Raw genomic sequence first — 57671 nt, 5'->3', positions numbered from 1 at the left:
TGCAAGAAGGCGATCAAATTGTTGCGATTGATGGCGTAAAAATGAATGACTGGTACGATGTGGTACAAGTTGTTCAAGCATCGCCAGAAAAATTACTGAAAGTAGATGTGCTGCGTAACAATCAAGTACAGCAACTGGAAGTGATGCCGCAAGGCAAACGTGACAATATGGGCAATGTTTCGGGTGTATTGGGTGTGCAAAGTGATCCTGGAAAAATTGTCATTCCAGAAGATTATAAGCAAACCATTCAATACAGCCCGAGTGAAGCTTTATTTATGGCGGTAGATAAAACAGGTCAGCTGTCTAGCATGATTCTGAATTCTATTGTCAAAATGGTACGTGGTTTAATTGGTTTCGATAACTTATCTGGCCCAATTACCATTGCTAAAGTTGCAGGACAAAGTGCGGAAATGGGGTGGCAAACTTTTATTTCCTTTATGGCACTCATGAGCGTAAGCTTAGGAATTCTAAATTTATTGCCAATTCCAATGTTGGATGGCGGGCATTTAGTTTATTATTTTATCGAGCTGATTCGTGGAAAACCTGTTTCTGAACAAATACAATTAGTTGGTTTAAAAATTGGTATGGTACTGCTTGGAAGTATGATGCTCCTTGCATTATTTAATGACATTATGCGTTTATAACAACGTAGATACGAAATAAATTTAACACTGGAAAAGACTGGCATGCAGCACACACATTTATTTATGCCCTTGGCACTGGTTAGTGCAATGGCGGCAACACAACAAGTATATGCAGCAGATGAATTTATTGCGCGAGATATAAAAATCGATGGTCTTGTTCGTTTAACGCCAGCCAATGTCTATGGAATGATTCCAGTGAATAGTGGTGATCGTGTCAATGAAGCAGTGTTGGCCAATGCGATTCGTTCACTCTATGCCACAGGTTTGTTTGATGACATTCAGGCCAGTCGTGAAGCCGACACTTTAGTGTTTAAAGTGGTTGAGCGCCCAATCATTTCTAAGGTTGAATTTAAAGGCAATAAACTGATTCCGAAAGAAGCGTTGGAAGATGGTTTAAAGAAAATGGGTGTGGCTGAGGGTGAAGTACTGAAAAAGTCAGCACTACAAACTTTAGAATCTGAACTTGAACAGCAGTATATGCAGCAAGGTCGTTATGATGCGGATGTACGTGTCATTACCACAGCACGTCCAAATAACCGTGTAGATTTAACTGTAGAGTTTGTTGAAGGCAAAGCTGCCAAAGTGGTAGATATCAACATCATTGGTAATACGGTATTTAAAGAAAGCGACATTAAGCAGGCGTTTGCAGTTAAAGAAAGTAGCTGGAGTTCGATTGTTACCCGTAATGACCGCTATGCACGCGAAAAAATGGCAGCAAGCTTGGAAGCATTACGTGCGTTATATCTGAATAAAGGTTATATCAACTTCAATATCACTAACTCTAGCTTGAATTTGAGCGAAGACAAAAAGCATATTTTTGTTGAAGTTTCGGTGGATGAAGGTGAGCAATTCAAGTTTGGCGAAAGCAAGTTCTTGGGCGATGCTTTATACAAACCAGAAGAACTTACGGCACTGAAAATTTATAAAGATGGTGAAACCTATTCACAAGAAAAAGTGAATGCGGTGAAACAATTGTTGCTGCGTAAATATGGCAATGCAGGCTATTACTATGCCGAAGTGAATATTGTTCCGCAAATTGACAAAGAAACTAAACTGGTAGATTTAAACTACTACATCAACCCAGGTCAGCAAGTTACAGTGCGTCGTATTAACTTCGCTGGTAACAGTAAAACCGCCGATGAAGTACTGCGTCGTGAAATGCGTCAAATGGAAGGCGCATTGGCAAGCAATGAAAAAATTGATTTGTCTAAAGTCCGTTTAGAGCGTACAGGTTTCTTTAAAACCGTTGATGTCAAGCCTGTGCGTATTCCAAATGTGCCAGACCAAATTGACTTAAATGTAAATGTAGAAGAACAGCACTCAGGTACAAGTACTTTAGCGGTAGGTTTCTCGCAAAGCGGTGGTGTGACGTTCCAAGCTGGTTTAAGCCAAACCAACTTCTTGGGTACAGGTAACGCAGTTTCGATTGATTTATCACGTTCTGAAACTCAGGATTACTATAACCTGAGTGTGACCGACCCGTACTTCACGATTGATGGTGTGCGTCGTGGTTACAACATGTACTATCGTAAAACCAAACTGGACGATGACTATAACGTAAACAACTATGTGACAGACAGTTTAGGTGGTGGAATTAACTTCGGTTACCCAATTGATGAAAACCAAAGCATTAGTGCAGGTTTAAACATTGATCAGACCGAAGTAACCACAGGTCCTTATGTTTCAACTTATGTCGCAGACTATTTAGAGCGCCATGGGGGTAAAGAAACCAAAAGTGACGAATATTGTCCAGATGATTTAGTCCCTATTAAAGATGCAAATGGTGATGTAGTAGGGTATGAGCCTTGTGCAAATCCAATTCCTTACGGCAAAGAATTTAAAGGTGATTTCCTTACGTATAACCTAAATTTAGGTTGGTCATACAACACTTTAAATCGTCCGATTTTCCCAACCAATGGTATGTCGCATCGTGTTAATGCTGAAATTGCTTTACCCGGTAGTGATGTGGAATTCCAAAAAGTGACCTATGATGCACAGGCTTATATGCCATTAGGTCATGATTTTGTCTTACGTGGCTACGGTAAGTTAGGTTTTGGTAATGACTTACCGTTCTATAAGAACTTCTATGCAGGTGGTTATGGTTCAGTACGTGGTTATGACAACAGCACCTTAGGCCCGAAATATCCAGGTGTTTATTTCTCTGATACAAGTCAAACGGATCGCTCACCTGAAGAAGTTGGTGGTAATGCTCTAGTACAGTTCGGTACAGAATTGGCTCTACCAGTGCCATTTAAAGGAGATTGGACGCGTCAAGTCCGTCCAGTAATTTTTGCAGAAGGCGCACAAGTTTTTGATACTCAGTGTAATGTTTCTGATTCAAATATTTTTGTGAATGGTGCTTCTGTGAATGCCAAGCAATATTGTAAAGACAATTATGGCTTCGACTTCGGTGAAATGCGTTATAGCGTGGGTGTAGGCTTTACTTGGATTACCATGATTGGCCCATTATCACTCAGCTATGCGTATCCGTTGAATGATAAACAAGGCGATGACACTAAAAATATCCAATTCGAAATTGGTCGTACTTTCTAAGTACGACCCATGTTGGATTGTTTAAACACAGGATGTAGCACATGAAAAAAACAATATTGAGTTTGGCATTGTTGGGTTTATCTACAATGGCTGCAGTAGCACATGCTGCAGGCTATGGTGTGGTAAGTTTAGAGCGTGTTGTAGAAAATAGCAGTTATCTCAAACAGCAAAATCTCGCTTTGCAACAGTCTGTCAAACCACAAACCACTAAGCTTGAGCAACTGACAAAAGAGTTAGAAACCATGCAGCAACGCGCGCAACAGACTACGAATTTATCAGACGCTGAAAAGCAAAAAATGAATACACAGTTTCAAGCCAAATTGAAAGAATTTAATAGTTTGCAACAAGCGGTACAAACTAGTGTCCAGTCAGAATTGCACAAAATTAACGATGGTTTTGAAACTCGTTTAAAGCAAGTTGCTGAACAATTGCGTAAAGAAAATGGTTTAGATGTAGTTTTGAATAAAAACTCGGCACTTGCCTATGACCCGAAGTATGATTTAACTGATAAAATGATCCAAAAGGTCAACGCACTTAAATAATCAATGAGTTCCCAACATTATCGCTTAGAAGAAATTGCTGGTTTAGTTCAAGGTCAATACATTGGACAAGCCGATTTACGTTTGCAAGGTTTGGCAAGCCTTGAGTCTGCTCAGGCGCATCAACTTGCATTCGTGAATGGCGATAAATATTTAGCGCAAGCACGTAGCTCCCAAGCGGGAGCTTTAATTGTGACCGCTTCACTACAAGCCGAGTTAGACAATCATCACAACTTTATTGTGGTCGATAATCCATATCTGGCTTTTGCAATTTTGACTCATGTATTTGAGCGCAAGCATACGCAACGTGGTATAGAAAGCACAGCCCAAATCCATCCATCAGCCATCATCGCCGATAGTGCCTATATTGGTCATTACGTCGTAATTGGTGAAAATTGTGTGGTGGGTGACAATACGATTGTGCAATCGCACTGTAAAATTGATGACTTTGTCGAAATTGGTCAACAGTGTTTTATTGATTCGCACGTGACCTTAACAGGCGCAGCCAAGCTTGGACATCGTGTGCGCATACACGCCAATACTGTAATTGGCAGTGAAGGCTTTGGCTTTGCACCTTATCAAGGCAAATGGCATCGTATTGCACAGTTGGGTTCGGTGATTATTGGCAATGACGTTCGTATTGGCTCGAATTGCAGCGTAGATCGCGGTGCACTAAATGATACAATTTTGGAAGATGGTGTCATTATTGATAACCTTGTGCAAATCGCACATAACGTCAAATTAGGTGCTCATACGGCCATTGCAGCAAAAACTGCCGTGGCTGGAAGTGTGACAATTGGCAAAAACTGTATCATTGGTGGTGGAAGTGCAATTTCAGGGCACTTAAATATTGCTGATAATGTGACTTTGACAGGAATGTCAATGGTCACAAATAATATTTCTGAATCAGGAAAATATTCGTCAGGTATAGGCTTGTTTGAAAATCAAAAGTGGAAACGTACTGTTGTGCGCCTCAGACAATTAGCAGATGTGCCATTGACCCAATTGGTGAAAAGACTTGATGATATGCAATCTCAAATTGAGTCCCTTGAATCAACTTTTAAATTGCGTAAATAATTATGATGACTGAGTCGAATTCTAGCACCTTCACTAAACCTGAATTGCCAATGCACATTCAAACCATTCGTGAATATTTACCCCATCGCTATCCGTTTTTATTGGTAGACCGCATTGTAGAAGTCACTGATAACGGTATCGTGGGTTATAAAAACGTATCTATCAATGAAGAATTCTTGCAAGGACACTTCCCGAATTATCCGATCATGCCGGGTGTTTTAATCGTTGAAGCGATGGCACAAGTGTCGGGTATTTTAGGTTTTATCATGAATAATGAGAAACCGAGCGCAGGTTCTTTGTTCCTTTTTGCAGGCGCAGAAAAAGTTCGATTTAAAAAACAAGTCGTTGCAGGCGATCAACTTGTATTAAAATCTGAATTAGTTATGCAAAAACGAGGCATTTACAAATATAATTGTATCGCCACCGTTGATGGCGTCGTCGCAGCAACCGCGGAAATTATGGTTTCGCATCAGAAAACAGAGCAAGCATGAGCAATAACCCACTCATTCACCCAACCGCTATTATTGACTCATCTGCAGTAATCGCTTCAGATGTCACGATTGGTCCATACTGTATTATTGGTCCAAATGTAACGATTGGTGAGGGTACAAAACTTCATTCGCATGTGGTGATTGGTGGTTACACCCGTATTGGTCAGCACAATGAAATTTTCCAGTTCGCCAGCGTAGGTGAGGTCTGTCAGGACTTAAAATATGCAGGTGAGGAAACTTGGCTAGAAATTGGTGATCACAACAAAATTCGTGAACACTGCAGTTTGCATCGTGGTACGGTGCAAGACAATAGCCTGACCAAAATTGGTAGTCACAACTTACTTATGGTCAATACGCATATCGCACATGACTGTATGGTGGGTGATCACAATATTTTTGCCAATAACGTGGGTGTGGCAGGTCATGTGCATGTTGGGGATTATGTGGTTGTCGGTGGAAACTCTGGTATTCACCAATTCTGTAAAATTGACTCTTATAGCATGATTGGTGGTGCATCGCTTATTCTTAAAGATGTGCCTGCGTATGTCATGGTTTCTGGTAATCCTGCACATGCATTTGCAATGAATGTGGAAGGAATGCGTCGTAAAGGCTGGTCGAAGGATGTGATTCAAGGTCTTCGTGAAGCCTTTAAACTCATTTACAAATCTGGATTAACCACTGAGCAAGCCATTCAGCAAATTCGCATTGATATTTTGCCAAATGTGGCAGAAGCGCAGCGTTTAATTGATTCTTTAGAGCAATCTGAACGTGGTATTGTGCGTTAAGCTTTGAGTTTGTCGAATGCGGCAAGCTTCAGAATATTAAAAGACATCCTCGGATGTCTTTTTTATTGGCTTATTTAAAGAATCTTGCTTCTTCAGACTTTGGGTATTGGCTCAGAATTTTACTTTTGTATTGCGCTGCCAAAGCAGGTTTGTGATCTACATCTTGCGCAATACTATATAAACGATATAGGGCACTTGATGCTTTTGCAGATTGAGGGTACTTGGTTGCTACAATTTCAAAATTCTTTTTGGCTTCGCTGTAATTGGTCGGTTCAATCGCTAAATTAAACTCAGCTAACCAAAAATAAGCATTGCTGATATACACACTGTTTGGGTGGTTTTTAATAAAGTTTTGCATGGGTGCAATGGCTTTTTTAGCACCACCTTGTTTATAGGCATCCAATGCAACAGTATAGGCTGCTTTTTCTAGCTCAATATTGGTATTTAAACCTTGAGCTGTTGGGCTAACATGCGTTGTATTTTGCGCAGATTGCGGGGCATTGCTATTTAACTGGTTGTTGCTGGTGACTGGGTGCAGTATCCTTTTGGTTATCCTCCTCAGCGGTAGGAGTAGATTCAGGGTCTATTTTTTGCTGGAGCAGTTCTAGACGTTGATCTAAATCGGTATAGCGATTTTGCAATTCATGTTTGAGCTGCGCAATTTCATTGTCTTGTTCTTCAATTTTGCCGCGTAACTGGCGGATGTCATTTTCAAGTTGCTGGTTTTTTTGCATCAACTGCCAATTGATATTGGTGGGTACATTGGCAGTTGCCATATTACTCGTTGCAATCGCAGGGCTATTGGCATACCTAGCACTGCTTTGGCTGAGATTGTGGCTTTCAATTGGAATATTGGCAAATATAGGCGTTGAGCACAGTAGGGCAAGAGCACAAAGTGCATCCTTTTTTAGCATAATTGAACATCCATCTTAATCTTGTGTAGGTGAGTCCTTGTAAGCATATTGGACTCAACCTGTTGATTTGGTCATTTTCCACATTTAAAACGTCCACGCGTGGAATTGCAATAAGCTTTTACAAACTTATCATCAATCTCAGCGCAATATGGGTAAATCTAGGATTTAAATCTCGAAATAATTTTATGATGGGTTAGTTAGACTAAATTTTAAATGACGTTATTCTATAAATGTCTTCAATTGTTTTTAAAATAATCAATTGGATAGCATTATAAAAGGAAATACAGAACAACGCTTGCAAGTTTGTTAAAAATCTCTATACTCTGTTTTTGCAATGGTAGCCCTGCTGGTTACTTCGCAATTGTACTCTACGAACCCCGTCAGGACCGGAAGGTAGCAGCGGTAGTGGAACTATGATGTGCCGAAGGCTTGCTGGTAGGGTTGCCACCAGTTTTGAAATAATAATTCTATTTATCTTCTACTTATTTTGATCTTATATCCACTATTTTAAAAATCCTGCTCTTTCCTACGAATTGCTTTCATAATCGCATCCATATCAAAGCCCCGATACTGTAAAAAACGAATTTGTTTGGCTTTAAGTTTTGGCTCGTTTGCGACTTCTGTGCCGAATTTTTTCACTTTCAGTTGATAGGCTTGTTCTGCCCAATCAGTTTCTTTAAGTTCTTCTGAAATTAAACTGCTATCCACTTTTTTGTTTTTAAGAGCCATTTTAATACGATTTGGCCCTTTACCTTGCCGCTTTTGGCTAGCCAGTAACATTTCTGCTAGGCGTTGATCACTCTGATAATTTTCACGTGCCAATTCATTGACTAACTCAATCACTTCATCACGGTTTTCTGCATATAAAGCCAGTTTTTCAATTAAGTCATTTTTAGAATATTCTTTACGCGTTAAGACAGCAAAGGCGTAGCTGCGTAGACGAGAACCTGTTAGTCCTGGGCGTTTGTTTTGCTGTTCGTCTTGGTCTTCATTGTGATTGTGTTCTTGATCATCAATGGCTTCCGTATGAGCAGGGTATTGTTTATTAATGTTAGGCGCAGAATTTGAGGCAAAATGCAGGGCAGACGTTGTTTCGGAATATATCTGCTCAGTTCGGCTACATGATTGCTCATCTTCGCCAAATTGTTGTTTTAGCGCAGCGTAATCAATCAGTTTGGGGAATTTGTCTTCAGGCATGGTAATGCTTCCATATACAATAAAACGCTCCGTAGAGCGTTCTATTTAATTCAGTTTGTTGTGTTCATATTAGCGCATGCTTTAAACATCAAGTAAGTCGAATTCTTCTTCGTCTTTATCTTCTACAGGTGCAGCTTGACCTGTCGTGAGTAGTTGTTCACGAATAATCGCTTCGATGCCTTTAGCAAGCTCTGGATGTTCTTCAAGATGGCGAATGGTGTTGTTTTTACCTTGACCAATTTTATCGCCTTGATAAGAATACCAAGCACCAGCTTTTTGCACGATATTTTGTTGAACAGCTAAATCGACCAGCTCGCCCAAATGGTTAACACCTTTACCGTAAAGAATTTGGAACAATGCTTCTTTAAATGGAGGTGCCATTTTGTTTTTCACAACTTTGACTTTGGTTTCAGAACCAATAATCTCGTCACCTTCTTTCACTTGACCTACACGGCGAATATCTAAACGAACAGAAGCATAGAACTTCAATGCGTTACCACCAGTTGTGGTTTCTGGGCTACCAAACATTACACCAATTTTCATACGAATTTGGTTAATGAAGATCACCATACAGTTCGAGCGTTTGGCATTACCTGTGATTTTACGCAAGGCTTGGCTCATTAAGCGTGCTTGTAAGCCCATGTGTGAGTCACCCATTTCGCCTTCAATTTCGGCACGAGGGGTTAAGGCAGCTACGGAGTCGACCACAATCATGTCGATAGCGCCAGAGCGTACCAACATATCGGCAATTTCAAGAGCTTGTTCACCGTTGTCTGGTTGCGATACTAAAAGATTGTCAATATCTACACCAAGTTTACGTGCATATTGAGGATCAAGCGCGTGTTCGGCATCAATAAAGGCACAAGTTCCACCAGCTTTTTGACATTCTGCAATGGCTTGCAAGGTCATAGTCGTTTTACCTGATGATTCAGGGCCGTAAATTTCAATGATACGACCTTTAGGTAAGCCACCAATACCCAATGCAATATCTAGGGTCAATGAGCCTGTAGATACGGCTTCTACCGCTTGCACAGTGTTGTCACCAAGACGCATGACTGTGTTCTTACCAAATTGTTTTTCAATCTGGCTTAACGCAGCGTTTAACGCCTTGCTTTTATTCTCATCCATCTTACAACCTCAATACGATGTCACGAAACAATATACTCAAGTGGATGCATTTACTTAAATCTTTTCCACATGCAATATAGTGACAGAATTTGTCCTGTAGTTCTATTTATATCACGGGCTGTGCGACAGCCTGTGACGCTCTATTTAATCATCATTATATGACCAAAATTGGTCAAATTGCTGATCATTCTCTTGTTTAAATTTGCTGATGTCACGACGGTCTTTTTTACTTGGTCGATGATCAGGTCGTGCTAGATTATGCAACTTTCTTTGGGTCGCAATCAATTCCCTGCGTGCAATACTCACTTCAGTTTCTTCATAAAGTTGCTGAGCGACAGGGGCAGGGCCGCGTACGCCGGATAATGCCTTGACCAATACGGTTTTCTTATCAAAACCTTGTTGAATGGTCAGCTCAGTTCCCACACGAATTTCTTTGGAAACTTTAACGCGCTCGCCATTGTGATGTACTTTGCCGCCTTCAATGGCAGCTTTTGCAATAGAGCGGGTCTTGAAAAAACGTGCAGCCCATAGCCATTTATCAATTCGGATCGTTTCAATGGCTTCGTGGGACGAAGTTTTAGGCATATTTTTGAGTGTCCTCAAATTGTTCTAAGACAGGAATTAAATCTGTTAATTGGTGCAACATAGGGTAATTACAAGTCTGACGCGTAGGTTTTGCTGAGGATGGCTGGGCAATACTATATAAGTGTCCAATCCCAAAGGCTTTAGCACCATTAAGCACCTTTTCGGTGTCATCTATAAAATAGCAATCTTCAGGATTAAATGCATGTTGTTGTTGCAATGTTTGCCAAAATTCAACGCGCTCTTTGGCATAACCAATACTTTCAGAACTAACAATCACTTCAAAATACTTTGCTAAACCTGTATGTGCTAATTTAAAGTCTAAACCTGCACAATCGGCATTGGTGGTGAGCCAAATGTGATAGCCATTATTTTTTAAATATTCCAGTAACTCGATAGCTTGTGGACGCAACGTGACTTGATCTTTATATTCAAGTTGCATCGCAAGCATATCTACACCCACTTTAGCCGTCCAAAAACGTGAGGAATACCACTCTAAGGTGTGGCTATGCGCTTGATAAAAAATCGTATAAAATTTCTTTGCTGCGCTCTAAAGAACAGGCGTGTAATTCTGCATAGCGAATAGGCAGTTGTTCATTCCAAATAAAATCATCATAAGCGAGATCTAACAGCGTTCCGTCCATGTCAAACATGATGATATTTTTGTGCATTTAGACATCCTAAACCATAAAGCAATTGCCAAAAGGCAAATAAAACTGGCTCATTTAAACATGCTTGAGGCATAACTCAAAATGCTGTCTGATTATTCGCCAAATTGTGCTAGGCTAAATAAATAAGCACTGTACATGCGTTGCATATAAATTAGGTGAGATGGGGCAGTTGTAAAAAGTAACTGTAGCGTTCACAAAAACAATTTTTTTGACATATTTCTGTATTTGTTTGTCTGTACAAGCATAGAAATTGAATGGTAAATTTTTTAAATTAGGGAGCTAGTAATGGCTGAACAACAGTATTTAGATTTAAAACACTTAGATAAACAACTCGATGAGTTTGAGAAAAAGAAGAAAAAAATTAAGAAAATGCGTATCGGCTATAAATTATTTGCGCATTTAATGGGCGATGAAAAATTCGCCCATCATGTTTCAGAGTCGGCATTAAACCCAGATAAACGTAGTTATCGTAAAGTCAAAATTAAAATCACCTCAGATGAGGGAGAGTTAACTTTTCTAGAAAAGGATTGATTAATTTTTTGATTTAAAATTCTAGTGGTTTTGATTATGTATACAAATTTGTGTACCTTTAAATCTGGCCCGATTGATGCAGATCGGGCTTTTTTATACCTTAATTCTATGAATGGTTCAACCTGAATTAGAATCCTTTTATAAGTCGAAATTTGATCATAAATGATCAGTAAAATTAGTATTGAAAGTCCCTTCTTTTACGCCATGTATTGCTCAGGATGAGGAATATATTCCGCAAGTGGATGAGGGGATTCTTATAAAAAACCTCTCCCTGAGGAGCATGCTCCGCAAGTCTCCTAAAAGGAAAGAGAATTTCCTTTGCAGTGATTCAAAAATGATTTAAGAAAGAATCTTTTTAAATAAAATGCATCAAGTTGTCATAATCTGCACTTAAGCTATTCAGCAAACTCAGTGAAATGTAATAGGTCGTGTTTAGTCTATTTCAATATAAGTTCTGTGTATAAATGTGGCAAGGTGCGCTCAAATGTTACGCTTTAACTATCAAAAGAGGCATGAATATGACAGAACGATACCTGAGAATATTGACAATTTTTCATGATTAAATAAATTTAAAAGGAATTGTGATGTCTATTTTAGGAATTGCCATTACCACTATTTTGGGTTTATTGGGTATTGCTGCAATTATTATTGGTTTTTTTGGTGGTGAAACTTATTTGGTGATTGTGGGTATTTTATTATTGGTTAGTGGTGCACTCACTTTATCGATGTTTAAAAAAAGATTATCCAATCCATTTAAAGATTAATTAACTAAGCACTCAATAAATAAAAAACTCAAGTAAAAATGAATTGCCTTGACACATAAAGTCTTGATTTAGCATATCTAGCCACTAAATTTTATCTACGCATCAGCCGTAAATTTTATTACAATGTTTTTATGAAAGTAATGAAAAATTAGACCTTTAGATACAGTCTAAAAAGGATAGTTATGTTTATAAAAACAACAGCGCCAACGCATACTTTAATTTTACAGTTGCTGCCAATCATGCAGCAGGCGTGTGAAATTTTAAATCAGGAATTTCAAGATTATTGTTCAGGTGCTGCTTTTGATGTAGAAAAGAAAACCGATGATTCTCCTGTTACGCAAGCCGATTATCGAGTCAATTATTATTTAATGCAGGCTTTGGCAAAAATCTCCAATTTACCTATCTTGTCAGAAGAAGGTGAGCAAGACCAACGTCAGCAATGGCAGGAGTTTTGGTTGCTTGATCCTTTAGATGGCACGAAAGAGTTTTTACATCAACGTCCTGAATTTACCATTAATTTAAGTTTAATTTGTGGTGTGCAAACAACTTTTGCAGTACTTGCAGTACCAGGCGAGCAAACTATTTATTTTTGTCCTGAACAGGGTATGCCATTGAAATATCATATTTTAACTCAGCAATGGTATCTCTATCAGTCTGAACCCACGGTAACATCTTCAGTTCTAAAAATTGGATTAAGCCACAGTAGTCAAAAAAAATCACACTATGCAGACTATTTAAAAAGCTTGGCGCAGTTGACCAATTTTGAAGAACTAAAAGCAGGTAGTGCTTATAAATTCTGCATGATTTTGGAAGATCGTGTCGATATTTACCCACGTTTTCATCCGACTTCTGAGTGGGACACCAGTGCAGGACAATGTTTATTGGAACGAATAGGTGGTGGATTGGTCGATTTTCAGGGGCGGGCATTTTTATATAATCAGCGCGATACATTGTTAAATGGTGGTTTTATCGCCTATAAAAATACGCAGATGAAACAGATTGCCTTACAAGCACTTGGACTTATGGCGAAGTCAGATTGAGCAAAGTGCTGAACATGGTATAGTGTCAAGCAACCAAGTTAAAATTTTGGCTAGATCATGGCATTAGAACTACTCCCTGCAAGTATGCTTAAAGCAATTGATTTATTGCCTGATGCTCAGACGCCTGTGACTTTGTTTACCCGTCATTCTATTCGTGAAATTGTCGTTGGTCAGGGTTTGGCTGGCTATAATTTACAATTGACCGAACAAGGTCGCGATTTAGCCGAAGCATGGGGAGGCTACTTGGTTGGAAATACAGATCGGGTGATTCAACACTGTATTTCAAGTCCTATTCAGCGTTGTGTCGATACGGCTGCTTTAATGATTCGCGGGGCAGATGGCATTACCCTCGAACCCAATACCCATCACATTGAAATTATAGAACAAGGTTTATTGGTTGAACCAGGAAGCTTTGTACTTGATATCAAGCAGGCAGGCCCATATTTTCAGAAACAGGGTGCTTTAGGCTTTATTAATAGTTTTGTGAACAATGCTTTGCCCGGAATGAAACATCCGATTCATGGTGTCGTGGATGTCCTTGAGCTGATTTATAACACCCATCCAACCAACCAATACGGACTGAGTTTGGCTGTGAGTCACGATACGATTTTGGCCGCAATTATCGCGGTGATTTCTGGACGTAATGAAGTCACACAAGCTGATTGGCCAGACATGATGGAAGGTTTATTTGTTTGGTTTGAAGGCGATGAGTTTTTAGAATCCAAGCTAAAATGGATTTGGCGCGGTCAGATTCACACTTTAGATATCTCGCAATTTCGTCAGAAAGTTTAAGCAGAACATTGAACGCATGTTCTAGTGCTATCCATTCAGTGCGATAGAATACCGTCTGTCAGAAATTAAAAAAATAATTTAAATTTTATTCTCTTTTTTTCCTTCAATTTATGCAGTCGTGAGTGCAAACTCGATCAAATATTGTCTAACAATCTGTGTGCTGTTTTAAGGATTCGCTGATTTTTATAAAGAAAAATTAATAAAACTGTGTTGAAAATATAAAGTGATATGAAACTTGAGAATTGCATAATTTTATTCATCTATTTAATATGAAAATACAAACCATTGAAAAATATGTGTTTATTTTTATATTTTTTTGTCATAAATTGACATTGGGGTGGAATAAATAATGAAAAGTGTGACTCGGTTTTCGCTTAGTCTATTAAGTGTATGTATATTATCATCCATGCTTGCCGCATGTGGTGGTGGCGGTGGTGGCGAGGGAGATACCGCTGGGAATTCAAATCAAGAAAATCCAACACCATTGGAAATTCCTCAGCAACCACCTGTGGGTAATGTGGCTAATCCTTATCCTGAACCTAAACAAGATGTCATCAATCAATCGGTACTCGGGTTTTATGATTACAACGCTAATTCTGAATCACGTGAAGTGCGTAATGATTTAGATGGTGATTTTCAGGCAATGATTCAATTTGCTCAAGGGCATGTGGTTGATCCGAATGGTAACGAGGCGAAAAAATGCCACGTTTGACCGCAGAAAAAGAAGCATTATTATTGGTTACACCAAATCAGGGCATGGACAATATCGACACTTTGCAGCTTGAAGTGTATCAAAATGAACGCTTGTTACGTCGTGTTGCTTTACTTGATCCAACCCAGATTCCTGCTTCAGACCAGAGCAATCAAGATGGTCGTGCTGAGGTGTTGTATAGTAAGCGTGCGTGGTCGGCTAAATTAAATTGGGATGAAGTACGTCCCGGTTTAAAGCTGCGTTTGGTCGATTCTAAAAACCGTACTGGTGCACTCGAAGCAGAAAAAATTGATTTTGCCGCACCGGGTGAATTGGTACTCAATAATATTCGTATCGGTCTACTAACTGCACCACCGAAATCGGGCGGGCATTATATGTTATTAGAGCCTGAAAAAGCGGGTACCGATTATTTCCAAACCATTCCTGCGGCACAAATGACCGTGGCAAAATATGATGACATTCAGCTAGATCGAGTGATGGTCGCCAACGGCACGATTTACGATACCCAAAGTGCGGGTGAAGGTGGTGTCTAGCCGGAGGACATGCGGGAAAATACTGCAAAATCGACCTTTAGTGTAGGAATTAACTTGGCCAACTGGGGGGTGACCAGTGCCTCGATGTTGAGTCATCAACAGCCACAACTTACACAAACTGTAATTGCCCATCATGCACGAGGTAAATATACAAATGGTGATCAAACGCATGGTTTAAGTGGCGGTAATGGTATGTTGACCCTGTATGATTCTGTGGGCAACGAGTTTAGCCATGAAATTGGGCATCATTATGGTCTTGGGCATTATCCGGGTTCACAAGGTGAAAATATGTTCTGGGCTGCACACCATGCAGACAGCGGTTGGGGCTATATTGCGTATCGTAATAAAATGCGTGGCAACTTGGCGTGGCATACTCGAAACTTGGGTGATGGCAAAAATGGTGTGCCTAACTTCCTGAAACAATATGCTTATGGTTGGGATGCGATGTCAGGTGGTGCAACCAACAGTAGCATTTCGCGTTATACCCATTACACGGGTTACAGTACCCATATTCGGATTCAACCCCACTTTGGGGCGCGACATGTTTGGGATGAAAGCTCACCAAGTGGTTATAAAATTTGGAATAAAGACACACGCCAAATGGAAGTGGTTTATCCAAAAGTACCAAGCTCCAATCAGGTTTGGTACAACAGTGCCGATGGATATTATTTAAAACCGCGCTTATTTGGTGTGCCTGTAATTACTATTATTGGCGGATATGATCCTGAAACTCAGCAAGGTGTGTTGTATCCTGCTGCACGCAGTAACTGGGGTAATGTTTATAATTTACCTGTGGCAAATCGTGCTGCTGAAAATGCCGCATGTTGGTTAGATGTTCAATATGCCAATCGTAATCAGAACGTGGCATTGGCACCTAACCGTATGACCAGCAATGCCAATAAACTGCATGTCAATTTAGCACTTGCTGAGCAGCCAAAACAGGTGAATTTATACTGTAAAAAAGCCAATCATGCCGAGAAGTTATTATCGACACTGAATATTCCGCAATATAGCGATAGTATTCAACCTGCGGTAAAAATTGGTCGTACACATGGCTATGAAGCTTTAAGAAAAGTTGAAATGCCTGATTTTCAGAAGCAGTTGGAAGCGCAAGCCAGTCAAGCTGTGGTGGCTTTAAAACCTGCTGCACAACTATTGTATGATTCTTATGCAGATTATCGTCAAGAGCTAAGTGCAACTGCACAGCAACAATTACAGCGTTATGAACAACAGCAAAATACGATTTATCGTTTAAACCGCTGGATGAATGTTTATCGTGCCGATTTAGAAAAGACTAAGCCTGAAGCGGAAACAGCATTGCACAATTTTGTGGAGCGATTGGGTTTAGGCAATGAAAATATTGTGGCTGAAGCAACACTAATGAAAAACAGAAATAACTGTTTGAAAGTTGAAACTTTGGCGAGTGGTCAGAAAAATGCTTACATTAGTGGAGCAAGTGGCTGTACAGGCGATGCAACTGAGCAGTGGATTTATGATGGTTTGGGGCGTATTCACAGCAAAGCAGAAATGGATCAGTGCTTAACCAACAACGGCAATGTGGTCTCACTTGCAAGCTGCAGTACATCTAAAGACAGTCAGGTCTGGGAAATGCACACAGCTTCGGGAACGATTCGTCAGGGGAATCAGTGCTTTGATTTAGAGCATGGCTACCTAAAAGAAAACCGCGCGCGTTTAATTCGTTATGGTTGCACAGGTGGTGCGAATCAGCAATGGACGCAATTAAAGGCTAATAACAGTTTGCAACTGGCTTATTTAAGTCCACAAAATTTACGACTGATGCTGAAATAATTCTTCGTCTGAATTATTCATCTTCATTAATTTAAAACACCTTTTGACCAGTTCAGGAGGTGTTTTTTATTTTATGGTGGCAGGTGTATTTGAAGTGATGTAATTGGCGTGCAGAAACTAAAGATTGCTTAATTTGATAAATTATCGAAACAGCAGGCACAAAAAAAGCCCTTAACGGGCTTCTTTTGTTTAACACTTAGTTAGAAGCTAAAGCTTTAACTTGAGCGTTTAAACGGCTCTTATGACGAGCTGCTTTGTTCTTATGGATGATGCCTTTATCAGCCATACGGTCAATTACTGGAACAGCTTTTTTGTAAGCTTCAGTAGCAACCGCATAATCACCTGCAGCAATAGCAGCGATTGTGCGTTTTAAATAAGTACGAACCATAGAACGTAAGCTTGCGTTGTGTTTACGTGCTTTAACGTTTTGACGAGCACGTTTTCTAGCTTGAGCAGAGTTTGCCACTCGTGCACTCCTTGAAATAGATTGGTCTGGGCGGGCTGCAATTACTTCCGAAAACCAACATCAGAAGAATTATCACCAGCCCGTAAACAAGTGCCATATTTTGATGAAACTAGACAGTTAAGTCAAGTCTTGACATGCTTTGACAACATTTTAGCTGCAGAAAAATCAGAAAGAAACAGGTAGATTAGCTTTAAGCCTCAGAGATTGTTTAAAAAATGACAAATTCTATTCAAAATGCAATTGTAATTGGTGGGAATGGTTTAGTTGGGCAGCAATTGGTCAAACAGCTTAATCAGCTGCCTGAATGTAAAAATATCACCGTTGTTTTGCGTAGACCTTGCTCGGAATTAAATCGCTTAGAAAAAGTCCAGACGTTACTCCTCGAAGACTTTTTATTGCTCAATGATGAAGATGTGAGCGGTTATAGTCATGCATTCAGTTGTTTAGGCACAACCTTAAAAAAGGCAGGCTCAAAGCAGGGATTTTATGCTGTGGACTATACCATCAATGCACATTTTGCCGAATTATTGCAGGCGAAGGGTACGCATTACATATTGGTCAGTGCTTTGGGAGCAGAAGCCAAATCAGCCGTATTTTATAATCGTGTCAAAGGTGAGCTAGAACAATATATTGAAAGTTTGGATTTAGACAAAGTATCAATTTTGCGTCCATCTTTATTATTGGGTGAGCGCAACGAACAACGGCGTTTAGAAGATTTAGGACAAAAGCTGTATCTTAAAATATCACGATTTATTCCCGATCATTTTACATATAAGCCAGTAAGTGCTACGCAAGTGGCTCATACTATGGTCGAGGCAGCGCAATCGCAAATTCATAAATTCCAAATTTATGATAATTTACAAATACAAAAAACCAAGTAAAAGGGGAACAACGTGTCTACAGTACCATTCGTAACTTGTGACTTATTAGATGACCATCCAGAACATGACCTTCAAGTGGTGATTCCATCTTTGGATGGCAAATTTTTCAAAAGTTACGGTGCACGTAAAACTTTTGGCGGTCAAATTGTGACTGTAAAGTGCTTTGAAGATAACTCGCGTGTAAAAGAGTTGTTGGCAACCGATGGCACGGGCAAAGTTTTGGTGGTAGATGGTGGGGCATCTATGCGCTGTGCCTTAATGGGGGACTTGATTGCTGAATCTGCAGTGAAAAATCACTGGAATGGCGTGATTATTTACGGCTGTGTACGTGATGTCGATGCAATTGCAGCACTTGATTTAGGCGTACATGCTTTGGCTTCAATTCCACAAAAAAGTAACCGCAAAGGCGTGGGTGAAGTAGATGTGAGTTTGCATTTTGGACAAGTCACTTTTAATTCGGGCGATTATGTCTATGCCGATAACAACGGTATTATTGTGGCAAAAGAAAAGTTGGTCGATTTATAAGCGGTTTGATGGCGCAGTCATCAAATTGCTGAGCACATCACAAGGAAAACAAAATGGTGCATCATCAAATTAAAGTCATTCAGGCAGTGGCATCTATGCTTACCGAAGGTGGACGTGGAGTGAATGGGACAGCATTTCCCAAGCAACCCGAAAAAGCCTTAAAGTTATATGAGTTTGAAGGTTCACCATTTTGCCGTCGTGTACGCGAAGTCATGACCTTGTTAAATTTGGATTATGAGGTTTATCCATGCCCCAAAGGCGGCACAAAATATCGACCTTTGGTGAAACAACTGGGTGGTAAAACTCAGTTTCCATTTTTAATTGATGAAAATACAGGTGATCAGCTCTATGAATCACAGCAGATCATTCATCATTTATTCAAACATTATGGCAAAAGTGGAAAAACGCCAAAAAAATACGCGCATTTTCCTAAAATTCCTTATGTTGCACTTGCAGGCACGTTATTGAATGGTGCACGTGGTGTGTGGATTAACCAGAAAATTGTAGAGCGCGCTGCACCTGAACAACTGATTGAACTGTGGGGTTTTGAGGGAAGTCCTTATACACGTGTAGTACGTGGTGTATTGACTGAACTGGAGTTGCCATTCAAATTTCATAATGTAGCCAAAGAGCGTTGGCAAGATCAAGGCTTGGCAAAATTACGTTTAAAACCGGGTAAATATGTGCCACTGGCAGGTGGTAAGCGTGAGCAGGTATTAAAAGTTATGGGTGATAATATTCAAGTCCCATTTTTAATCGATCCAAATACCCAGACTCAGCTTTTTGAATCGGCCAAGATTGTGAAGTATTTACAGCAAACTTATGGCAAATAAGCTTTAAGTCATTTTTTGATTGTTATAAAAGCATCTTCAAGATGCTTTTTTACATTTGGCAGGATGCAAAATATGCATCATTATAAATAGCCTAAGCAAAGTGGGGTTGAAACACTGACTTATAACATCAGGGGAGCATAAATCACCCTGATCAGTTGCATCTATTTTAGTGAAGCATTTAAACTCTGCAGCATTCACTTTGATTTCGCCAATTTATAGGTTCAAAATGTTCAGCAAACTTACAGGGTTGTTTAAAAATAAAGCCAATCTCGAAGAAATTGCCTATTTAGAAGCACAGAATATTCAATGGGATGCGGAACAAGGCTATATTGTCGATGGTATTTTGCTTAACGATGTTTTGGCAGAGCGTTTAAATTATTTATCCAACCGCCGTATGCAGCAGTTTGATGATTTGGCACAGCTGTATTCTACAGCTATGATTATCAATGAAAAAATTGATCTGGAAATTGCGCAACAGCGTTTTAACACAATGCTTGGTAATACCGAAGAAAACTTACTGGAATTTAAAGCGATTGTTAAAAAATTGAATGATTATTATCGACAGTTTTTACGTGATCAAAAGTAAAGAGGCGTGTGTATCAAACTTTAAAGCTCGCTGTTTTATAAAATTTTGCAATTAAATACGCTGTAATGGTGGATGAAAAAAATTACGTAAAACCGTCAATTCATCGTGCTAGTATAAGCCCCATGTTGTTTAGACCCTAAAGCTATATACATGTTCCAACACGAAATTTCCCAACTCAATTTAGCACAACTGAAAGCTGGCGAAAAACGCTGGATTGGTAATCTACAAGGTTCTGCCGCAGCATTATTATTTAAAGAAATTGGTCAGCAGAATCAGCATTTATTTGTGATTGTCGCGCGCAATCAACAACATTTGGCGCAGTTAGAAAGCGAATTAGAATTTTACGGGGTAAAACCGACTATTTTCCCCGATTGGGAAATTTTGCCTTATGACCGCTTGTCACCGCATCAAGATATTGTGTCGGAGCGTTTGGCGATTTTATCCAATATGCCGCAGCAAGGTGTATTGTTGGTTTCGGCAACCACTTTGGCACAACGTGTTGCACCAACCTCATGGGTGTTAGGCGAGCATTTCGATATTCGTGTTGGGCAAAAGTTTGCTTTGGAACAACAAAAACAGCGTTTGGTACAAGCAGGCTATCATCTGGTCGATACAGTCTATGATCATGGTGAGTTTGCTGTGCGTGGCAGTATTATGGATATTTATGCTTCGGGACAGGAAGCACCCATCCGTATTGATTTATTTGATGATGAAGTTGAAACCTTAAAGTTTTTTGATCCAGAAACGCAGCGTACCACCCAAAGTTTGCAGAATTTTACGGTTTTACCCGCCAAAGAATTTCCATTAAAAGAAGGTCGTGCGATTTTCCGTGACCGCTATGCAGAAAGTTTCCCAACGGCAAACCCGAAAAAGAACCCTGTGTATCAGGATGTGTTAGAAGGCATTGCATCGCCTGGTTTAGAGTTTTATTTTCCGTTATTCTTCACTCAAGCACAGCTTGAAGGTCAAAATACATTACTTTCATACTTACCAAAGCATTGCATTGTCATTACAGATAAGGCGGTGGATGACTGTTTAACTCAATTTTGGAAAGATGTGCTGTATCGTTATGAGGACAGACGTCATAACATCGACCAGCCGATTTTGCCGCCTGAGCAATTATTCCTACAACCAAATCAATTATTAGAACAACTGAATCAATTTGGACGTGTGATTGCATCGCCCGAAGCTTTTGAGCAAAAAGCAGGTGTAGTGAACTTAAGCACACTTGTACCACCACGTTTGGCGGTTGATCCTAAACAAGAACAACCCTTTCATGCCGTTAAGCAATATATTGATGCGGCCAATCATCCTGTTTTATTGGTGGCAGAAAGTGCAGGTCGTCGTGAAACCTTAAAAGATGCGTTGCGTGCCGCTTTGGGTGAAATTCCACAAGTGGAGAGTTTTGAGGCATTTCAGCAGTCTTTACAAGCCATTGCGATTACCAATGCACCTTTAGATCGCGGCTTGGTCATTCAAGATCAATTGAGTGTAATCTCAGAAAATCAGTTGTATGAACATCGTATGGTGCAGCGCCGTCGTAAACGTCAGCAGGAAGTTTCTGAAGAGTTTTTAATTCGCAGTTTGACCGAGTTAAGCATTGGTGCACCTGTGGTACATATTGATTATGGCGTAGGGCGTTATGCAGGTTTAATTACTTTAAATATTGATGAGCAAGAGCATGAGTTTTTACAACTTGATTATGCCGATGCTGCAAAAGTGTATGTACCTGTTACCAATTTGCATTTAATCAGCCGTTATAGCGGTGGTGATCCAGACCTTGCGCCTTTGCATAAATTAGGCACAGATGCATGGAATAAAGCCAAACGCAAAGCGTTGGAACAAATTCACGATGTGGCAGCAGAATTACTGCATATTCAGGCACGTCGTCAATCTAAACCGGGTTTTGCTTTTGAGTTGGATCATAGTCTTTATATGCAATTTGCCAGTGGCTTTGCTTATGAAGAAACCCTAGACCAAGCCAATGCAATTGAAGCGACTTTACATGACATGCAACTGGCAAAACCAATGGATCGTTTGGTCTGTGGTGATGTTGGTTTTGGTAAAACCGAAGTCGCCATGCGGGCTGCATTTGTCGCGGTACAGAATAATAAACAAGTCGCGGTATTGGTTCCGACCACATTGTTGGCACAACAGCATTATGAATCTTTTAAAGACCGTTTTGCCGACTGGCCTGTGCGTATTGAAGTCTTATCGCGTTTTGGTTCAAGCAAATCTCATCAAAAAACCATTGAAGATTTAGCTGAAGGCAAAGTCGATATTGTGATTGGGACGCACAAAATTCTGCAAGAAAATATTCAGTTCAAGCAGTTGGGTTTAATGATTGTCGATGAAGAACATCGTTTTGGGGTGCGTGACAAAGAACGTATTAAAGCGCTGCGCGCCGATGTGGATATGCTGACTTTAACCGCAACGCCAATTCCACGTACCTTAAATATGGCATTTAGCGGTATGCGCGATTTATCCATTATTGCCACACCACCTGCACGTCGTTTAGCGGTAAAAACCTTTGTGCAAGAGCATACAGGCGATACGGTGAAAGAAGCCATTTTACGTGAATTGTTACGTGGTGGTCAGGTGTATTTCCTGCATAATGAAGTAGAAACCATTGAGCGTAGTGCTGAAACCATTCGTGAATTGGTACCAGAAGCGCGGGTTGCAGTTGCGCATGGGCAAATGCGCGAGCGTGAATTAGAGCAAGTCATGCAGCAGTTTTATCATAAAGAATATAACGTGTTGGTTTGCTCAACCATTATTGAAACAGGGATTGATGTTCCAAATGCCAATACCATTTTAATTGAACGTGCAGATAAACTCGGATTGGCGCAGTTGCACCAACTACGTGGTCGTGTTGGACGTTCGCATCACCAAGCTTATGCGTATTTGCTGGTACCTTCCATTAAGGGCTTAAAAGGCGATGCTGAAAAACGCTTGGATGCGATTCAGCGTGCCTCAACTTTGGGTGCAGGTTTTATGTTGGCAACCGAAGACTTGGAAATTCGTGGTGCGGGCGAATTACTGGGTGAGCAACAAAGCGGTTCAATGCAAGCTATTGGTTATAGCCTGTATATGGAAATGCTGGAAAAAGCCACCAAAGCCATTCAAAAAGGTAAAACCCCTAACTTCGATGCACCATTGTCTTTAACTGCAGAAATCAACCTGCACATGCCTGCTTTAATTCCAGATGATTATTTGGGCGATGTGCATCAGCGCTTATTGTTCTACAAACGCATTAGTAATACCGATACTCAAGAAAAGCTTGATCATATCCGTATGGAATTGATTGACCGTTTTGGTATTCCACCACAAGCGGTGAAACAATTATTTGCTGTACATCAACTGCGTTTAAAAGCAGAGCAGTTGGGCATCACTAAAATTGATATTAGTACAAATGGCGGTCATATCGAATTTTCACCAGATACACCTGTGCAAGCCATGAGCATCATTCAAATGATGCAAAAACATCCGACCTATTTCCGTATGGATGGTGGACAGCGTTTAAAAGTGATGGTGATGTTGGAGGAAGCTGAAAAGCGGATTCAATTTATTGCCGATCTATTAAACAGCCTGCTAAAAACTTTGCACAGCTGAGTTTAAAAATGCAAATTGATCCAAATATCATATCGGTAAATTTATGAATATTTGCTAAGAAACCTCTGATTCTATAATGAATATTATTCATGATGAATTTGGTTAAAATTGCACTTTATTTACATCGAAACATGATGGGAATCATACTCAGTTCACTAGGGATGTGATAGTATTACCCATCATTACAATTTGCGTCATTTATAAAGATATGTTTAGTTTGCATCCACAACTTGCTCAAGATACTTTTTTTGTAGGCGACTTTCCTCTGTCAACATGTCGTTTAATGAATGATATGCAATTCCCTTGGTTAATTCTAATTCCACGTGTGCCAGGGGTTACAGAACTATACGAATTAAGCCAGGCAGACCAAGAACAATTTTTACGTGAATCTAGCTGGTTATCTAGCCAATTATCACGTGTATTCCGTGCCGATAAAATGAATGTGGCGGCTTTAGGTAATATGGTTCCACAATTGCATTTTCATCACGTCGTGCGTTATCAAAATGATGTGGCTTGGCCTAAACCAGTTTGGGGTACGCCAGCTGTACCATACAGCAATGAAGTTTTGGCTCACATGCGTCAAACCTTGATGCTTGCTCTGCGTGGTCAAGGCGATATGCCATTTGACTGGCGAATGGATTAATTGAAATGAATTGCCACGCAGCATGCGTGGCTTTTTAATCCTAGATTGGAGTAGGCCGCGGTGTTCATGTACAATTGGATGGAAAGAGATCCCAAACAATTCGAATTTCTGCATCGTTTAGTCGGGTATGCAAGTTTATCCCTGATTATGGTGGTCTATCACTACACCTACGCCGATACCAATTATCAAATTTACCTTCCGTTTTTTCTTACTTTTTTATTACTGATAATTCCTAAATTTTCGCGTTGGCTGCAATATAAATATAGTCATCAAGCCAAGCGTAATATCCTGTTTATTATTGATATTGTGGTAGTCGCAGTATGTTTGTCTGCGGTACATCTGAATTTGGTACTTACTTTTGCCGCTTTATTTGCGCTGCTATATACCGCCATTTATATTAAAGTTTCTTTCTTTTTGGTGGCATTGGCATCCTTATTGGCGGTCACAGTTTTTTATTTTTGTAATATTTTTATTTTTGGTTTTAACGAATATTTTGAACAAAGCAGTACCGAACTTACGATTTTAGCCTTTTTATGTATGATCTTTTACTTTGGCATGGGCAGTGCCTATCAGGCACGTCGTATCCGCTATACCACGGCAAAGAAAGACCATTACTACACACAAATGAACCGCTATATGGAATTTGCGAATCAGCTTAGTCGCTATGCACCTTTGCAGTTGTGGCAATCGATTATGAAAGGTGAGTCGGAAGCGAAAATTGAATATAAACGTAAAAAAATGACGATTTTCTTTTCTGATATTCAAGGCTTTACTGAACTTTCTGAAACACTAATTCCAGATGATTTAGCATTCCTGCTCAATGATTATTTAAGCCACATGACCGAAATTGCCAAGCAATATGAAGCGACGGTGGATAAGTTTATGGGTGATGCGATTTTAATTTTCTTTGGTGATCCAAATACGCAAGGTGTTGAACAAGATGCTAAAACTTGTGTAGAGATGGCTATTGCGATGCGTCAGCAAATGAAATTGTTACGCGAACGTTGGGTTAAAATGGGCTATCCGCCTTTACATATTCGTATGGGTATCAGTACAGGATATTGCCACGTTGGGAACTACGGTGCAGCACATCGGATGGCATATACCATTGTTGGGCGTGATGCTAACTTAGCTGCGCGTTTGCAAAGTGCGGCCGAAGTTGATGAAATTTTACTTTCAGATGACACTTATAAACTGATTAAAAATGATTATTTGTGTGCTCCGAAAGCACCGATCTTTTTAAAGGGGATTCAAGGTCCTGTAAAAACTTGGCAAGTGATGGAAAAATATGCGGCCAGCAAGTCGGATTATCAGCGTTGGTTTGACTACGAATATAAAGGTTTTCATTTGTTGCTTAATTTGGATGAAGTGCAGAATTTTGAATATCCTGAGCTAATTACCGTATTAGAAAAAATGATTAAAAGAATTCAAACGCAGCAAAAGCTGACCAACTCACAGGGCATTGTAAAACTTAATCTTGAAGATGAAGTGATTGAACATCCACCTGTTGAAGAAATTGCCAAAACTCATATTCCTGAAAAACACTAAAATTTTTCTTATAATGTAGATCTCGTTTAACTTTTAAATCCTCAAAAATTTTAAATCTAAAGTTGTGCAATAAAAAAAACTGCGCCGTAGCGCAGTTTTTTAGAATTAGCATCATTTTATGATTAATGATTTTCTGAAGCATGGTTAATGGTGTATTTTGGAATTTCGACTTCCAAGTCTTCATTGACCACTTTAACCTGACAAGATAAGCGTGAATCAGGCTCTAAACCCCAAGCACGGTCTAATAAGTCAGCTTCAACATCATCCATTTCTTCTAGGCTGTCAAAGCCTTTACGAACAACAACGTGGCAAGTGGTACATGCACAAGACATATCGCAAGCATGTTCAATTTTAATGCCATTTTCAAGTAAGCTTTCGCATAAGTTGGCATTTTGTTCGACTTCAAACTCAGCACCTTCTGGGCAGAATTGCGCATGTGGAAGTACTTTAATACGTGGCATAATCTTTACCTTAAATTAGTTTGAGTTTGACCAGTCGTCGAGTTTAGTGCCTTTAAGTGCTGTATCAATATGTTGATTCATACGAATTGCAGCAAAAGCATCACTGTGTATTTTAAGCTGTTCAACAGCATGTTCAATGGCTTTAATGTCTTGTCCAGTCAATTCGGCTTCCAACTGCGCTTTGGCAGTATTTAAAGCTTCTAATTGTTCTGGGCTTAATAGTTGTGCATCTACTTTTAAGGCTTGTTGTAAAGCTTCAAGTTCACGTTGTGCTTCAACTTTGGTTTCATGCAAATGACGCAATTGCTTGTCTTCTTCTGCATATTTGAAACCATCTAGCAGCAAACGCTCGGTATCTGCTTCAGATAAACCATAAGATGGCTTGATGTCGATATTTGCAGTCACACCAGAAGTGGTTTCTTTAGCAGAAACACTGAGCAAGCCATCAGCATCGACTTGGAACGTAACTTCAATGCGTGCCTGACCCGCAGTCATTGGTGGAATACCGTGTAGCACAAAACGACCTAAGCTACGACAATGTTCTACCAAATCACGCTCACCTTGTACCACATGAATCAACATGGCAGATTGGCCATCTTGATAAGTGGTAAATTCTTGGCGACGTGCTACAGGAATTGCAGTATTGCGTGAAATTAAGCGTTCCACCAAACCGCCCATGGTTTCTAAACCCAAAGACAGTGGGGTAACGTCTAATAGCAACGAACCATCTTTGCTGTTACCAATTAGTTGATTGGCGGTAATTGATGCACCAATTGCAACCACTTCATCTGGGTTAATTGTGCATAATGGTTCTTGATTAAATACTTCACGAACAGCTTTTTGCACGGCATAAGAACGTGTTGAACCACCAACTAAAACTACATTTTGAATGTCATCTAGGTCAAGTTTGGCATCGCGTAATACACGTTTGCATACACTAATGGTTTTATCTAAAGCAACCTGAATAATACTTTCAAAGTTTGCGCGGTCTAATTGCAGCGTGTGCTCTAACAGTTTTAATTCAACACTTTCTGCATTGCTGAGCGCTTCTTTGGCTTTACGTGCAGACACAATAAAGTGTGCATATTCTGCATCATCTAAACTTTCAATATTCAGCTGTTTTTTTGCCCATTTTACAATCAGACGATCTAAGTCATCACCACCTAAAGCAGTGTGGCCGCCTGTGGCTAAAACTTCAAAAACACCTTGAGAGAAACGTAAAATAGAAACGTCAAACGTACCACCGCCCAAGTCGTAAATCACATAGTTACGGTCTTGAGCCAAGTTGGTGTCTTGATCTAAACCGTAGGCAACCGCTGCTGCAGTCGGTTCATTCAATAAACGCAATACTTTTAAACCTGCAAGCTCGGCAGCGTCACGTGTGGCTTGGCGTTGAGCTTCATCAAAATAAGCAGGAACAGTAATCACTGCACCATTTACAGGGTTTTGTAAGCTGGCTTCTGCGCGGTCTTTGAGTTGTTTAAGTAATTCTGCCGAAATTTCAACAGGTGTTTTACGGCCTTGAGCTGTTTCAAAAGCAGGCATTTGATTGTCTTCACCCACTAACGTGTATGGATGTTGAAATTTAATGTCCGCTTTAGAACGACCCATAAAACGCTTGACTGAAACAATCGTGTTTTTAGGGTCTGTAGTAATAAATGGCGCAGCAGCATTGCCATAATGTGTATTTTGCTCTGCATAATGGACGATAGAAGGCAGTAGCACGCGACCTTGCTCATCATGCAAGACTTTGGCTTTACCAGAAAGAACTGTGGCAACCAATGAATGAGTGGTGCCTAAGTCAATGCCAATCGCAATGCGATGTTCATGCGGTGCACTTGATTGACCTGGTTCTGCAATTTGCAAGAGCGCCATTATGTAAAATCCTTTGCCCGTTAAATATTAAAATACAAACTAAAATTAAAAATCATCGTCTAAATCAAAACTGTCATCATCAAGGAAACGATCTTCAGCTTTGTCTAGGTCAGCCATAACTTTCATGAAAAAGCGTAATTTACGCACAGTGTCACGCGCTTCTGCCCAATCTTCTTCGGCATAGTCAATTTTAAATTCACGGACTAAGCCATCAACCCATTGTTGTACTTCAACCTTTAATGACTGTAAGTCATCGGCACAGTTGGCATCATCCAATTGCTCACGAATTTCCAAGGCATCTTGTAAAAATTCAAAGTCATGGATGGATTGATCGAGATGATAATCTTGCTTTTTCAATGAGAGTAAATATGCAGCACGACTGTCTACCGCAGAGAGTTGTTTAAACGCCTGATTAATTTTACTAGATTTAATCAAGGCTTGATCTTTGTCTTCGGCTTTGTCGGGGTGATATTGCTGCTGTAGCTTTAAAAATTCAGCTTTTAAAGTAGCGAAATCAATATCGAGTGCAACAGGAAGATTAAACAACTCAAAATGATTCATGGGAGATGGAATCCGCGATTAGTGTGCAAAATTGGCTGCATAAATGCAATTAAAACAGTGTATTGTACACTGTTTTAAGCTAAAAAGAGGGAGGTGGCGTTATACCGTGAACGATTCACCGCAGCCACATTCACCTTTTTTATTGGGGTTGTTAAACTCGAAACCTTCGTTTAAACCATTTTTGACATAGTCCATTTCCATGCCATCTAGGTAAACTAGGCTTTTCGGATCAACGAAAACTTTAACACCAAACTGTTCAAACATTTGGTCGTGCGTATCGACTTCATCTACAAATTCGAGTACATAAGCCAAACCAGAACAGCCTGAAGTTTTCACACCAACGCGAATACCTTGACCCTTACCGCGATTCTTTAAGTAATTGCTGATATGAGTTGCAGCATTTTCAGTTAAATTGATCATGAAAACTCCGTTTGTTTTTCCACAAAACTTAGCAAATTAAGCTTTGGTCTTTTTGCTGCGATAGTCTTCTACAGCAGCTTTAATTGCATCTTCTGCCAATACAGAGCAGTGTACTTTCACTGGTGGAAGGGCAAGTTCGGTAGCAATATCAATGTTCTTGATCGCTTGTGCTTCATCTAAAGTTTTACCTTTAAGCCACTCAGTAACCAAAGAACTAGAAGCAATGGCAGAACCACAACCATAAGTTTTGAAACGTGCTTCTTCAATCACGCCTTCGTCATTCACTTGAATTTGCAGACGCATTACATCGCCACATGCAGGTGCGCCCACCATACCTGTACCAACGTTTTCAGCATTTTTGTCTAAAACGCCAACATTACGAGGGTTTTCGTAATGATCAATTACTTTATCGCTATAAGCCATGTCGCTTCTCCAAACCTCGGGGTCAGCCTTAATATAAATATGGGGGTGAAATTACCTTTATCAATCTAATGGCTTCCTGTCAAAGCCATTAGATTTGGGATGAATTAGTGTTCAGTCCATTCTACTTTAGAAAGGTCAATCCCTTCTTTATACATATCCCAAAGCGGTGAAAGTTCACGTAACTTTTCAACAGCAGCTTTAGTCACAGTTAGGACATGATCAATATCTTCTTCAGTGGTGTATTTACCAAAACTGAAACGAATTGAGCTGTGTGCAAGTTCGTCTGAAAGACCTAGTGCACGTAATACATAAGATGGCTCTAAAGTCGCTGAAGTACACGCAGAACCTGAAGATACCGCAGCATCTTTAAGAGACATCATTAAAGATTCACCTTCAACAAAGTTGAAGCTGACGTTTAAATAGTTGGCTACGTTTAGTGTTGGGTGACCATTCAGGAAAACTTGTTCCATGGTGTTCAAGCCATTCCAAAGTTTGTCGCGCAATACACGTAAACGGGCTTGTTCAGAAGCCAAGTTTTTGCCTGCAAGTTCAAATGCTTCGCCCATACCTACAATTTGGTGGGTTGCAAGTGTGCCTGAACGCATGCCACGCTCATGACCGCCACCATGCATTTGTGCTTTTAAGCGTACGCGTGGACTGCGGCGTACAAATAGCGCACCAATACCTTTAGGGCCATAGATTTTGTGTGCAGAGAAGCTCATTAAGTCTACTTTTAAGGTAGATAAATCAATTTCTACCTTACCTGCAGCTTGCGCAGCATCAACGTGGAAGAAGATTTTTTTGGCACGGGTGATTTCGCCAATTGCAGCGACATCGGTAATCGTACCAATTTCGTTATTGACCATCATCAACGACACTAAAATTGTGTCTGGACGAATTGCCGCTTCAACCATTTCAGGTGTAATTAAACCTGTTTGTGGTTGTGGCTCTAAGTACGTGATTTCAAAACCTTCAGATTCAAGCTCACGGCAGGTATCTAAAATGGCTTTGTGTTCAATTTTAGAGGTAATAATGTGTTTGCCTTTAGACGAATAGAATTGTGCTACGCCTTTAAGTGCAAGGTTATCTGATTCTGTTGCACCAGAAGTCCACACGATTTCACGTGGGTCTGCTTTGATCAAGTTCGCAACTTGTTCACGTGCATATTCAACTTTTTCTTCTGCTTGCCAGCCATAAGCGTGCGAACGAGAAGCGGCATTACCGAAAGTCCCATCAAAAGTCAGGCACTCCATCATGCGTTCTGCAACTTGAGGATCTACAGGAGTGGTTGCTGCGTAGTCAAGATAAATTGGACGTTTCATGTCAAATACCTGTAACCGATAACAGAGCTGAATCAAACGGTGCTGTGTTCTGGCGAATGGCAACAGTTTGTACGTTGTCACGCGCAACTAAATCAGCAAGTGAGATTTTAGCGAGATAGTCGGCAATATGATGGGAGAGTTCCTGCCATAAGTCGTGAGTCAAGCACATTGCACCATTTTGACAGTTGCCTTTATGGTCGCAACGCGTTGCATCAACAGTTTCGTTTACGGCTTCAATGATTTCTAGCACAGTGATTTCATTTGCACTACGTGCTAAATGGTAACCACCGTTAGCACCGCGAACACTAGACACTAAGCCGTGGCGCTTAAGTTTTGCGAATAACTGCTCAAGATAAGCAACAGAAATAGTTTGACGGGCTGCAATTTCAGCAAGCGTGATCGTTTGTTCAGTTGGCTGCAAAGCTAAATCAAGTAGAGCAGTCACTGCGTAGCGACCGCGAGTTGTTAAGCGCATGATTCGATACACATGATTAGACTAGATATGGGTATTCTATGAATCCCGACTAAATTAGTCAAGTATTTTATTGTGATATTGTGCGCGAGGATTTACGCTGTTTTTCTTGATATTTTAATGCGTTTAAACGATCCATAAATTATACACTAATAACGTAATTAATAGTACTGTTATTACACCAAAGACGATGTTAATGCGCTTTTGACGACGTTCAATCCGACGAATACGGTTTTTATGCTGTTTAAGCTCAACTTGTAGGGTGTTGATCTTAGAGCGTTGTTCATCAATTTTGTCTAAAAGTGGGGCAATGCGCTTTTTAGAACCAATCACTTCTTGTTCTTGCGGTGCTTCTTTCAGCCATTGTTTCCAGTCAGCTAAAACTTTGGGTGCACTAAAATGCAAAATTAGATCACGAAACTCATCTTTAAGGGTAATGTCACCATCTATACGCATGTGTTTAATACTGCGACGATTACCTAAAATAAAGATTTTAAATAAATCTATGAGGGTGGTGCGCACATCTAAATCGACAGCTTGTTCAGGTGCTTTGCTGTCAAATAAGATGCCGTTTGGATTGAATTCCACGTAAATGTCGAAATAAGGAATATAGCTATTAATTTTAATGGTGATTTTCTGGTCGACAAACTTTTTAGCCTGCAAAGCGACCACACGATCATGTTTGAGAATAAAGCTAAAAATTGTTTCCAACACAATCATGAGCATGGTCAGCAACAAATGTGGATTACTTTGTCTTTGTTGCGAATCACTCATAAAATCAAGTCCCTAAATTTAAAGTTGAATTCCTTGGTTTGCACTTCGTAGTGAATACATCATATTAGAAGCACAGCGAATAATCTTGCTTTGTAGAACAGTTTAGCAAAACGATCAAGTATTTAATTTGCTATTATGAAAGCATTTTGTAGGTTTATTACATTTATGTGCACATAAAATAAGCAGGAGAGAGGTTCATGGAAAAAACGACGGATAGCGTAGAAGAGCATTTGCTTGAATCAGAAACCACATTGAAAAATAAAGATAAATTACGCTCAGGACGTAAATCATCACTCGATTTTCGTAAATATACCAAGCAAATTTGGCTAGCAGGTTTAGGTGCATTTTCACGCGCAGAAGAAGAAGGCAATAAATTGTTTGACTCTCTGGTCAAGGTGGGTGAGGAATTAGAATCTAAAACTACAGAAATTGCCGATCAAACAGTTGAAAAAGTGTCTGAAAAAGCCAAAGAGTCGGTCATTGATACTAAAGATAAAGTTGAGCGTTTAATTGACCATAGCGTCAATCATTCTTTAAATAGAATTGGCTTGGTGACAGCAAAAGACCTACAACATTTGGAGCAATTGGTACTGCAATTACATGCCAAAGTCGATGCGTTGATTGAAGAAAATAAACAATTAAAAGAAGATGTTGCGAAAAAGTAATTCTGTGGAAAGGGGGCTTAAAGGATGTTGCTTTATTATACATCGGGTATTTTAGGGCAAAACTGAATAGAGGCTAACAGTTCCATCGTTTTTACCATTTATTTTGCATAAAAGCGTGCAGGGAGTATTGCTTTTACCCTCAAAGCATTGCTATAAAGGCGTTACGGTAATTTAAATTAAATCTCTGGACCTTAAATAAACGATATTAAGAGGACGTAATTTTCATGAATAAATCAGAATTAATCGATGCAATTGCAGAGAAAGGGGGATTGTCTAAGACTGATGCAGGTAAGGCCTTAGACGCAACAATTGCTTCTATTACTGAAGCGCTTAAAGCTGGTGATACTGTAACCCTCGTTGGTTTTGGTACATTTAATGTGAAAGAGCGTGCTGCTCGCACAGGTCGTAACCCACAAACAGGTGCTACACTTGAAATTAAAGCAAGCAAAGTACCAAGCTTTAAAGCGGGTAAAGGTTTAAAAGATTCAGTAGCATAATCTTTTAAAATGCCAAGAAAGCGCGCCAATTGGCGCGTTTTTTATTAATAATGTCAATAAACGGCTTCAACGCATTCATTCGTTGAGGGTTTTCAGTTAAAATCTCGCACAAATAAAATATTGGAATACTTATGGAATCTTTTCGTAAAGTTATTAAGGGTTGGTTGGGCAAAGTTTTGCTCGTCTTGTTCTTGACCCCTTTAGCACTTGTAGGTATTGAAGGATATTTTAGTGGAGGTCAGTCTGAAGACACTGCACAAACAGTCAATGGTCAGCAAATTTCAAAACGAGAATTAGATAATCTGACCAATTCCTTGAAAGAACAATACTTGGCCTATACCAATGGTGATGAAACACTATTGAATCAAAATTATATTCAAAACAAAGCCAAAGATACGTTGGTTGCACGTACCTTGTTATTACAACAAGCTGAGAAATTAGGGATTTCTTTGAGCGATGCACAAATTGAACAAATGATTGCACAGCAACCGAATTTCCAACAAGATGGCAAGTTTTCTGAAAGCTTGTATGCGAACTATCTGCAATCTGTAGGCATGACCAATCAGGCGCTTGTGGCAAATTTACGCCAAGACCATGCGTTAAAAATGCTGAGTGCTAGCTTTACCGATTATGCTTTAGTTAGCCCGTCTGATATTCAGCAAATTGCCAATTTACAAACCCAGCAACGTACTTTGCATTTATCTAGCATTAAGTTAGATGACTACAAGAAAAACATCACCACAAATGCACAAGAGATTGCTGCGTATTATGAACAGCACGCCAATGCCTTTAAACAGGTTGCTAGCGTTGATGTCGATTACATTGTGGTGACTCCAGCCAATATTGCACCTGCAAATACGGCTGTCACTGACGCAGAGTTACAACAGGCTTATCAAAAGTTTGTCGAAACTCAAAAAGGTGCTGCTGTACCGACAGTGAAACATATTTTAATCACCACCGATGCGCGTGATGATGCCGCAGCTAAAAAACTTGCAGAGCAAGCCGCAGCTGAAATTAAGCAAGGTACAAGCTTTACTGCAGCTGCACAAAAGTATTCGGATGATCCTGAGTCTAAAGCCAAAGGTGGTGAGGTTGCAGGTTATGAAGCAGGCGTATTTGGCGATGCCTTTGACAAAGCCGTGGGTAGCTTAAAATCTGGTGAAGTATCACAGCCGATTAAAACTCAATATGGCTATCATGTGATTCAAACAGAAGGTGCTACAGTTCAAGTCCCTGCGTTTGAAACTCAAAAAGCACGTTTAATGGCAGAGTTGCAAAAAGCCAAAACTGAAAATGCGTATACCGATACCATCAACAGCTTAAATGAATTGGTGGTGAGTAGTGATGCTTTAGATGTTGTGGCAGAAGAAGTGAAAACGGCCAAAGTCGAATCTGTTAATGGTTTAACTTTGGCGGCGCAGCATCCTGTTTTAAGCCAGCCATCTGTCAAAGTTAAATTGTTTAATGATGATGTGAAAAATGGCGATCGCAACGCATCGAGTAACATTACTTTAGCCAATGGCGATGTGGTATGGGTGAAAGTGCGTAATTACCATGCCGCAGGTGTGCAAACTTTAGAAGAAGCAACACCCCGCGTAAAAGCTAAACTGATTGAGAAAAAAGCCTTTGATGCAGCGAAAAAAGATATTCAAGCTGCGTTGGATGCCTTTAAAACTCAACCTGCAGCGACCGTTTTGGCGAAAAACCAAATCCGTTTTGAAAATGCAGGCACATTCACCCGTGCAGATGGTTTGTTAAAGCGTGAAATTGAACGTGCTGCATTTAGTGTGCTTGCGCCTAAAGATGGTATGTGGTCAGTAACAACAGCATCTATACCAAATGAATTAGTGGTGGTAGCTGTATCAAATGTAAACAATACTACATCGAATGCTTTAACGCCTGAGCAACTGAAAGAGTTAGCGCAGTTGTATCAACAATTACGTGCTCAACAAGAGCTAGATGACTATACGCAATATTTGAAATCGAAAGCGAAAATCAAATAAGTGATGAACATCTACAAAAAAACCAGCAAATTTGCTGGTTTTTTTGTGCATCTAAAATGATTAAGTAAGCAGTTTCAAGATTTATTCAGCGCGAATTTTTAGCTCATAACCTGTGTATTTACGAATGTTGATGACACCTGTATCCAAGATTAAATATTGCCCTTTAATTCCTTGCAGTTTGCCGCGAATGATTGGGGTTTTATCTAAGTTATGCGATTTAATTTTCTCAGGATACTGTTCTACAGGGTACACAAATTCACGCGGAAGTTCCTGATCTAAAAGCTCTACCGTTTCGTTGAATTCAAGGTTTTGACTAAACTCATCACGAATGGTCTGAATTTTAGGCGCAAACTCTTCAATCAGTTGTTCACGCACTTCAATTAGGTTTAGCGGCTCTGCTTCGCCTTTGAGTAGTTTGCGCCAGTCGGTTTTATCTGCGACTTGTGTACCAAACATAACTTCCAATTGCCCAGATAAACGGCGTGAGCCGACTTGCATAATTGGCAAGGCTTGAGTTGCGCCCTGATCTAGCCAACGTGTTGGCATTTGACCTAAACGGGTGATTCCCACTTTTAAAGCACTTGAATTGGCTAAATATACGATGTGCGGTTGAAAGCAGACTTCTTGAGCAAAACTATCTTCACGACAGGTACCTAAATGATAGTGACAGGTCTCAGGCTTCATGATGCACATATCGCAAGATGCTTTGGTTTTAAAACACTTGAAACAATGTCCTTGCGAATAGGATTTTGGTGTTTTCACACCACAAGAAACACAATAAATATTGCCCGTCCATTCCAGTTCAAGTTCTTGCCCAAGCTGAAAAGGCAGGTCAATTTCTGCACGGTCTAGAATAAATTTATATTCAACATTTGCCTTGTGTACCTGTTCATCAGTTACACTATGGTCCTTAAGACCTGCGTGCATTTTATGGCAAATGCCTTGTAGTTCCATAAGAATACTCTCTCGAAAATGAAGGAATGCAGTGATGGCTGAAATGCGTTTAATTCAAGCATTAATTGATGATTTATCTCAACAACAGCCAATTTCTACTGCATTGTGTATAGGGCAAAATATTGAAGCAAGCCCGAAGTATAACAATCAAGCGGCTGATGAGCAGCCAACTATCCAATGGCAGTATTTTAGCGCATTGGCATTTTTAAATCTGCCTTTTACCCAACGTTTTGATTTGGCAGTTGTATTTTTAGATGCTGCCGATTTTGCTGCGCAGACACCACAACACACCTCGCAAATTTTGGTGAAGCTACGTGATTTATTGGCAAAACGTATTGTGGTGATTGCTGCGCGTGAAGATGAGCAATTGCTTAGAGCGCTTGGTTTTACGCAATTGATTGAACATCGCTTTGAGCAGCATCATTTGTGCTTATGGCAATTTAATATTTTGACTTATAAGCACGTGCCTGATTGGTTTAATTCTAAGTTTTGGGCAAACCCTGAAAATTGGGATAAATTCCGCTGGTAAGTGCTGAATTACGATCACAAAATTCTAATAATGATAATTAATTCACATAAGTTTAGGATATTGCAAAATTTAACAATTTCAAGCGCGCAATTCAGTCAAAACTTCGTATGCTGTCATAAGGGCATTATTAGGAAAATAAAATGACCAATTTAAGCAATATTGTTGAAATTTTAGCAAAGCAGGCATTGGGCGCGAATCAGCAATCTAATCAATCTCAAGGCGGATTGGGTGGTATTTTAGGTTCGGTTTTGGGGCAACTTGGTGGTAATAACCAACAATCTGCGCAAGGCGGCTTGGGTGGCATTCTTGGTTCGGTACTAGGTCAGTTAGGTGGGCAACAACAGCGTTCTGCTACAGGTGCTTCAGGTACACAAAGTTTATTGATTGCAGTTTTGCCTTTGGTGTTGGCATGGATTCAAAAACAGGGTGGCTTGCAAGGTGCTTTGGATAAACTCAAAGGACAAGGCTTAACCAGTCAGGTGGATGATTGGGTGTCTACAGGCCCAGGTGAAAATGCGCATGTAGGTGCTGAACAAGTACAAAGTTTATTTGATGATGCCGATGTAGAGCAGGTCGCACAGCAAACTCAGGCGCCAAAGCAAGATATTTATAATGCGATTTCTGCAGTATTGCCGCAAATTATTGATTCATTGACACCACAAGGTGAGCAAACTAGCAAACAAGAAGCCAATGATGATATTCAACAAGTGATGAATTTAGTGTCTGGATTTTTAAAGCGTTAATATTGAAAAATTCAGCTTTGCAAAACTGACTTGAATAAACTAAGCCAGCAAGTTTGTTGGCTTAGTTTTTATTTGGTTTTTTAAGTATGCAAAAAACACGCCGAAGCGTGTTTTTATGTTTTAAGTTTGGTTCAGACTTAGAAGTCGTAACGGAAACCTAAAGAAAGAGCTGTTGAGTTTTCGTCTTTAGCACCTTTTACGGAGTTACCAAAGCTACGACCTTCTTTCCAAGGAGTAAGATCAGCATTTTTATCATTTAACATGGTTGCAAGGTTTGCGTATACACGTACAGCCTTGTCTAAACGATGTTCCACGCCAACTGCTAAAAGTGTAGAGTTTGCATCTTCGGTGTCAACGTCACGGTGGAATACCTGACCACGTACATAAGTCTTTGGTGCTACTTTATAGTCTGCCGCTACACCAAATACTTGTGCATCAGCATATTTGGTTGCAGTACCTTCCAAGTCATGTGTAAGATATTGGTATAAACCACCTAAGTTTAGTTCTGGTGTGATTTTGTATGCTGCTGCGATACGGAATCCATCACGCTCACCCGAGCCAATTGCAGAGTTTTCTTCATAGCGTTCATAAGCAGCTGCAAAGTCAACAGGACCTTCTTTATAAGTTAAAGCCAGATCGTAAGCTTTATTGTCGTCCTGACCTTCTCCGGTCGTTGCATCTTTGGGAATTGAAGTGCTTGGATGTAATGATAAAGCTGCAAGTACGTTAAAACCACCACCGAATTTAGGAGATTTATATTCAACGGTATTTTCATTTCGTTCATCAAACTTATTATCACTAACACGTGTTACGTTACGAATGTCACCAACCATATCACCAAAGAAGTTCACTGGACCACGAGCAACTTTAAATGGGCTGTCAAAACGACCTGCACGTACTTGACCAAAGTCACCTTTTAAACCTACGAAAGTATCACGAGTAGCAAAGTCTACGCTTTTACCATCTTGGCTACCGCTAGCAAAGTTAACTTCTTGTTCAACTTGACCAAAAACAGTCATGCCGTTTTCTAATTTTTGTTCAGCTTTGAAGCCTAAACGTGATGAGTTAGAAGAAAGACCAACTTCGTTATAGTCTTTACCATCATCAAGATAGTCTAAAGATACGTGTGCACGACCATAAACTTTAACATCAGCAGCCATCGCTAATGCTGGTGTTAAAAAGGTTGCCCCAACTGCTAATGCGCAAAGCGTTTTTTTCATGTGTAGCTCCAATACAGACTATTGTTTTTTAGTCCTAAACATTGTTCAGAAGTAGGGTTGATCTACCGCTGTTCTCTATTGGTGCTAAGTATTCCTTACAAATGCGACAGTAATATTAAGGAAATATTTCAAAATTATTAAAAAGTACAAATTAGATCAAAAACTTACTTTTATTCGCATTTTTTTAGTGACTGAGTTTTTAAATTTAGAAAAAATATATGAAATGAATAACTTAATTGCAAGCAGACTGAAATGCTATTGTCATAAACTGCTTGAAAAAATGCAGGGTTAAAGTATGAGATGAAAAAAATGGAGCAGGTGCTCCATTCATTTTTGCTGCTTATTTTGGAAATATTTTAGAGCGCTGCTTTAATTTTTTCCGCTTGGGCTTTAATTTTGTCTTGGTCGCCCATTTGTGCAGCATGTTTCCCAAGCTGATGTACCGACGTCGGAATTAAGTGAAAATGCACGTGGGGGACAGTTTGACCTGCGCTTGTACCTGACAATTGCATTAACACGATACCATCTACACCCAAAGCTTGCTGCATTGCTTTTGCAATTTTTTGCACAATTTGAATGGTATATGCTGCTGCATCTGCAGGTAAGTCCAGTAAAGTCACCGCAGGCGTTTTAGGAATCACGAGAGTGTGACCATCGGCTTGCGGCATGATGTCCATAAACGCAAGCACTTGGTCATCTTCATACACTTTAATTGCAGGAAGTTCGCCACGTAGAATTCTTGCAAAAATATTTTGATCATCGTAAGCCATTATGATTCCTTAAATTCAGCTTTGATATTTCAGAACGGTTATTTACAGTTCAGTTCTTTTTGACGTTCTTTGATTGCGTCAAGACGTTGTTGTTCTTTTTCAGAAAACTTAGGTTTGGTTGTATAGCAGTTGTCATTACCAAAACGTGCTTTAGCTTCTGGGTCTTTGAAGCAGAACCCTTTAGATGCATAAATAACATCGTGGTCATTTTTCAGTTTCTGACATTCTTGTTCAGATGCAAAAGTAGTTGAACTTGCCCCAATTAAAGTTGCAAGGCTTGCAAATACGGCAATGCTAAACTTGTTCATAAGAGTTTCCTCTATTTAATGATGGTGTGACTAGCCACTTAATACACATTATTGGGTTTATGGCTGTATATTCAATGGCGAGTTCTTACTCTAGGGTAATATTACTCCATAATTCATACATTTTCACAGCAGTGGAAAAATCACTGTCTTTTTCTGCGGTTAAATTCGCTGCTTGAATCAGGCTTTGGGTTAAAGCCAATACAGGTGCAGGCAAAGCTGCTTCATGGACTAAATCTAATGCGATACCTGTGTCTTTAGCCAGTAAAGGGAGTGCAAAAGTATTTGGAAAAGCGCGATTCAGTACTCGCTGCGGCAAAATCATTTCCGTTACTGCGCTTTTACCACTTGAAGCATTTATGCATTGCAAGGCCTGATTTAAGTTTACGCCATGTGCTTTTAAGGTGGTAAAACCTTCTGCTGCAGCACACAAACTCACTGCCATTAACATATTATTCACCGCTTTTACGGCAAAGCCAGCACCAGGTTCACCCACATGCTGAATCACTTTACCAAAAGCCTGAATTGCAGGTAGGGCTTTTTCAAAAGCAGCAGCTTTACCGCCAATCATGACTGTTAATGTGGCATTTTCTGCACCAATGGTTTGTCCGCTTACAGGTGCATCTAAAAAGTCGATCTGTTGTGCTTCAAGTTGTTGTGCCAGTTTTTTGGCACTTTCAGGTACGCCACTGGTGCAATCGACCCAGACTGAACCTGCTTTAAGTTGAACTTGTGCAATCAGGTTTTCAACTTCGGTACTGGTGGGCAAGCAAGAAAAAATAATATCTGCTTGCACCGCTTGAGCCAATTCAACCGCTTGTGTGCCATATTCAGCAGCATGTTGCTCGGCTTTGGCAAAGTTACGATTCCAGACATAGACCGTATCAAAATGTTTAGGTAAATGGGCTGCCATGCGGTAGCCCATTGCGCCTAAGCCAATAAATGCAACAGATTGAATCATGTTTTTGCTCTCTTTATGCAATTTTGCTAGATCGTTGTTCTAACCAAGTGGTCAGTTTAGGCCAGAATTCATTGGCACTTTTTTGACTGGACATTAAACCCAAATGTCCACCTGGAATAAGAGTAAACGTGACATCGGTACTACTTGTCAATTCACATAAAGGTTGAGCAGCTTCAGCAGTGACAATTTGATCGCTATCACCCGCACCGACCAAAAGTGAACAATGAATATTTTTAAGGTCTATCTGATGTTGTTTGAGTTGAATATGACCTTGTTTGAGTGGGTTTTGCAGCCATACATTCAATACCATGTCCTGATTAATCCCACCCGGATAATCAATCATATTATTTAAAAAATTGGCTAAAGTTGCGTTTTCATGCAAGGTTTGTAAGTCGTGCAGATTCGACAGCATCTGTTTATTGCTTTCCAGCCATGCTCTAGGGTCTAAAATCTTAAAACCAATCGCATTGATTAAACCCGGTGTATGAATTAAATGCTTTGGAATTTTTCCTGAATAAAAGGCATGTTGCAATTTGGGATATTTAGAAATCAGTTGATTGGTCAGTTGAAAGAGTTTACCAACCCGCCCCGAAGCATAGCTATCTACAGGGCTACCCAAAACCATCAAGTTTTTAATATGTGTCGATTGTTGGTCGGCGGTATAAAGCATGGCAAAAATACCCGCCATACTCCAACCATGTAGTGAAATTTGTTCGACTTTGGCGTGTTGTAAAATGAGTTGAATACAATTAGGGATTGCATCCTGAATAAAAGCCATAAAATTTAAATGACAATGTTGATAGGTCAATTGTCCCCAATCAACCAAATACACATCAAAACCGCTATGCTGAAAATGTTTCACTAAAGAGCGATAAGGATATAAGTCATAAATCGACATGGTAATTGCTAAAGGCGCAACAAAAACCAGCGGCTCTTTATATTGCTTATCTGGTGAAGCGTAATAGCGAATCTGCGCATACTTATAACGTGCCACGATGTCGTATGGCGTGGTCTGAGATAAGATCAAATCACGGCTTTTAAATAAGCGAGTGCTGAGGTTTTTAAGCTTTTTTCGGTGCGGATTAAATTTTCTTTGTAGCTGATTCATGAGGTGTTCCATCACACGTGGCGCCGATTTGAATGAAGTCTAAGCGATATTTATACATTTTACCTTGACCTTAAATGCGCTTGGCGCTCAAAATGTTGGCAATTATTTAACAAACAGGTCTTAGGACTAAGTTTAGGGCTGAGCAGTAAAGATGAGTCAACACGACGACATTGAATATCAATTAGATACTTTGGCAATTCGTACCGGACACAACCGTACAATTGAAGGCGAACACAGTGAGCCAATTTTCCTGACTTCATCATTTGTTTGTGAAAATGCTGCCGATGCAGCTGCAAAATTCTCAGGTGAAATTGAAGGCAATACCTATTCACGTTATACCAATCCAACTGTACAGGCTTTTGAAAAACGCTTGGCAGTATTAGATGGTGCAGAACGTGCGGTTGCGACAAGTTCCGGTATGGCGGCCGTTCATGCGATCACTTTGGCTTATCTTAAAGCGGGTGATCATGTAGTCTGTTCACGTGCTGTCTTTGGCTCTATCATTTCACTATTTGAAAAATACGTGATGAAGTTTGGTGTCGATGTCACTTTTGTTGATTTAGAAGATTTAGACAGCTGGAAACAAGCCATTCGTCCAAACACACGTCTTTTATTTATTGAAACACCATCAAATCCATTGGCTCAGTTGGGTGACTTGCAAGCGATTGCCGATATTGCACATGCACATGGTGCGTTATTTGCGGTAGATAACACTTTCTGTACGCCCGTTTTGCAACAACCACTAAAATTTGGTGCAGACCTCATTATTTATTCATCAACCAAATATATTGATGGTCAGGGGCGTGCTTTGGGTGGTGCGGTTGTTGGTAAAGACAAGTTGGTCGAAGAAATCAACAGCGTTATTCGTACCTTGGGCAATTCATTAAGTCCGTTTAATGCATGGATTTTCTTAAAAGGCTTGGAAACATTAAGCCTGCGTATGAAAGCGCATTGTGCCAGCGCACAAAAACTTGCAGAGTGGCTAGATGCACATCCAAAAGTTGAAAAAGTGTATTATGCAGGCTTGCCGCATCACGCGGGGCATGAACTCGCGAAAAAACAACAGTCTGGTTTTGGTGGTGTTGTATCGTTTGTAGTGAAAGGTGAGCGTGAAGGCGCTTGGACCGTAATTGATAATACACGTTTCTTGTCGATTACTAGTAACTTGGGTGATGTAAAGTCGACGATTACCCATCCTGCAACAACATCGCATGGCCGAATGAGTCCAGAAGCCAAACAAGCAGCAGGCATCAGCGAAGGTTTAATTCGTGTTTCTGTTGGCTTGGAAGATATTGATGATATTATTCGCGACATCGAGCGCGGTTTAGACCTCATTTAAAACTAAATAGATCATTTGTTCGGAGATTTTTATGAACATTAATATGTTGATGCAGCAAGCACAGCGCATGCAAAAAGAAGTGGAAAACAACATTAAAAAAGCCAAAGAAGAACTTGCGCAAACTGAAGTGCATGCAGAAGCAGGTGGTGGTTTAGTGAAAGTGACTATGACCTGCCGTAATGTGGTCAAACGCATTGAAATCAACCCTGAATTATTGCAAGACGATGCAGACATGATTGAAGATTTGATTGCCGCTGCAATGAATGATGCTGCCCGTCAAGCCGAAGCAATTTCTGAAGAAAAAATGAAGTCTGCAAACTCAGGCATGGGCTTGCCACCGGGCTTGGCTGGTTTATTCTAAGGAACGGCGTATGTTTAGTGATCGTTTTGATCAACTGGTACAAGCGCTACGCATTTTGCCAAGTGTTGGGCCAAAATCGGCTCAACGCATGGCATTGCACCTGATTATGAAAAATAGAGAAGGTGCAGTCGGTTTGGCTCATGCTTTGAACGAAGCTACTAGCTATATTCATGAATGTTCAATTTGTCACTCATTAACGGAAGATGAAGTCTGCAATATTTGCGCCTCACATGATCGTGATGCACACTTACTTTGCGTGGTGGAATCTCCGGCCGATGTCATGGCGATTGAGCAAAGCGGCAGTTTTCGTGGCAAATACCATGTTTTAGGTGGACACTTATCACCTTTAGATGGCATTGGGCCTGACGAAATTGGTATTCCATATCTGGTTCAGCGTTTAAGTGATGGCAACATTACCGAAGTCATTTTGGCGACCAATGCAACCGTAGAAGGTCAGGCGACAGCGCACTATTTGGCAGAAGCGACCAAACATTTGCCTGTGCAGATGACCCGTATTGCGCAAGGTGTGCCGCAAGGTGGCGAACTTGAATATGTCGATAGCCATACTTTAAGTCAGGCGGTGCATAATCGGATGCGAATGAAATAAGCATTTAGGTGCTTATTTCATGTGGATGTTTATTTCGCATGTGTGGCTATTTTATATGAATAATCAATTGATAAATCATCCATGAAAAGGACTACTTGCCTTTAAAGCCAATAAAAAATCAAATTAAGATAAAAAAACGATAAAAAATTTAAATTTTCACTGTATCGACTTAGAAATAAGATAAAAATTGAAAATACTGGACATATTTTTATAGCTAAATGCTATTTAATGTTTAAAATGAACCCCTAGAGAATCCTGTTTTACCTGCTCGCTATGTTCCAATTTATTCACCAACAAAAAGACTTTGAAAATGTCTTGGCATTAATGAGCCAAAACAGCATTTATGGTTTAGACACCGAATTTATTAAGGTCGATACTTTATGGCCAAAATTGGGTGTATTCCAAATTAATGTGAATGATCAGGTCTATTTGTTAGATGGCACTTCTTTAAATTTAAGTGCATTTTGGGAAAAACTGTTTCAAGCGCAGCAAAATATTTTTCATGCCTGCTGTGAAGATATTGATTTAATTTATCATTATGCGCAGCAAAAAAACTTAGATAACGTGTTTGATACCCAAGTTGGCATGTCATTTTTAGGGCATGGTTTACAAGTCAGTTATCAAAACGCTTTAAAAACCATGCTCAATGTCGATATTGATAAAGGGCAAACTCGCTCAGACTGGCTTGCACGTCCGTTGTCCGATGAGCAGTTAAATTATGCTGCCAATGATGTGCTGTATCTAATGCAATTGGCAGATAAGGTACAAACCGACTTAAAACAAAATTATTTACTGGATTTTGCACAAGAAGATTGCCGCAATTTAACTCAGGAAATTGGTGAAGAAACACCTTTAGAGTTGTTGTATCAGGATGTGGGCAACTATCGTCATTCACGCCGTCAACTCATGCAATTGCAACAATTGGCCGTTTGGCGTGAGCAAATGGTAAAAGCCTTAAACCAACCACGTAGTTTTATTTTGCGTAATTCTACTATGCTGGACTTGGTCGAGAAAAATCCTAAAAATCAGTTCCAGCTCAGTACTATTAAAGATTTACGTGCGCATATTGTGCGTGAACATGGCAAAACTATTTTAGATTTAATTAAATATTTGCCTGATCAATCACAATGGCCATTACGTATGGCGCGACCAATTCGTCATTCTTCAAAAGAAGTGGGCGAAAATGTAGAACAGGTGATTCAACGTGCCGTACAGGAAACTCAAATTCCAAAAGAAGTTTTGCTGCGTAAAAAATGGCTGAATGCGCTTTATCAGCATGTGGTATTTCATAACGATGAGCAAGATTTGCCTAACTATTTGTTAGGTTGGCGTTATGAATTACTCACCAAGCCTTTAATTGAAGTTTTACATGCCGACGAGCGTTATTTGTCTGGTCAGATGAAAGTTGCTGAATAAATCAAACCGATCCACATTTTAAATAAAGCCGTTTTTCACCTGAAAATGGATGAATTTTCACGCCATTCTTTGTTTGAGTGTAAACATAGACCAATGCGTTAATAATGGTTAATGTATCTCGGTTTTTTTTGTTGTATCCTTTGCCTGAGTTTTTAGAGTTTTGTTGTTTATGCACTGTTCAATTTATAAATCGAGCAAAAAAGATGAGATGTATTTATACATCGCCCGTCCTGAGCAAACTGAAGATCAAGCAGAAGCGTTTAACCCGCTAGAGGTTTTACCTGAGCCAATGCGAGTTGCATTTGGTCGTGCGACATTTGTAATGGATTTGCAACTGTCTGAAAGCCGTAAGTTGGCACGTGTGAATGTTTTGCATGTCATGGATTCTATTCAAACACGTGGCTTCTTTATTCAAGTGCCACCAGAAGGCTTAATTAACCCAAATGCCGTTGAACCAGAAGGTTTACGTGGTGCTTAAGCTTTATTCAGGAGTTGAGAAATGAATAGTGTGATGACTGGATTGGATTCAATTCCTGAAACTGCAATTGCTGTTTCTGTTTATTTGTTGGGGAGTGCCATTATTTTATGGTGCTGGTACGAAATTGCCAAACGCTTGCCCAATCCGTTAGGTGGTATCACTTGGATTGTGCTGTTTGCAATTTTACTTACCCCAACAGTATCAGAAGGCAGCAATGCAGCACTTGCCCCAGCCATCTTTGGACTTCTTTTTGGTGTTTTAACCAAAGAACCCCCATTGGTTTGGTCTAATTTATCTGCCATTTTATTTGTGATCGGTCTTGGCTTATTGATCGGTTATTTCTGGTCAAGATACTGTCTTAAACAAACGACTTATAAAGCCAAGAAAAATACCTCACCACTGTAACTAAAACAATTAAGGTAAAATCATGTCTGTTGATGCGCAACAATTTTCGGGTACAGATCAGTACATTGCGACTGATAGTTTAAAACTTGCGGTGAAAGCCGCACGTGCTTTGCAAAAACCGCTTTTGGTGAAAGGTGAGCCAGGTACAGGTAAAACCTTATTGGCAGAGCAAGTTGCTAAAAGTTTGGGTTTAAAGTTGATTACATGGCACATTAAATCGACCACCAAAGCGCAGCAAGGTTTATATGAATATGATGCAGTGTCGCGTTTGCGTGACAGCCAACTGGGCGATGACCGTGTGTATGACGTTAAAAACTACATTAAACCCGGGAAATTGTGGGAAGCATTTACCAGCGAAGAACGCTGTGTGTTGTTGATTGATGAAATTGACAAGGCAGATATTGAATTCCCAAATGACCTGCTACATGAACTCGATAAAATGTCGTTTTATGTTTATGAAACAGGCGAAACCATTACGGCAACACAACGTCCAATCGTGATCATCACATCAAATAATGAAAAAGAGCTGCCAGACGCTTTTTTACGTCGTTGTTTCTTCCATTATATTGATTTCCCAGATGAAGCGACCATGCGCGATATTATCGATGTGCATTTCCCGAATATTTCAAGCACATTGGTTTCAGAAGCTTTACAAGTTTTCTTTAAATTGCGCCAAGTTCCGGGCTTAAAAAAACCACCATCTACGTCTGAATTAATTGATTGGTTAAGCCTATTGATGGCAGATGACATGCCGGAAGATATTTTGCGTAATAGCGATAAAAGCAAAGCCATTCCGCCTTTATACGGTGCATTAATCAAAAATGAACAAGATGTGCAATTGCTTGAGCGTTTAGCCTTTATGTCGCGCCGTTAAGGGAGGACAACGCCATGTTCGTGCGCTTGTTTTATACCTTGCGACGTTACGGTGTACCTGTCACCACACGTGAATTGATTGACTTAAATCAGGCGGTGGCATCGGGTCTGGTTTTTGCAGATCAAGATGAATTCTATCAACTTGTTAAAACCGTCATGGTCAAAGATGAGCGTTTTTTTGACAAGTTTGACCGTGCCATGAAAGATTATTTTGATGGCATTTCCACTTTTGATTTAGATGATTTACTGCAGCAAGTTCATCAATTGCCTAAAGACTGGTTCGACTTAGAACTATTAGAAAAACATCTCACGCCAGAACAACGCGAAGAGCTGAAAAAAGCAGGTTCTTTAGAAGAATTGATGAAAATGCTGGAAGAGCGTTTACGCGAGCAGCATAAAAAGCATCAGGGTGGCAACCGTATGATTGGTACGGGCGGTACATCACCGTTTGGTGCTTTTGGTGATCATCCTGAAGGTGTACGCATTGGTGGGCCTGGACGTAAGCGTTCAGCTGTTAAAGTCTGGGAGCAGCGTCAGTATCGAAATTTAGACGATGAACAGATTTTAGGTACACGACAAATGCAATTGGCACTGCGTCGTTTGCGTAAATTTGCCCGTCAAGGTGCAGCTGAAGAATTGGATATTGATGGCACTATCCGAGAAACTGCCAAACAGGGCATTTTAGATGTGCAATTGGTGCCAGAACGTCGTAATCGCGTCAAAGTGTTGATGTTGTTTGATGTGGGTGGCTCGATGGATGCACACATCGCCCAATGTGAAAAACTGTTTAGTGCGGCCAAAACTGAGTTTAAAACCCTCGAATATTTTTATTTCCACAACTGTTTATACGACTATGTTTGGAAAGACAATTTACGCCGTAGCAGTACCCGTATGAATACGTGGGATTTGTTGAATACCTATGGACGCGACTATCGGGTAATTGTGGTCGGTGATGCGAGTATGGCACCTTATGAGCTGAATTCGATTGGTGGTTCGGTAGAATATATGAATGATGAGGCAGGGCAAGTTTGGTTACAACGTCTGCGTCAGCATTTTGAAAAAACCGCATGGCTGAATCCTGAACAGGAAGGCTATTGGCATTACACACATACCATTGGTTTAATTAAACAAATTTTTGAACATCATATGTATCCAATGACTTTAAAAGGCATTGAAGATATGACTAAATATTTGGCGCGTTAATCGTCATTTTCGTCAATATCACTCAACTTTTGAGTGATTGTTAGGCGAAGACTAAGTAAGTGCAGACACGATAGGCAACGTGAATTTCAATCTGAGGGGATCGATATGGATCATCAAATCAATGGCATCGCATTACCGAATGAAGACGGTTTTTTCGGGCAATATGGCGGGCAGTTTATTCCACCACATTTAAAAGAAGCCATGGATGAAATTAACGTTGCTTATGAGGAAATTCGTAAAACGGCAGAATTTCAGAATGAATTAAAAGATTTGTTTGCTCACTATGTTGGCCGTCCAAGTCCTTTATTCCATGCCAAGCGTTTATCTGAACAGTTAGGTGGTGCGCAAATTTATTTAAAGCGTGAAGATTTAAACCATACTGGTGCACATAAAATTAACCACTGTTTAGGCGAGGCATTACTAGCCAAATATATGGGTAAAACCAAAGTCATTGCAGAAACTGGTGCGGGACAGCACGGGGTAGCCTTGGCGACGGCATGTGCGCTAGTGGGAATTCCGTGTGAAATTCACATGGGACAGGTGGATATTGAAAAAGAACACCCGAATGTGGTGAAAATGAAAATTCTAGGTGCCAACCTGATTTCAGTGACCCGCGGTACAGCCACTTTAAAAGATGCAGTGGACAGCGCTTTTGAAGAATATTTAAAAGACCCAAAAAACTTTATTTATGCGATTGGTTCTGTGGTTGGGCCACACCCATTTCCAAAAATGGTGCGTGATTTCCAATCTATTATAGGTGATGAAATTAAACTGCAAAGCCAAGAGCGTTTTGGTGTAAACCCAGATTATATCGTGGCATGTGTGGGCGGTGGTTCAAACGCAGTGGGTGCATTTACCGCATTCTTAAATGATGCAGAAGTGAAACTTGTGGGTGTTGAGCCTGCAGGGCATGGTTTAGATACAGATCAACACTCTGCAACCCTAACTTTGGGTAAACCAGGCCAGCTTCACGGTATGGCGTGTTATGTACTTGAAGATGAACATGGTGAGCCATTGCCAGTGCACTCTATTGCCTCTGGTTTGGATTATCCAGGTGTGGGGCCGCAACATAGCTTCTTAAAAGACATTGGTCGCGTGGAGTATTCAACGGCAACTGACCAAGAATGTTTAGATGCCTTTATGACGTTGTCACGTGTAGAGGGTATTGTACCTGCTTTGGAAAGCTCACATGCGGTGGCGTGGGCATTACGTGAAGCACCAAAAATGGCAAAAAACGTGAAAATTGTGGTTAATCTTTCAGGTCGTGGTGATAAAGATTCAGACTATGTAGCAGAAAAATTAGGTTTGAATTAATTCTACTGAATATGAAAAACCGCCTAAATGTGTAAGTTTAGGCGGTTTTTTTATCTTTACTTTATATTTGGCAGGTTTTATAAAACAGTGTCTTAGCTTGCAATATATTGTTGTAACTGCTCGATCAGTTTGCGCTGATCATCCATAGTCGCTTTCACCAAGTCACCAATCGACACTAAACCTACCAACTGCTCACCTTCAAGTACAGGTAAGTGACGTAAATGATGGTCAGTAATTAAGTTTAAGCATTCTTTCACACTGGTGTTTTTGGTCACGGTCAGTACTTTAGCAGTCATAATTTCACTAACCGTTGTGCTTTTAGAAGTTCGTTCCATCAAAATAACTTTACGGGTGTAATCACGCTCAGACAGAATACCAACCACATGATTGTTTTGATCGGTAACCACCAACGCACCAATGCCTTTTTCAGCCATTAAACTAATTGCTTCTAAAACCGTTGCTTCTGGGCGAATTGTGTAAATTTCGTGATGTGCTTTATCTTGTAAAACGTGAGTTACCTTGGTCATATTCTGTGTCCTGATTTGTTGTTTATTGTTTGACTTTTAAAGTAACGTGAATTGTAAAAATTGCAAATACTTTAGAGTCACGATTGTTGATTTTTACGTCAATTCTATTCAGTTTTTATTTAAGCAATATTTAACGCAGGTTCATTAAAAAAGAAATGCTTCATTTGTGAAGTGGTCAGTTTAATTTTTTGACTTGACGAACCAAACAAGGTTGGCGTGACATTTAAACGGGTGAGCGTTGGTAATAAAAAAGTTTCAAAATCCTGCGCGGAAATTTTACGAGGACTATATTGTGGCCAGTGTTTAGCAGCATATTTATGCGCTTGTACCGCATTTAACCAAAAAGGGAAAATATAATCATCGTGATCTGAACTCATTGCCCAACCTTGATGGAATAAACCCCAAAGTACACCGCAGTACATCATTGATTTTAATAGTGTAACTTTAAGCAGAAAATCCTTTGGTAAAGGGTGGAGTTGGTTAATCTGATTCATAATCAAGCAAGGTTGTAAAATTTGGCTATATTGTAAAAAGAATTGATGAATATACCGTTTAAGCTTTGCTTAAAATCGTAAACAAATGTGTATTTATGGTTGGAGCATCTAAAAAAGGGTCAAAAAAAACGCCACCTAAGTGACGTTTTATTATGCTTGCATGGTGGCCATGTTTTGCCAGTATTGCGCTTTCAATGAATCACGTTCTACGCGGAAACCTTGATAATACAGTTCTGCTAAGAACATTGCCGCTTTACCATGTCCTGCACGTGCAGCTTCTTCGAGTTGTTTTACCGCGTCTTGGAAGTTCATTTGTGAATGAATCGTGTTTACTGCATTTGCATAAACATGCTCTAAGTCATGGTGAGAGATCGTTTGAATCATATTAAACTCCTTATTGTAATTATGATTACTTATTTAAGCCTACCTTTTAGGCTTCATATCAATTTAACGCTTTATTGTTAAACTAATATTACAATTTGATTGAATTGTCAAATAATTATCGGGGTTAATGAGCATATTTCAAGTTTACATGATTAAACATTGAACAAGTTTAATTTTGATTAAACTAAAGCTCTAAGCATGATAAAAAAGGAGAACAACATGACAAGATCCGTAGACGGATGTGCTTTTGATGTACCTCCATTGACTTCTCAAATTATTGAGTTGGCACATCATCACCGTAAAAAACTAGATGAGGTAATTTTCCGTCGAGATGTTCATTTAGGTGAATACTGCTTGGCGCAACGTAAACGTGTGGCTGACTTTGCTAAAACTTTAGAGCGAAGCGATCGTATAGAGTTTTATCGTAATTATGATGGTGAATTACTCCGTATTGCCGATGAAGATGAACTGCATCCTGCCGAAGCAGAGGGCGGTGTCAGTGTATTTGCTATTTTCTTGGTGCTTGCAGTCATTGCATTGGTTTTATACTTTGCGGTAATTCGTGGCACGATTGGCTAAAGCTAAATCCTTTGTAGAATTTGTAGAAAAAGGCTCAATTTTTACTGTGACGATACAGTAAAATTGAGCTGTTTAACTTGTACATCTCACAAGGGCATCCTACACTAAGGCGATTAGAGGTAGGTCATGCACAACGCAATTCAAAAAACGATTCAATTTATTTCTCAACTGAAACTCGAGCAAATTTATAATATTGTTGTGCTGAGTATCATTTTTATTATTTTAACTTTAGCAAGTGTTGCGCTTTATCGCCCAGTTGGGGTGCAACAATTTCAAAATGTTGAGCGTTTGTCACAACAATCTATGTATGCCAATACCCAAGACATGGCAGTTCATTTACTCAATCAACGTCCGATTCGTTATGTGCATTATTTAAAGTTGATGCAGGCACATCAAATGGAGCAAGATCGGGCTCAACAACTTCCTGCCTTGGTGCAAGAGTAATTTTTTCTGTTGGCATGTTATTCATATTGTGCGGTGTCGGTGTTAAAGATGTTGGTGCGAGTAAATTGTCCTGCAGCATTTTTACCAATGCGGCTTTATCTAAATGTTCGCTCACAATTACTAAAGTTAAACGATCAGGATGCAAATGTTTGCGAATTGCACGTTGCACATCTTCAGCGGTAACTTTTTCCACTCGTTCTGCATAATCACTTAAATAATTTGCAGGAAGTCGATAAAAACCGATGTGCCCAAGCTGGGCATTAATACTGGCATTGCTGCTGTATTGATTCGGAAATGCACGAATTAAACCTGCTTTGGTTTCTTTTAATTGTTCTAAATTCATAGGTTGTTGTACAAACTGAATTAAGCTCTGGTGAGCGACTTGAATACTATCGAGTAACTGATCTTGGCGCGTAGAATAGCCTAAGCTAAACAAACCCGCTGCTTGGGTAAAACGAAACGAACTGCTAACACCGTAAGTGTAGCCACGTTTTACTCGTAATTCTTTCATCAAAATTGAATTGAAACTGCTGCCGCCCAGCATTTTATTGGCAATTTCTAAAGCCAAATAGTCAGGATCATCCCGTGTAGTCGCAAGTTGTGCAATACTGACATGCGCCTGTTGTGACCGGTAGGGAATATGCTGGATGTTGAAACGTGTTGCAGGTGTAGGCTGTGGCAAAGCTGTTGCTGCAACACCTTGGGCAATATGTGCGCTGATGGTATTGGCAAGTTTTTCTGCTTCTTTTAAGGTTAATTTGCCTGTAATGGCAATGTTCATATTTTGCGCGACCAGAAACTGATCTCTAAATTGTTGTAAGTGCTTTGGTTGAATCCGTTTGATGCTGCCATTGGTGCCTGTAATGGGTTCTGAATAGGCATGTTGTCCGTAAATTGCGCGATATAAGCGAATATTCATTAAACGGCTTGGATTTTCTTGCAGTTGTTTTTGCCCAATTTGTGTATTGCTTTGCACACGCTGGATATTAGAACGCTCAAAAGTCGCATGTTTCAGTATTTCCAGCATCATTTTGACGGCAGTTTGCATTTTCTGCGGATCAGACAGTGTTCTTAGCCGTACCACAAACATATCGCGGTACGCCGTGGTACTAAAACGTGCGCCTGTGGTTTCAAAGGCTGCGGCAATTTCCTCTGCCTTATAACGCTTGGTGCCTTCATCAATCAGTTGGGCTGCCATATTGGCAACGCCAAATAAACCTTTTTCAATTTCTGCATCGCGGGCAGAACCTGCATTAAAAGTCAGTTGGATATCAACCATTGGCAAAGCAGGATTTTCGACAAATAAAGTGCGTACGTGTCGATGATTTTTTAATTCATATACCTGTGGAGCGCGAACATCGACCAATTCATTTACGGCATTTAAACTGTGCAGCAAGCTCAAAGATTGTAAAGGCGTACTTACATCTGTTTCAGCAAAATCATGCGCTGCTGTGGTGGCAGTTTCCATCGCAAAGCCAGCAGAACATAGGCTAAAACTAGTGCTTAAAATAAGCGTGCTGAATAGATGTTTTTTCATGAAAATCACAGTTTAAGGTGTTGTGCTTTGAGGTAATAAATACAAGGTGCTAAGTCTGTCTTTGTTAAAGTAACTTTGCGCAACACGTTGCAGATCCTGGGCAGTAATCGCTTGTAAGTGTTGTGGTAAAACATCGATTAAACGGTGACTGAATCCATTGACTTCCAAATTGCCAATGGTTCGGGCTTGTCCTGCCAAATCATCCTGACTATAAATCCAATTGGCCACAAATTGAGTCACCACGCGCTCAATTTCACTTGAATTGACCAAATCCTGTTTTAGCGTATCCACTTCGTTTTGAATCGCGACCTGTGCTTCGCTTAACGTTACACCTGCTGCAGGCAATGCTGAAATACTAAACAAACTATCCCCACGTTGATACGGGTCATAACTGACACTGACTGAGCTAAGAATCTTATTGTTTCTGACCAAGCGCTGTTCTAAACGTGAAGTAATTCCACTGTCTAACAGTTGTTTGATGATAGTGAGCGCGAAGGCATCTTGAGGATTTTTAGCTGTTGCCAATGAACCGACATTCCAAGCCATATATAAATTAGGAACTTGCACAGTCGCAGACAATTCCATGTGCCGATAACCTAATTGTTCAAACTCCAACACATCATTGCGCGGTGGCGTAGGTGCTTTCGGAATATCTCCAAAATACTTTTGGACTTGCAACAATGCGGCTTGATGATCTACATCGCCCACAATCACTAGAATAGCATTATTGGGGCGATACCATTTTTTGTACCACGCCTGTACATCTTGCAGCTGAATGCTTTGCAAGTTTTTCATGTGCCCAATAATGGGTTGGCGATAATGACTGGTTGGGTAGGCAATCCATTTAAAGCGTTCAAAAGCCAAAGCCCGTGGATTATCATCGGTACGTTGCCGCCGTTCTTCCATTACCACCTTAATTTCAGGCTCAAAGTCTTGTTGGCGAAGTAACAAATTACTCATTCTGTCGGCTTCCAACTCTAAAGCCAGTGGGAAATAAGTTTTGGGATAGAGCTGATAATAATTCGTGTAATTGGTAAAGGTTGCTGCATTGACACTGCCACCATAAATACGACTTAAACGGGTAAATTCATCATTCGGCACCTTGGCTGTACCTTTAAACATCATGTGTTCAAGTACGTGCGAAATCCCAAGTGTATTTCCGGACTCATCGCTACTGCCCACTTTGTACCAAATTTGAGTCATCACCATGGGAGAACGATGGTCTTCACGAATAATGACTTTTAAACCATTGTTGAGTGTGGTTTCAAAAGTGTTATTCGCAGCTAAAACTTCAGCATGGCTAATCGAAGCTGTTAAACCCCAAAGCAACGCACAAACAGACTTCATCGAAAATTGGAACATAAGCAAGTGGAGATCAATCGTTATCGGCTTATCTTTCAGAAATTAAAGCGGAAAGGCAAGGATTGCTGTAGGTATTTTTTGTATGCGGCTATGTGGTTGGAATACGAGGTAAAAGCAATTGGTTTATGTTAGAATCCGATTTTTTAACGCAATGCTTTTCAAGGATTCGGCATGCAACAGCAATCTAATGGGCAAAATAAATTTTTGATTGATGCTGATATCGGAGATGATGATGTCACATTACCGAATTTACCAGCGGTAAATATTCCGATTGTTGAAACAACACCTCTACAACAAGCAGAAACCTCTGAACATGCTGCAGAAACATCATCAGACACGGATGCGCCTGCGAAAGGTGGTTTCTTTAGTCGCATGAAAGAAGGGTTAACCAAAACCCGTAAAAACTTTGCCGATGGCATGGTGAATATTCTGATTGGCGGTAAAGAAATTGATGATGAATTATTAGAAGAAGTCGAAGAACAACTGTTGGTTGCAGATATTGGTGTAGATGCAACGAAAACCATTATTGCCAATTTGACCGAGCGTACTGCGCGTGGCGACTTAATTTATTCACATTCTTTATATAAGGCTTTGCAAGAAGAATTAGTGGCTTTGCTTGCGCCACGGGTAAAACCTTTACATATTGATGCCAATAAAACCCCTTATGTGATTTTAGTCGTGGGTGTGAATGGTGTAGGTAAAACCACAACCATTGGCAAGTTAGCGAAACGCTTACAAGGCGAAGGTAAAAAAGTCATGTTGGCCGCAGGGGATACTTTCCGTGCTGCAGCGACAGAACAATTGCAGATTTGGGGTGAGCGTAACGATGTTGCCGTTGTTGCACAAGGTCACGGTGCAGACAGTGCTTCTGTTATTTTCGATGCGTTTGAAAGTGCGCGTGCCAAAGGCATTGATGTGTTAATTGCAGATACTGCTGGACGTTTGCATAACAAAAGCAACCTGATGCAAGAATTGACTAAAGTTAAGCGTGTGATGCAAAAAATTGATGCGACTGCACCGCATGAAGTGATGTTGGTCGTAGATGCAGGCACAGGTCAAAATGCCATTAACCAAGTGGAAATGTTTGATGAGGCTGTTGGCTTAACAGGCATCACCATCACTAAACTGGATGGTACGGCAAAAGGTGGCGTGTTATTTAACATTGCAAGCCGTAGCCATGTGCCAATTCGCTTTATTGGTGTGGGTGAAAAAATTGACGATTTACGTCCATTCTCAGCCAAAGCATTTGTTGCAGCACTGTTTGAAACTGAAAAATAAGTTTTAAAATAAGTTTAAAGCTAAAATGTAAAAATGCTGTAAGTTTCACACAAACTCCGCAAAATGCGGAGTTTGTGGTTTTTAGCGGGTTTGAGTGTTGTAAAAAGCAGCAGCTAAAAATACGAATGTGAATAAAAGCACATTCGTCTATATACAATAAGAAAAAATATTAGACTGATTTTGATTGATTTTTTGGGGAAGTTAAAATGACACTGTTAAATAAAATTGGTCATGTGCTTACAGCAGATATCATGAAAGACTTTAAGCTTAAAAAAAAGCCTAGCCATGATGCACATGAACTGACTTTCATCGATCAATTGAAAAAGCGCCGTAGTATTTATGCTTTAGGAAAACGCATTCATTTTAGCCAAACTTATATGACCGAGCTGATTCAGGAAGCTGTGCGTAGCTGTCCATCGGCACATCATTCACAAAGTACGCGCGTGGTTATTTTATTTTCTGAATCACATAAAAAATTTTGGAATTTAGTACAGGAAGTACAACGTCAGTTTGTACCAGAGCAGGTTTTTGCAGGTACTAAAATGAAAATCGAACAATGTGCAGCAGCTTTTGGCACGGTATTGTTCTATGAAGATCAACAAGTGATTCGTCAATTGCAAAAGAAAATTCCATTTAATGCTGCAGAATTTCCAATTTGGTCGGAGCAAACTTCAGGCATGGCGCAATTTGCAGTGTGGACAGCACTGGCAGATTCAGGCGTGGGTGCATCTTTACAGCATTATAATCCAAACATAGACCGTGCTGTGGCAGAGCATTTTGATATTCCAGATACATGGTTGTTACGTTCACAACTCGTTTTTGGATCAATTGAAGAAGAAGTAACCGAACGGAGTCATGCACACTATCAAAATCAATTTAAAGTCTATGCTTAAATAACAGCATTTGATGAAGATTGGTCAAATCAGCTTATTATTATGTGCTACAAAGAGCGAACCGCAGCATATTTATATTGCAATAGACTATATCTATAGAATAAAAGGTAATAGGGTCTGTTGACACTTCGTCTATGTTTGCGACGTGAGAGATATATCTCGCAAGGTTTTTTAGCTGATATAAGGCATGAGGCAGGAAATTTAGTCATTCTAAATGACTGACTCATAACGCAATAGCAGCAAAAAATATGCTCGTCC

58 protein-coding genes, 1 other RNA gene and 3 pseudogenes (1 of these 62 running past the window's edge) are annotated in these 57671 nt (G+C 40.0%); 37 read left to right on the top strand and 25 right to left on the bottom strand.

Translation table 11 applies throughout. From position 1 onward, the window contains the following. The 6 genes in view from rseP to lpxA are tightly spaced (at most 42 nt apart) and all read left to right on the top strand, a layout consistent with a single transcriptional unit that may run on beyond the window. Positions 1-644, top strand: partial view of an RIP metalloprotease RseP gene (gene rseP, locus F947_RS13045; RefSeq protein ID WP_004976703.1) — the end only. The gene continues 712 nt to the left of window position 1, outside the view; only the last 644 of its 1356 coding nucleotides appear in the window; its start codon lies beyond the left edge, outside the window; it ends in the stop codon at positions 642-644. A gap of 42 nt (positions 645-686) precedes the next feature. Then, entirely contained in the window at positions 687-3197 is a 2511-nt protein-coding gene (gene bamA, locus F947_RS13040) for an outer membrane protein assembly factor BamA (RefSeq protein WP_004976701.1), read from the top strand. 41 nt (positions 3198-3238) lie between these two features. After that, entirely contained in the window at positions 3239-3739 is a 501-nt protein-coding gene (locus F947_RS13035; protein WP_004976699.1) for an OmpH/Skp family outer membrane protein, read from the top strand. Positions 3740-3742: 3 nt separating this feature from the next. Beyond that, positions 3743-4813, top strand: a complete 1071-nt coding sequence (gene lpxD, locus F947_RS13030; RefSeq protein ID WP_004976698.1) for a UDP-3-O-(3-hydroxymyristoyl)glucosamine N-acyltransferase — start codon at positions 3743-3745, stop codon at positions 4811-4813. 2 nt (positions 4814-4815) lie between these two features. Next, positions 4816-5304 (top strand): 3-hydroxyacyl-ACP dehydratase FabZ, encoded by a 489-nt coding sequence (gene fabZ / locus F947_RS13025; RefSeq protein WP_004976697.1) that lies wholly within the window; start codon positions 4816-4818, stop codon positions 5302-5304. Then, on the top strand, positions 5301-6089 hold the full coding sequence (gene lpxA / locus F947_RS13020; RefSeq protein WP_004976696.1) for an acyl-ACP--UDP-N-acetylglucosamine O-acyltransferase: 789 nt from the start codon (positions 5301-5303) through the stop codon (positions 6087-6089). Before fabZ ends, lpxA begins: the two co-directional genes overlap by 4 nt. 70 nt (positions 6090-6159) lie before the next feature. Here lpxA and F947_RS13015 read toward each other — a convergent pair. Continuing rightward, positions 6160-7006 (bottom strand): annotated as a pseudogene (locus F947_RS13015) (YbgF trimerization domain-containing protein). Between the two features lie 341 nt (positions 7007-7347). Here F947_RS13015 and ffs point away from each other — a divergent pair. Continuing rightward, positions 7348-7444: signal recognition particle sRNA small type (gene ffs / locus F947_RS14415), an RNA gene on the top strand. Positions 7445-7510: 66 nt separating this feature from the next. Here the strand turns inward: ffs and F947_RS13010 are convergent. The 4 genes and pseudogenes from F947_RS13010 to F947_RS12995 form a co-directional block, all read right to left on the bottom strand. After that, a complete protein-coding gene (locus F947_RS13010) occupies positions 7511-8200 on the bottom strand; it encodes a regulatory protein RecX (protein WP_004976693.1) in 690 nt (229 codons plus the stop codon). Between the two features lie 81 nt (positions 8201-8281). Beyond that, positions 8282-9328, bottom strand: coding sequence for a recombinase RecA (gene recA / locus F947_RS13005; protein WP_004976691.1), 1047 nt, complete (start codon positions 9326-9328; stop codon positions 8282-8284). A gap of 144 nt (positions 9329-9472) precedes the next feature. After that, on the bottom strand, positions 9473-9913 hold the full coding sequence (locus F947_RS13000) for an RNA-binding S4 domain-containing protein (RefSeq protein WP_004976690.1): 441 nt from the start codon (positions 9911-9913) through the stop codon (positions 9473-9475). Continuing rightward, positions 9906-10581: pseudogene (locus F947_RS12995) on the bottom strand (HAD-IA family hydrolase). Before F947_RS12995 ends, F947_RS13000 begins: the two are co-directional and overlap by 8 nt. 285 nt (positions 10582-10866) lie before the next feature. Between F947_RS12995 and F947_RS12990 the strand changes: the two are divergent. The 5 genes and pseudogenes from F947_RS12990 to F947_RS12970 all read left to right on the top strand — a co-directional run bounded on the left by F947_RS12990 (position 10867) and on the right by F947_RS12970 (position 16762). Next, positions 10867-11112: a hypothetical protein gene (locus F947_RS12990; RefSeq protein ID WP_004976684.1), complete on the top strand. Its 246-nt coding sequence runs from the start codon at positions 10867-10869 to the stop codon at positions 11110-11112. Positions 11113-11696: 584 nt separating this feature from the next. Beyond that, on the top strand, positions 11697-11876 hold the full coding sequence (locus tag F947_RS12985) for a hypothetical protein (RefSeq protein WP_004976682.1): 180 nt from the start codon (positions 11697-11699) through the stop codon (positions 11874-11876). A 182-nt stretch (positions 11877-12058) separates the two neighbouring features. Further along, entirely contained in the window at positions 12059-12916 is an 858-nt protein-coding gene (locus F947_RS12980) for a 3'(2'),5'-bisphosphate nucleotidase CysQ family protein (RefSeq protein ID WP_004976680.1), read from the top strand. A gap of 57 nt (positions 12917-12973) precedes the next feature. Then, positions 12974-13708 (top strand): histidine phosphatase family protein, encoded by a 735-nt coding sequence (locus F947_RS12975; protein WP_004976677.1) that lies wholly within the window; start codon positions 12974-12976, stop codon positions 13706-13708. 349 nt (positions 13709-14057) lie between these two features. Continuing rightward, a pseudogene (locus tag F947_RS12970) lies at positions 14058-16762 on the top strand (M66 family metalloprotease). Between the two features lie 196 nt (positions 16763-16958). Here the strand turns inward: F947_RS12970 and rpsT are convergent. After that, a complete protein-coding gene (gene rpsT / locus F947_RS12965) occupies positions 16959-17228 on the bottom strand; it encodes a 30S ribosomal protein S20 (protein WP_004976669.1) in 270 nt (89 codons plus the stop codon). Positions 17229-17443: 215 nt separating this feature from the next. Between rpsT and F947_RS12960 the strand changes: the two genes are divergently transcribed. From F947_RS12960 to F947_RS12930, 7 genes are all read left to right on the top strand, one after another. Continuing rightward, positions 17444-18109: a Rossmann-fold NAD(P)-binding domain-containing protein gene (locus F947_RS12960; protein WP_004976668.1), complete on the top strand. Its 666-nt coding sequence runs from the start codon at positions 17444-17446 to the stop codon at positions 18107-18109. A gap of 12 nt (positions 18110-18121) precedes the next feature. Continuing rightward, entirely contained in the window at positions 18122-18634 is a 513-nt protein-coding gene (rraA, locus tag F947_RS12955; protein WP_004976667.1) for a ribonuclease E activity regulator RraA, read from the top strand. Positions 18635-18687: 53 nt separating this feature from the next. Further along, entirely contained in the window at positions 18688-19467 is a 780-nt protein-coding gene (locus F947_RS12950) for a glutathione S-transferase N-terminal domain-containing protein (protein ID WP_004976665.1), read from the top strand. Positions 19468-19693: 226 nt separating this feature from the next. Continuing rightward, the gene (locus tag F947_RS12945) at positions 19694-20053 is read left to right on the top strand and encodes a hypothetical protein (protein WP_004976663.1); all 360 of its coding nucleotides are present in this window, start codon (positions 19694-19696) and stop codon (positions 20051-20053) included. A 150-nt stretch (positions 20054-20203) separates the two neighbouring features. Then, entirely contained in the window at positions 20204-23665 is a 3462-nt protein-coding gene (mfd, locus tag F947_RS12940) for a transcription-repair coupling factor (RefSeq protein ID WP_004976662.1), read from the top strand. Between the two features lie 208 nt (positions 23666-23873). Continuing rightward, positions 23874-24308 carry an HIT domain-containing protein gene (locus F947_RS12935; protein ID WP_004976660.1) on the top strand — a complete coding sequence of 145 codons (435 nt, stop codon included), beginning with the start codon at positions 23874-23876 and terminating at the stop codon, positions 24306-24308. Between the two features lie 66 nt (positions 24309-24374). Further along, positions 24375-25856 (top strand): adenylate/guanylate cyclase domain-containing protein, encoded by a 1482-nt coding sequence (locus F947_RS12930; RefSeq protein WP_004976658.1) that lies wholly within the window; start codon positions 24375-24377, stop codon positions 25854-25856. 122 nt (positions 25857-25978) lie between these two features. Here the strand turns inward: F947_RS12930 and fdx are convergent, their stop codons facing one another. From fdx to F947_RS12890, 8 genes are all read right to left on the bottom strand, one after another. Further along, the gene (fdx, locus tag F947_RS12925) at positions 25979-26317 is read right to left on the bottom strand and encodes an ISC system 2Fe-2S type ferredoxin (protein ID WP_004976656.1); all 339 of its coding nucleotides are present in this window, start codon (positions 26315-26317) and stop codon (positions 25979-25981) included. A 15-nt stretch (positions 26318-26332) separates the two neighbouring features. Beyond that, positions 26333-28192 carry a Fe-S protein assembly chaperone HscA gene (gene hscA, locus F947_RS12920; RefSeq protein ID WP_004976654.1) on the bottom strand — a complete coding sequence of 620 codons (1860 nt, stop codon included), beginning with the start codon at positions 28190-28192 and terminating at the stop codon, positions 26333-26335. Positions 28193-28237: 45 nt separating this feature from the next. Further along, positions 28238-28753: a Fe-S protein assembly co-chaperone HscB gene (hscB, locus tag F947_RS12915; RefSeq protein ID WP_004976652.1), complete on the bottom strand. Its 516-nt coding sequence runs from the start codon at positions 28751-28753 to the stop codon at positions 28238-28240. A gap of 99 nt (positions 28754-28852) precedes the next feature. Further along, positions 28853-29173 carry an iron-sulfur cluster assembly protein IscA gene (gene iscA, locus F947_RS12910; protein ID WP_004976650.1) on the bottom strand — a complete coding sequence of 107 codons (321 nt, stop codon included), beginning with the start codon at positions 29171-29173 and terminating at the stop codon, positions 28853-28855. Between the two features lie 36 nt (positions 29174-29209). After that, positions 29210-29596, bottom strand: coding sequence for a Fe-S cluster assembly scaffold IscU (iscU, locus tag F947_RS12905; RefSeq protein WP_004976649.1), 387 nt, complete (start codon positions 29594-29596; stop codon positions 29210-29212). 104 nt (positions 29597-29700) lie between these two features. Beyond that, on the bottom strand, positions 29701-30918 hold the full coding sequence (locus F947_RS12900) for an IscS subfamily cysteine desulfurase (protein ID WP_004976647.1): 1218 nt from the start codon (positions 30916-30918) through the stop codon (positions 29701-29703). Position 30919: 1 nt separating this feature from the next. Next, positions 30920-31393: an Rrf2 family transcriptional regulator gene (locus F947_RS12895; protein ID WP_004976645.1), complete on the bottom strand. Its 474-nt coding sequence runs from the start codon at positions 31391-31393 to the stop codon at positions 30920-30922. A gap of 123 nt (positions 31394-31516) precedes the next feature. Continuing rightward, the gene (locus F947_RS12890) at positions 31517-32164 is read right to left on the bottom strand and encodes a hypothetical protein (protein ID WP_004976643.1); all 648 of its coding nucleotides are present in this window, start codon (positions 32162-32164) and stop codon (positions 31517-31519) included. Between the two features lie 197 nt (positions 32165-32361). On the opposite strand from F947_RS12890, the gene F947_RS12885 reads away from it, so the two are divergent. From F947_RS12885 to F947_RS12875, 3 genes are all read left to right on the top strand, one after another. Beyond that, positions 32362-32829, top strand: coding sequence for a phasin family protein (locus F947_RS12885; protein ID WP_004976642.1), 468 nt, complete (start codon positions 32362-32364; stop codon positions 32827-32829). Positions 32830-33053: 224 nt separating this feature from the next. Further along, positions 33054-33326: an HU family DNA-binding protein gene (locus F947_RS12880; protein ID WP_004976639.1), complete on the top strand. Its 273-nt coding sequence runs from the start codon at positions 33054-33056 to the stop codon at positions 33324-33326. A 131-nt stretch (positions 33327-33457) separates the two neighbouring features. Continuing rightward, entirely contained in the window at positions 33458-35329 is a 1872-nt protein-coding gene (locus tag F947_RS12875; RefSeq protein WP_004976637.1) for a SurA N-terminal domain-containing protein, read from the top strand. Between the two features lie 81 nt (positions 35330-35410). On the opposite strand, the gene F947_RS12870 is transcribed toward F947_RS12875, so the two are convergent. Beyond that, on the bottom strand, positions 35411-36283 hold the full coding sequence (locus F947_RS12870; protein ID WP_004976636.1) for a DUF2797 domain-containing protein: 873 nt from the start codon (positions 36281-36283) through the stop codon (positions 35411-35413). A 34-nt stretch (positions 36284-36317) separates the two neighbouring features. Here F947_RS12870 and F947_RS12865 point away from each other — a divergent pair, with 34 nt between their 5' ends. Further along, on the top strand, positions 36318-36812 hold the full coding sequence (locus tag F947_RS12865; RefSeq protein ID WP_004976635.1) for a DUF6231 family protein: 495 nt from the start codon (positions 36318-36320) through the stop codon (positions 36810-36812). A gap of 140 nt (positions 36813-36952) precedes the next feature. Continuing rightward, positions 36953-37555, top strand: coding sequence for a YidB family protein (locus tag F947_RS12860; RefSeq protein WP_004976634.1), 603 nt, complete (start codon positions 36953-36955; stop codon positions 37553-37555). 137 nt (positions 37556-37692) lie between these two features. On the opposite strand, the gene F947_RS12855 is transcribed toward F947_RS12860, so the two are convergent. The 5 genes from F947_RS12855 to F947_RS12835 all read right to left on the bottom strand — a co-directional run bounded on the left by F947_RS12855 (position 37693) and on the right by F947_RS12835 (position 41919). Then, entirely contained in the window at positions 37693-38775 is a 1083-nt protein-coding gene (locus tag F947_RS12855; RefSeq protein ID WP_004976633.1) for a porin, read from the bottom strand. A 356-nt stretch (positions 38776-39131) separates the two neighbouring features. Continuing rightward, entirely contained in the window at positions 39132-39545 is a 414-nt protein-coding gene (locus F947_RS12850; RefSeq protein WP_004976632.1) for an HIT family protein, read from the bottom strand. 38 nt (positions 39546-39583) lie between these two features. Beyond that, the gene (locus F947_RS12845) at positions 39584-39853 is read right to left on the bottom strand and encodes a YARHG domain-containing protein (RefSeq protein ID WP_004976631.1); all 270 of its coding nucleotides are present in this window, start codon (positions 39851-39853) and stop codon (positions 39584-39586) included. A gap of 85 nt (positions 39854-39938) precedes the next feature. Continuing rightward, on the bottom strand, positions 39939-40811 hold the full coding sequence (locus F947_RS12840; protein ID WP_004976629.1) for an NAD(P)-dependent oxidoreductase: 873 nt from the start codon (positions 40809-40811) through the stop codon (positions 39939-39941). A 13-nt stretch (positions 40812-40824) separates the two neighbouring features. Continuing rightward, positions 40825-41919: an alpha/beta fold hydrolase gene (locus F947_RS12835; RefSeq protein ID WP_004976628.1), complete on the bottom strand. Its 1095-nt coding sequence runs from the start codon at positions 41917-41919 to the stop codon at positions 40825-40827. 151 nt (positions 41920-42070) lie between these two features. On the opposite strand from F947_RS12835, the gene F947_RS12830 reads away from it, so the two are divergent. The 9 genes from F947_RS12830 to trpB all read left to right on the top strand — a co-directional run bounded on the left by F947_RS12830 (position 42071) and on the right by trpB (position 49915). Further along, positions 42071-43258, top strand: a complete 1188-nt coding sequence (locus tag F947_RS12830; RefSeq protein ID WP_004976624.1) for an O-succinylhomoserine sulfhydrylase — start codon at positions 42071-42073, stop codon at positions 43256-43258. Between the two features lie 31 nt (positions 43259-43289). Then, positions 43290-43619, top strand: a complete 330-nt coding sequence (locus F947_RS12825; RefSeq protein WP_004976621.1) for a YbaB/EbfC family nucleoid-associated protein — start codon at positions 43290-43292, stop codon at positions 43617-43619. A gap of 10 nt (positions 43620-43629) precedes the next feature. Next, entirely contained in the window at positions 43630-44226 is a 597-nt protein-coding gene (recR, locus tag F947_RS12820; RefSeq protein WP_004976618.1) for a recombination mediator RecR, read from the top strand. A 273-nt stretch (positions 44227-44499) separates the two neighbouring features. Beyond that, positions 44500-45642: a ribonuclease D gene (locus tag F947_RS12815; protein ID WP_004976616.1), complete on the top strand. Its 1143-nt coding sequence runs from the start codon at positions 44500-44502 to the stop codon at positions 45640-45642. Positions 45643-45811: 169 nt separating this feature from the next. Then, on the top strand, positions 45812-46120 hold the full coding sequence (locus tag F947_RS12810) for a YcgL domain-containing protein (RefSeq protein WP_004976615.1): 309 nt from the start codon (positions 45812-45814) through the stop codon (positions 46118-46120). A 21-nt stretch (positions 46121-46141) separates the two neighbouring features. Continuing rightward, positions 46142-46525, top strand: coding sequence for a hypothetical protein (locus F947_RS12805; RefSeq protein WP_004976612.1), 384 nt, complete (start codon positions 46142-46144; stop codon positions 46523-46525). A gap of 22 nt (positions 46526-46547) precedes the next feature. Beyond that, positions 46548-47399 carry an AAA family ATPase gene (locus F947_RS12800; protein WP_004976610.1) on the top strand — a complete coding sequence of 284 codons (852 nt, stop codon included), beginning with the start codon at positions 46548-46550 and terminating at the stop codon, positions 47397-47399. Between the two features lie 14 nt (positions 47400-47413). Further along, a complete protein-coding gene (locus F947_RS12795) occupies positions 47414-48601 on the top strand; it encodes a vWA domain-containing protein (protein ID WP_004976609.1) in 1188 nt (395 codons plus the stop codon). Between the two features lie 105 nt (positions 48602-48706). Further along, entirely contained in the window at positions 48707-49915 is a 1209-nt protein-coding gene (gene trpB / locus F947_RS12790) for a tryptophan synthase subunit beta (RefSeq protein ID WP_004976606.1), read from the top strand. A 92-nt stretch (positions 49916-50007) separates the two neighbouring features. Here the strand turns inward: trpB and F947_RS12785 are convergent, their stop codons facing one another. From F947_RS12785 to F947_RS12775, 3 genes are all read right to left on the bottom strand, one after another. Further along, positions 50008-50442, bottom strand: coding sequence for a CBS domain-containing protein (locus F947_RS12785; RefSeq protein WP_004976604.1), 435 nt, complete (start codon positions 50440-50442; stop codon positions 50008-50010). Positions 50443-50561: 119 nt separating this feature from the next. Further along, positions 50562-50936, bottom strand: coding sequence for a DUF2750 domain-containing protein (locus tag F947_RS12780; protein WP_004976601.1), 375 nt, complete (start codon positions 50934-50936; stop codon positions 50562-50564). 150 nt (positions 50937-51086) lie between these two features. Then, entirely contained in the window at positions 51087-51320 is a 234-nt protein-coding gene (locus tag F947_RS12775; RefSeq protein WP_004976599.1) for an SEL1-like repeat protein, read from the bottom strand. Positions 51321-51539: 219 nt separating this feature from the next. Between F947_RS12775 and F947_RS12770 the strand changes: the two genes are divergently transcribed. Together F947_RS12770 and F947_RS14410 are read left to right on the top strand one after the other, a co-directional pair. Next, on the top strand, positions 51540-51899 hold the full coding sequence (locus F947_RS12770) for a hypothetical protein (protein WP_004976597.1): 360 nt from the start codon (positions 51540-51542) through the stop codon (positions 51897-51899). Positions 51900-52025: 126 nt separating this feature from the next. Beyond that, the gene (locus F947_RS14410; RefSeq protein ID WP_004976594.1) at positions 52026-52343 is read left to right on the top strand and encodes a hypothetical protein; all 318 of its coding nucleotides are present in this window, start codon (positions 52026-52028) and stop codon (positions 52341-52343) included. Here F947_RS14410 and F947_RS12765 read toward each other — a convergent pair. Then, positions 52240-53880: a M16 family metallopeptidase gene (locus F947_RS12765; RefSeq protein WP_004976592.1), complete on the bottom strand. Its 1641-nt coding sequence runs from the start codon at positions 53878-53880 to the stop codon at positions 52240-52242. The genes F947_RS14410 and F947_RS12765 overlap by 104 nt on opposite strands. Before the next feature lie 12 nt (positions 53881-53892). Beyond that, complete coding sequence (locus F947_RS12760) at positions 53893-55227, bottom strand: M16 family metallopeptidase (RefSeq protein ID WP_026438390.1); 1335 nt, start codon at positions 55225-55227, stop codon at positions 53893-53895. 186 nt (positions 55228-55413) lie between these two features. Here F947_RS12760 and ftsY point away from each other — a divergent pair, with 186 nt between their 5' ends. Both ftsY and F947_RS12750 read left to right on the top strand, forming a co-directional pair. Then, the gene (gene ftsY / locus F947_RS12755; RefSeq protein ID WP_004976589.1) at positions 55414-56520 is read left to right on the top strand and encodes a signal recognition particle-docking protein FtsY; all 1107 of its coding nucleotides are present in this window, start codon (positions 55414-55416) and stop codon (positions 56518-56520) included. A gap of 206 nt (positions 56521-56726) precedes the next feature. Beyond that, a complete protein-coding gene (locus F947_RS12750; protein WP_004976585.1) occupies positions 56727-57413 on the top strand; it encodes a nitroreductase family protein in 687 nt (228 codons plus the stop codon). Positions 57414-57671 lie beyond the last annotated feature (258 nt).

It is taken from the genome of Acinetobacter towneri DSM 14962 = CIP 107472 (genome assembly GCF_000368785.1).
Lineage (GTDB): Bacteria > Pseudomonadota > Gammaproteobacteria > Pseudomonadales > Moraxellaceae > Acinetobacter > Acinetobacter towneri.
This window is presented reverse-complemented; position numbering and strand designations above follow the sequence as displayed.

Bases quoted from the DNA above. Each gene is read 5' to 3' on its own strand.
- bamA (WP_004976701.1), top strand. From the start codon at position 687: ATGCAGCACACACATTTATTTATGCCCTTGGCACTGGTTAGTGCAATG.
- F947_RS13035 (WP_004976699.1), top strand. From the start codon at position 3,239: ATGAAAAAAACAATATTGAGTTTGGCATTGTTGGGTTTATCTACAATG.
- lpxD (WP_004976698.1), top strand. From the start codon at position 3,743: ATGAGTTCCCAACATTATCGCTTAGAAGAAATTGCTGGTTTAGTTCAA.
- fabZ (WP_004976697.1), top strand. From the start codon at position 4,816: ATGATGACTGAGTCGAATTCTAGCACCTTCACTAAACCTGAATTGCCA.
- lpxA (WP_004976696.1), top strand. From the start codon at position 5,301: ATGAGCAATAACCCACTCATTCACCCAACCGCTATTATTGACTCATCT.
- F947_RS13010 (WP_004976693.1), bottom strand. From the start codon at position 8,200: ATGCCTGAAGACAAATTCCCCAAACTGATTGATTACGCTGCGCTAAAA.
- recA (WP_004976691.1), bottom strand. From the start codon at position 9,328: ATGGATGAGAATAAAAGCAAGGCGTTAAACGCTGCGTTAAGCCAGATT.
- F947_RS13000 (WP_004976690.1), bottom strand. From the start codon at position 9,913: ATGCCTAAAACTTCGTCCCACGAAGCCATTGAAACGATCCGAATTGAT.
- F947_RS12990 (WP_004976684.1), top strand. From the start codon at position 10,867: ATGGCTGAACAACAGTATTTAGATTTAAAACACTTAGATAAACAACTC.
- F947_RS12985 (WP_004976682.1), top strand. From the start codon at position 11,697: ATGTCTATTTTAGGAATTGCCATTACCACTATTTTGGGTTTATTGGGT.
- F947_RS12980 (WP_004976680.1), top strand. From the start codon at position 12,059: ATGTTTATAAAAACAACAGCGCCAACGCATACTTTAATTTTACAGTTG.
- F947_RS12975 (WP_004976677.1), top strand. From the start codon at position 12,974: ATGGCATTAGAACTACTCCCTGCAAGTATGCTTAAAGCAATTGATTTA.
- F947_RS12960 (WP_004976668.1), top strand. From the start codon at position 17,444: ATGACAAATTCTATTCAAAATGCAATTGTAATTGGTGGGAATGGTTTA.
- F947_RS12950 (WP_004976665.1), top strand. From the start codon at position 18,688: ATGGTGCATCATCAAATTAAAGTCATTCAGGCAGTGGCATCTATGCTT.
- F947_RS12945 (WP_004976663.1), top strand. From the start codon at position 19,694: ATGTTCAGCAAACTTACAGGGTTGTTTAAAAATAAAGCCAATCTCGAA.
- mfd (WP_004976662.1), top strand. From the start codon at position 20,204: ATGTTCCAACACGAAATTTCCCAACTCAATTTAGCACAACTGAAAGCT.
- F947_RS12935 (WP_004976660.1), top strand. From the start codon at position 23,874: ATGTTTAGTTTGCATCCACAACTTGCTCAAGATACTTTTTTTGTAGGC.
- F947_RS12930 (WP_004976658.1), top strand. From the start codon at position 24,375: ATGTACAATTGGATGGAAAGAGATCCCAAACAATTCGAATTTCTGCAT.
- fdx (WP_004976656.1), bottom strand. From the start codon at position 26,317: ATGCCACGTATTAAAGTACTTCCACATGCGCAATTCTGCCCAGAAGGT.
- hscA (WP_004976654.1), bottom strand. From the start codon at position 28,192: ATGGCGCTCTTGCAAATTGCAGAACCAGGTCAATCAAGTGCACCGCAT.
- hscB (WP_004976652.1), bottom strand. From the start codon at position 28,753: ATGAATCATTTTGAGTTGTTTAATCTTCCTGTTGCACTCGATATTGAT.
- iscA (WP_004976650.1), bottom strand. From the start codon at position 29,173: ATGATCAATTTAACTGAAAATGCTGCAACTCATATCAGCAATTACTTA.
- iscU (WP_004976649.1), bottom strand. From the start codon at position 29,596: ATGGCTTATAGCGATAAAGTAATTGATCATTACGAAAACCCTCGTAAT.
- F947_RS12900 (WP_004976647.1), bottom strand. From the start codon at position 30,918: ATGAAACGTCCAATTTATCTTGACTACGCAGCAACCACTCCTGTAGAT.
- F947_RS12895 (WP_004976645.1), bottom strand. From the start codon at position 31,393: ATGCGCTTAACAACTCGCGGTCGCTACGCAGTGACTGCTCTACTTGAT.
- F947_RS12890 (WP_004976643.1), bottom strand. From the start codon at position 32,164: ATGAGTGATTCGCAACAAAGACAAAGTAATCCACATTTGTTGCTGACC.
- F947_RS12885 (WP_004976642.1), top strand. From the start codon at position 32,362: ATGGAAAAAACGACGGATAGCGTAGAAGAGCATTTGCTTGAATCAGAA.
- F947_RS12880 (WP_004976639.1), top strand. From the start codon at position 33,054: ATGAATAAATCAGAATTAATCGATGCAATTGCAGAGAAAGGGGGATTG.
- F947_RS12875 (WP_004976637.1), top strand. From the start codon at position 33,458: ATGGAATCTTTTCGTAAAGTTATTAAGGGTTGGTTGGGCAAAGTTTTG.
- F947_RS12870 (WP_004976636.1), bottom strand. From the start codon at position 36,283: ATGGAACTACAAGGCATTTGCCATAAAATGCACGCAGGTCTTAAGGAC.
- F947_RS12865 (WP_004976635.1), top strand. From the start codon at position 36,318: ATGGCTGAAATGCGTTTAATTCAAGCATTAATTGATGATTTATCTCAA.
- F947_RS12860 (WP_004976634.1), top strand. From the start codon at position 36,953: ATGACCAATTTAAGCAATATTGTTGAAATTTTAGCAAAGCAGGCATTG.
- F947_RS12855 (WP_004976633.1), bottom strand. From the start codon at position 38,775: ATGAAAAAAACGCTTTGCGCATTAGCAGTTGGGGCAACCTTTTTAACA.
- F947_RS12850 (WP_004976632.1), bottom strand. From the start codon at position 39,545: ATGGCTTACGATGATCAAAATATTTTTGCAAGAATTCTACGTGGCGAA.
- F947_RS12845 (WP_004976631.1), bottom strand. From the start codon at position 39,853: ATGAACAAGTTTAGCATTGCCGTATTTGCAAGCCTTGCAACTTTAATT.
- F947_RS12840 (WP_004976629.1), bottom strand. From the start codon at position 40,811: ATGATTCAATCTGTTGCATTTATTGGCTTAGGCGCAATGGGCTACCGC.
- F947_RS12835 (WP_004976628.1), bottom strand. From the start codon at position 41,919: ATGAATCAGCTACAAAGAAAATTTAATCCGCACCGAAAAAAGCTTAAA.
- F947_RS12830 (WP_004976624.1), top strand. From the start codon at position 42,071: ATGAGTCAACACGACGACATTGAATATCAATTAGATACTTTGGCAATT.
- F947_RS12825 (WP_004976621.1), top strand. From the start codon at position 43,290: ATGAACATTAATATGTTGATGCAGCAAGCACAGCGCATGCAAAAAGAA.
- recR (WP_004976618.1), top strand. From the start codon at position 43,630: ATGTTTAGTGATCGTTTTGATCAACTGGTACAAGCGCTACGCATTTTG.
- F947_RS12815 (WP_004976616.1), top strand. From the start codon at position 44,500: ATGTTCCAATTTATTCACCAACAAAAAGACTTTGAAAATGTCTTGGCA.
- F947_RS12810 (WP_004976615.1), top strand. From the start codon at position 45,812: ATGCACTGTTCAATTTATAAATCGAGCAAAAAAGATGAGATGTATTTA.
- F947_RS12805 (WP_004976612.1), top strand. From the start codon at position 46,142: ATGAATAGTGTGATGACTGGATTGGATTCAATTCCTGAAACTGCAATT.
- F947_RS12800 (WP_004976610.1), top strand. From the start codon at position 46,548: ATGTCTGTTGATGCGCAACAATTTTCGGGTACAGATCAGTACATTGCG.
- F947_RS12795 (WP_004976609.1), top strand. From the start codon at position 47,414: ATGTTCGTGCGCTTGTTTTATACCTTGCGACGTTACGGTGTACCTGTC.
- trpB (WP_004976606.1), top strand. From the start codon at position 48,707: ATGGATCATCAAATCAATGGCATCGCATTACCGAATGAAGACGGTTTT.
- F947_RS12785 (WP_004976604.1), bottom strand. From the start codon at position 50,442: ATGACCAAGGTAACTCACGTTTTACAAGATAAAGCACATCACGAAATT.
- F947_RS12780 (WP_004976601.1), bottom strand. From the start codon at position 50,936: ATGAATCAGATTAACCAACTCCACCCTTTACCAAAGGATTTTCTGCTT.
- F947_RS12775 (WP_004976599.1), bottom strand. From the start codon at position 51,320: ATGATTCAAACGATCTCTCACCATGACTTAGAGCATGTTTATGCAAAT.
- F947_RS12770 (WP_004976597.1), top strand. From the start codon at position 51,540: ATGACAAGATCCGTAGACGGATGTGCTTTTGATGTACCTCCATTGACT.
- F947_RS14410 (WP_004976594.1), top strand. From the start codon at position 52,026: ATGCACAACGCAATTCAAAAAACGATTCAATTTATTTCTCAACTGAAA.
- F947_RS12765 (WP_004976592.1), bottom strand. From the start codon at position 53,880: ATGAAAAAACATCTATTCAGCACGCTTATTTTAAGCACTAGTTTTAGC.
- F947_RS12760 (WP_026438390.1), bottom strand. From the start codon at position 55,227: ATGAAGTCTGTTTGTGCGTTGCTTTGGGGTTTAACAGCTTCGATTAGC.
- ftsY (WP_004976589.1), top strand. From the start codon at position 55,414: ATGCAACAGCAATCTAATGGGCAAAATAAATTTTTGATTGATGCTGAT.
- F947_RS12750 (WP_004976585.1), top strand. From the start codon at position 56,727: ATGACACTGTTAAATAAAATTGGTCATGTGCTTACAGCAGATATCATG.